At 72.1% G+C, this 56577-nt stretch carries 48 protein-coding genes and 2 pseudogenes (2 of these 50 running past the window's edge); 27 read left to right on the forward strand and 23 right to left on the reverse strand.

Annotated elements, in window-relative coordinates:
- The 4 genes from CSC62_RS02180 to CSC62_RS02195 form a co-directional block, all read right to left on the reverse strand.
- A protein-coding gene (locus CSC62_RS02180) for a TonB-dependent receptor (protein ID WP_162404525.1) crosses the window boundary here: on the reverse strand, positions 1 to 337 show its beginning. Its footprint begins 2468 nt before the window's first position; the window shows 337 of its 2805 coding nt (coding positions 1-337); the start codon lies at positions 335 to 337; its stop codon lies beyond the left edge, outside the window.
- Between the two features lie 127 nt (positions 338 to 464).
- Positions 465 to 1472, reverse strand: coding sequence for a glucokinase (locus CSC62_RS02185; RefSeq protein WP_246194119.1), 1008 nt, complete (start codon positions 1470 to 1472; stop codon positions 465 to 467).
- Positions 1473 to 1818: 346 nt separating this feature from the next.
- Complete coding sequence (locus CSC62_RS02190) at positions 1819 to 4485, reverse strand: TonB-dependent receptor (RefSeq protein ID WP_162404526.1); 2667 nt, start codon at positions 4483 to 4485, stop codon at positions 1819 to 1821.
- A gap of 134 nt (positions 4486 to 4619) precedes the next feature.
- Complete coding sequence (locus CSC62_RS02195) at positions 4620 to 5609, reverse strand: glucokinase family protein (RefSeq protein WP_162404591.1); 990 nt, start codon at positions 5607 to 5609, stop codon at positions 4620 to 4622.
- A 449-nt stretch (positions 5610 to 6058) separates the two neighbouring features.
- On the opposite strand from CSC62_RS02195, the gene CSC62_RS02200 reads away from it, so the two are divergent.
- From CSC62_RS02200 to CSC62_RS02220, 5 genes are read left to right on the forward strand one after another with little or no spacing between them, the layout of a single operon-like run.
- Positions 6059 to 7345 carry a sugar MFS transporter gene (locus tag CSC62_RS02200; RefSeq protein ID WP_162404527.1) on the forward strand — a complete coding sequence of 429 codons (1287 nt, stop codon included), beginning with the start codon at positions 6059 to 6061 and terminating at the stop codon, positions 7343 to 7345.
- Between the two features lie 46 nt (positions 7346 to 7391).
- Positions 7392 to 8462, forward strand: coding sequence for a LacI family DNA-binding transcriptional regulator (locus CSC62_RS02205; protein WP_162404528.1), 1071 nt, complete (start codon positions 7392 to 7394; stop codon positions 8460 to 8462).
- Positions 8459 to 9526, forward strand: a complete 1068-nt coding sequence (locus CSC62_RS02210) for an SIS domain-containing protein (protein WP_162404529.1) — start codon at positions 8459 to 8461, stop codon at positions 9524 to 9526. The genes CSC62_RS02205 and CSC62_RS02210 overlap by 4 nt, the downstream gene beginning before the upstream one ends.
- Complete coding sequence (gene nagA, locus CSC62_RS02215; protein ID WP_162404530.1) at positions 9526 to 10677, forward strand: N-acetylglucosamine-6-phosphate deacetylase; 1152 nt, start codon at positions 9526 to 9528, stop codon at positions 10675 to 10677. Before CSC62_RS02210 ends, nagA begins: the two co-directional genes overlap by 1 nt.
- Complete coding sequence (locus CSC62_RS02220; RefSeq protein WP_211368911.1) at positions 10674 to 11747, forward strand: acyltransferase family protein; 1074 nt, start codon at positions 10674 to 10676, stop codon at positions 11745 to 11747. The genes nagA and CSC62_RS02220 overlap by 4 nt, the downstream gene beginning before the upstream one ends.
- 18 nt (positions 11748 to 11765) lie before the next feature.
- On the opposite strand, the gene CSC62_RS02225 is transcribed toward CSC62_RS02220, so the two are convergent.
- From CSC62_RS02225 to CSC62_RS02245, 5 genes are all read right to left on the reverse strand, one after another.
- On the reverse strand, positions 11766 to 13052 hold the full coding sequence (locus CSC62_RS02225; protein ID WP_162404531.1) for an RNA polymerase sigma factor: 1287 nt from the start codon (positions 13050 to 13052) through the stop codon (positions 11766 to 11768).
- A gap of 93 nt (positions 13053 to 13145) precedes the next feature.
- Positions 13146 to 13571: a YciI family protein gene (locus CSC62_RS02230; RefSeq protein WP_162404532.1), complete on the reverse strand. Its 426-nt coding sequence runs from the start codon at positions 13569 to 13571 to the stop codon at positions 13146 to 13148.
- A 101-nt stretch (positions 13572 to 13672) separates the two neighbouring features.
- A complete protein-coding gene (locus CSC62_RS02235) occupies positions 13673 to 14041 on the reverse strand; it encodes a DUF1428 domain-containing protein (RefSeq protein ID WP_162404533.1) in 369 nt (122 codons plus the stop codon).
- A 120-nt stretch (positions 14042 to 14161) separates the two neighbouring features.
- On the reverse strand, positions 14162 to 15388 hold the full coding sequence (locus tag CSC62_RS02240) for a multifunctional CCA addition/repair protein (RefSeq protein ID WP_162404534.1): 1227 nt from the start codon (positions 15386 to 15388) through the stop codon (positions 14162 to 14164).
- 5 nt (positions 15389 to 15393) lie between these two features.
- On the reverse strand, positions 15394 to 17385 hold the full coding sequence (locus CSC62_RS02245; protein ID WP_246194122.1) for a transglycosylase SLT domain-containing protein: 1992 nt from the start codon (positions 17383 to 17385) through the stop codon (positions 15394 to 15396).
- A gap of 100 nt (positions 17386 to 17485) precedes the next feature.
- On the opposite strand from CSC62_RS02245, the gene CSC62_RS02250 reads away from it, so the two are divergent.
- On the forward strand, positions 17486 to 18292 hold the full coding sequence (locus tag CSC62_RS02250; RefSeq protein ID WP_246194124.1) for a sulfite exporter TauE/SafE family protein: 807 nt from the start codon (positions 17486 to 17488) through the stop codon (positions 18290 to 18292).
- 7 nt (positions 18293 to 18299) lie between these two features.
- On the opposite strand, the gene CSC62_RS02255 is transcribed toward CSC62_RS02250, so the two are convergent.
- The 11 genes and pseudogenes from CSC62_RS02255 to CSC62_RS02300 form a co-directional block, all read right to left on the reverse strand.
- The gene (locus CSC62_RS02255) at positions 18300 to 19001 is read right to left on the reverse strand and encodes a DUF4124 domain-containing protein (RefSeq protein ID WP_246194125.1); all 702 of its coding nucleotides are present in this window, start codon (positions 18999 to 19001) and stop codon (positions 18300 to 18302) included.
- A gap of 9 nt (positions 19002 to 19010) precedes the next feature.
- Positions 19011 to 19766, reverse strand: coding sequence for a DUF4124 domain-containing protein (locus CSC62_RS17810; RefSeq protein ID WP_162404535.1), 756 nt, complete (start codon positions 19764 to 19766; stop codon positions 19011 to 19013).
- Positions 19767 to 19829: 63 nt separating this feature from the next.
- Positions 19830 to 20393, reverse strand: coding sequence for an L-threonylcarbamoyladenylate synthase type 1 TsaC (tsaC, locus tag CSC62_RS02265; protein WP_162404536.1), 564 nt, complete (start codon positions 20391 to 20393; stop codon positions 19830 to 19832).
- Between the two features lie 51 nt (positions 20394 to 20444).
- Complete coding sequence (locus tag CSC62_RS02270) at positions 20445 to 22997, reverse strand: DNA topoisomerase I (protein WP_162404537.1); 2553 nt, start codon at positions 22995 to 22997, stop codon at positions 20445 to 20447.
- A gap of 195 nt (positions 22998 to 23192) precedes the next feature.
- Positions 23193 to 24107 (reverse strand): RDD family protein, encoded by a 915-nt coding sequence (locus CSC62_RS02275; RefSeq protein WP_162404538.1) that lies wholly within the window; start codon positions 24105 to 24107, stop codon positions 23193 to 23195.
- Positions 24108 to 24143: 36 nt separating this feature from the next.
- Positions 24144 to 24851, reverse strand: a complete 708-nt coding sequence (locus tag CSC62_RS02280) for a GYF domain-containing protein (protein ID WP_162404539.1) — start codon at positions 24849 to 24851, stop codon at positions 24144 to 24146.
- Positions 24848 to 25126, reverse strand: a complete 279-nt coding sequence (locus CSC62_RS17940; protein ID WP_246194137.1) for a CD225/dispanin family protein — start codon at positions 25124 to 25126, stop codon at positions 24848 to 24850. Before CSC62_RS17940 ends, CSC62_RS02280 begins: the two co-directional genes overlap by 4 nt.
- Positions 25127 to 25231: 105 nt before the next feature.
- Positions 25232 to 25369 (reverse strand): annotated as a pseudogene (locus tag CSC62_RS17945) (DUF4339 domain-containing protein); the annotation flags it as partial.
- A gap of 105 nt (positions 25370 to 25474) precedes the next feature.
- On the reverse strand, positions 25475 to 25948 hold the full coding sequence (locus CSC62_RS02290; RefSeq protein WP_162404541.1) for a DUF494 family protein: 474 nt from the start codon (positions 25946 to 25948) through the stop codon (positions 25475 to 25477).
- Positions 25949 to 26023: 75 nt separating this feature from the next.
- Complete coding sequence (dprA, locus tag CSC62_RS02295; protein WP_162404542.1) at positions 26024 to 27154, reverse strand: DNA-processing protein DprA; 1131 nt, start codon at positions 27152 to 27154, stop codon at positions 26024 to 26026.
- A gap of 78 nt (positions 27155 to 27232) precedes the next feature.
- The gene (locus CSC62_RS02300) at positions 27233 to 28345 is read right to left on the reverse strand and encodes a LysM peptidoglycan-binding domain-containing protein (RefSeq protein WP_162404543.1); all 1113 of its coding nucleotides are present in this window, start codon (positions 28343 to 28345) and stop codon (positions 27233 to 27235) included.
- Positions 28346 to 28473: 128 nt separating this feature from the next.
- Between CSC62_RS02300 and def the strand changes: the two genes are divergently transcribed.
- The 5 genes from def (at position 28474) to CSC62_RS02325 (ending at position 34605) form a co-directional block, all read left to right on the forward strand.
- Complete coding sequence (gene def, locus CSC62_RS02305; RefSeq protein WP_162404544.1) at positions 28474 to 28986, forward strand: peptide deformylase; 513 nt, start codon at positions 28474 to 28476, stop codon at positions 28984 to 28986.
- 161 nt (positions 28987 to 29147) lie between these two features.
- Positions 29148 to 30071 carry a methionyl-tRNA formyltransferase gene (fmt, locus tag CSC62_RS02310; protein WP_162404545.1) on the forward strand — a complete coding sequence of 308 codons (924 nt, stop codon included), beginning with the start codon at positions 29148 to 29150 and terminating at the stop codon, positions 30069 to 30071.
- 11 nt (positions 30072 to 30082) lie between these two features.
- Positions 30083 to 31447, forward strand: coding sequence for a 16S rRNA (cytosine(967)-C(5))-methyltransferase RsmB (rsmB, locus tag CSC62_RS02315; protein WP_162404546.1), 1365 nt, complete (start codon positions 30083 to 30085; stop codon positions 31445 to 31447).
- Between the two features lie 88 nt (positions 31448 to 31535).
- Positions 31536 to 33257, forward strand: coding sequence for an ArnT family glycosyltransferase (locus CSC62_RS02320; protein ID WP_162404547.1), 1722 nt, complete (start codon positions 31536 to 31538; stop codon positions 33255 to 33257).
- A 94-nt stretch (positions 33258 to 33351) separates the two neighbouring features.
- Positions 33352 to 34605: an O-antigen ligase family protein gene (locus CSC62_RS02325; protein ID WP_162404548.1), complete on the forward strand. Its 1254-nt coding sequence runs from the start codon at positions 33352 to 33354 to the stop codon at positions 34603 to 34605.
- Positions 34606 to 34692: 87 nt separating this feature from the next.
- Here the strand turns inward: CSC62_RS02325 and CSC62_RS02330 are convergent, their stop codons facing one another.
- Positions 34693 to 36354 carry an MFS transporter gene (locus CSC62_RS02330; protein WP_162404549.1) on the reverse strand — a complete coding sequence of 554 codons (1662 nt, stop codon included), beginning with the start codon at positions 36352 to 36354 and terminating at the stop codon, positions 34693 to 34695.
- A gap of 15 nt (positions 36355 to 36369) precedes the next feature.
- The gene (locus CSC62_RS02335; protein WP_162404550.1) at positions 36370 to 37764 is read right to left on the reverse strand and encodes a DcaP family trimeric outer membrane transporter; all 1395 of its coding nucleotides are present in this window, start codon (positions 37762 to 37764) and stop codon (positions 36370 to 36372) included.
- A gap of 313 nt (positions 37765 to 38077) precedes the next feature.
- Between CSC62_RS02335 and acs the strand changes: the two genes are divergently transcribed.
- From acs to hemC, 7 genes and pseudogenes are all read left to right on the forward strand, one after another.
- Entirely contained in the window at positions 38078 to 40021 is a 1944-nt protein-coding gene (acs, locus tag CSC62_RS02340) for an acetate--CoA ligase (protein WP_162404551.1), read from the forward strand.
- Between the two features lie 19 nt (positions 40022 to 40040).
- Complete coding sequence (locus tag CSC62_RS02345) at positions 40041 to 40712, forward strand: response regulator transcription factor (RefSeq protein ID WP_162404552.1); 672 nt, start codon at positions 40041 to 40043, stop codon at positions 40710 to 40712.
- Between the two features lie 214 nt (positions 40713 to 40926).
- Positions 40927 to 42849, forward strand: coding sequence for a glucans biosynthesis glucosyltransferase MdoH (gene mdoH / locus CSC62_RS02350; RefSeq protein WP_162404553.1), 1923 nt, complete (start codon positions 40927 to 40929; stop codon positions 42847 to 42849).
- Positions 42850 to 42969: 120 nt separating this feature from the next.
- Positions 42970 to 43635 (forward strand): alpha/beta hydrolase, encoded by a 666-nt coding sequence (locus CSC62_RS02355; RefSeq protein WP_162404554.1) that lies wholly within the window; start codon positions 42970 to 42972, stop codon positions 43633 to 43635.
- A gap of 1 nt (position 43636) precedes the next feature.
- Positions 43637 to 44684: pseudogene (locus tag CSC62_RS02360) on the forward strand (sensor histidine kinase); the annotation flags it as partial.
- The gene (locus tag CSC62_RS02365) at positions 44681 to 45415 is read left to right on the forward strand and encodes a LytR/AlgR family response regulator transcription factor (RefSeq protein ID WP_211368912.1); all 735 of its coding nucleotides are present in this window, start codon (positions 44681 to 44683) and stop codon (positions 45413 to 45415) included. The pseudogene CSC62_RS02360 and the gene CSC62_RS02365, both read left to right, overlap by 4 nt.
- Before the next feature lie 50 nt (positions 45416 to 45465).
- Complete coding sequence (gene hemC, locus CSC62_RS02370) at positions 45466 to 46371, forward strand: hydroxymethylbilane synthase (RefSeq protein ID WP_162404555.1); 906 nt, start codon at positions 45466 to 45468, stop codon at positions 46369 to 46371.
- Positions 46372 to 46410: 39 nt separating this feature from the next.
- Here the strand turns inward: hemC and CSC62_RS02375 are convergent, their stop codons facing one another.
- The gene (locus tag CSC62_RS02375) at positions 46411 to 47178 is read right to left on the reverse strand and encodes a hypothetical protein (protein ID WP_162404556.1); all 768 of its coding nucleotides are present in this window, start codon (positions 47176 to 47178) and stop codon (positions 46411 to 46413) included.
- Between the two features lie 253 nt (positions 47179 to 47431).
- On the opposite strand from CSC62_RS02375, the gene CSC62_RS02380 reads away from it, so the two are divergent.
- The 9 genes from CSC62_RS02380 to xerC form a co-directional block, all read left to right on the forward strand.
- Positions 47432 to 48400, forward strand: coding sequence for a helix-turn-helix transcriptional regulator (locus tag CSC62_RS02380; protein WP_162404557.1), 969 nt, complete (start codon positions 47432 to 47434; stop codon positions 48398 to 48400).
- 75 nt (positions 48401 to 48475) lie between these two features.
- Positions 48476 to 48820 carry a hypothetical protein gene (locus CSC62_RS02385; protein ID WP_246194129.1) on the forward strand — a complete coding sequence of 115 codons (345 nt, stop codon included), beginning with the start codon at positions 48476 to 48478 and terminating at the stop codon, positions 48818 to 48820.
- A gap of 102 nt (positions 48821 to 48922) precedes the next feature.
- Positions 48923 to 51049, forward strand: coding sequence for a prolyl oligopeptidase family serine peptidase (locus CSC62_RS02390; protein WP_162404558.1), 2127 nt, complete (start codon positions 48923 to 48925; stop codon positions 51047 to 51049).
- Between the two features lie 148 nt (positions 51050 to 51197).
- A complete protein-coding gene (locus CSC62_RS02395) occupies positions 51198 to 53381 on the forward strand; it encodes a S9 family peptidase (protein ID WP_162404559.1) in 2184 nt (727 codons plus the stop codon).
- A gap of 103 nt (positions 53382 to 53484) precedes the next feature.
- Positions 53485 to 53886, forward strand: coding sequence for a YbaN family protein (locus CSC62_RS02400; RefSeq protein WP_162404560.1), 402 nt, complete (start codon positions 53485 to 53487; stop codon positions 53884 to 53886).
- 49 nt (positions 53887 to 53935) lie between these two features.
- Entirely contained in the window at positions 53936 to 54142 is a 207-nt protein-coding gene (gene lptM, locus CSC62_RS02405) for an LPS translocon maturation chaperone LptM (protein WP_162404561.1), read from the forward strand.
- Positions 54135 to 54974: a diaminopimelate epimerase gene (gene dapF / locus CSC62_RS02410; RefSeq protein WP_162404562.1), complete on the forward strand. Its 840-nt coding sequence runs from the start codon at positions 54135 to 54137 to the stop codon at positions 54972 to 54974. Before lptM ends, dapF begins: the two co-directional genes overlap by 8 nt.
- Positions 54971 to 55663, forward strand: coding sequence for a DUF484 family protein (locus CSC62_RS02415; protein ID WP_162404563.1), 693 nt, complete (start codon positions 54971 to 54973; stop codon positions 55661 to 55663). Before dapF ends, CSC62_RS02415 begins: the two co-directional genes overlap by 4 nt.
- Positions 55664 to 55692: 29 nt before the next feature.
- Positions 55693 to 56577: the 5' portion of a tyrosine recombinase XerC gene (gene xerC, locus CSC62_RS02420; protein WP_162404564.1), read on the forward strand. The gene runs 12 nt beyond the window's last position; 885 of the gene's 897 nt are visible here — the first part of the coding sequence; the start codon lies at positions 55693 to 55695; its stop codon lies off the right edge, out of view.

Here is a 56577-nt window from a genome sequence, read left to right on the forward strand (position 1 = left end):
GGTTGAGCGCCGGGTCGGTGCCCAGGATCGAGACCTTCTCGCCCTGGCCGAAGGCCTTGTCGATGGTCACGCCCGGGATGATGGTGATCGCCTCGGCGACGTTGGTCGCCGGGAACTTGCCCACGTCCTCGGCGGTGACCACGTCGATGATGGCGTCGGCGTCGCGCTTGGTGTCCAAGGCCTGCTTGAGGCTGCCGCGGATGCCGACCACGGTGATCGTGGTCAGCTCGGTGGCGCCGGCGTCGTCCGCCGCCGGGGCGTCCTGCGCCTGTGCCTGCGCGGCGAAGCCGAGGCAGGCGACGATGGCCGCAGAAAGCACGGATTTCTGATACTTCATGATGTCTCTCCCATCACTAGTTTTTCGGTTGTACCGGGCATCCCCGGCAGTGACTGCTTCAGCTGCAACGGCCCGGCTACGGAGCGCGTCCCGTTCCAATCCCCCTGGCTCTTCCTGACGCCCCCGCTCACAACTCCAGAAATTCCGAACCCAGGTACCAGCTGGCGGCGCCGATGACGCCCAACTGCCCGTGTTCCACTAGCTTCACCGCGACCCCTTCCAGCGCCTCGCGCATCGGCCCCTTGTCCAGGAACCGGGCGACGAAGCTGCTCTGCATCAGGAATTCGCGCATCTGCGGCAGGATCCCGCCGGCCAGGTACACGCCACGCACCCCGTACAGCAGGGCCATGTCGCCGACCGCGCTGCCGAGCAGGCCGCAGAACGCCTCCAGGCTTTCGCGCGCGAGCGGGTCGTCGCCCGCCAGCGCGGCCGCGGTGATCGCGCTGGGGTGGGCATGCGCCGGGGTGGCGCCGCGCAGCGCGCACAGCGCCAGGTAGAGGTTCAGCAGCCCGGGGCCGGAGAGCGCATGCTCGACCGGGACGTGGCTGCGCTGGGTCAGCATCTGCCGCAGCAGATCCATCTCCAGTTCGGTGGACACCGCTAGCGCGGCCTGGCCGGCCTCGGTCGCCAGCACCACTGCGCGCGGGCCGGCCGGGATCCATACCGCCGCGCCCAGGCCGGTGCCCGGGCCCAGCACCAGCAGGGGCCCTGCGGCGACGCGCTCGGGACCGCACACGCGCTGGACCTCGCTGGCGTCCAGGTGGGCCACCGCATGGGCGACGGCTTCGAAATCGTTGACCAGGTGCACGGCCTGCAGCTGGAGCTGTTCGCGGATCCGCGCGGGCGACAGCGGCCAGGGCAGGTTGGCGGCGATCACGGTGCCGTCCAGCAGCGGATAGCCGGCGCTGGCGATCACCACCACGCCCGCCCGCGCCGAGCCGTCCAGGCCGGCGCGGAACTCCTCGATGATGTCGGCGAGTCCGGCGTAGTCGGCGCAGCGGAACTTGGCGTACGCGCGGACCTGCAGCGCAGCGCCGCGTTCGGCCCGGATCAGGCCGATGCGGACGTGGGTGCCGCCGACGTCCGCGGCGAGGAATAGCTGTTCCGACTGGATGGGTGCGACCTGCGCAAGCACGTTTCGATCCCCTTGGTCCGCCCGTTGCGGGCGGGGTACATCCCCTGGAGCCGAGTGTGTTAACGCCTGACAACGATGTCAACAATCTTCTGAAAAAATTTTCTCCCACTCCCTGATTTCGCACATGAATACGAGTCAATCCCCGAATTGGCCTGTGTTTATTGCCATTCCTGGTGCGAAGGCTTTTCACAAGGTCCCCAGATGAAAAGATTTCGAGCGCAACCAGCCTTGTGGCGGGTCGCCAGGACCCAGAAAAAAAGAAGCCCGGCATGGAGTCATGCCGGGCCAAGGGAGGGTACTGGGGAGAAGAACCGGTCCGCGGCGGAGCCGCAGACCGGGGTGGTGCTCAGAACTTCAGGCGGACGTTGAAGTAGTACTGCCGGCCGTTGCTGTAGAACGCGGTCGGGATGCTCGAGCTCTGGTAGTACTTGATGTCCGGGTCGTTGAGGTTGAGCGCGTCGAAGGTGAAGCTCAGGTGGTCGTTGACCTTGTAGCTGAGCGCCGCCGACAGCGTGCCGAAGTCGTCCTGGTAGTACGGGTTGGCGCCCGACAGGCCGATCAGGAACGCGGAGCGGTAGGTGTAGCCGACCCGCGCGCCGAAGGTGTCGTTCTCGAAGTACGCGCCCACGTTGTAGGTGTTCTTCGAGGTGCCGGTCAGGTTGTTGCTGCCGTCCGCCCAGGTGTGGGCGGTGCTGCCGTCGGCGTAGGTGTAGTTGGCGTTGACGCCGAAGTTCTCGCCGATCGGCTGCTCGTAGGCCACTTCCACGCCGGTGACCTTGCCGTTGGAATTGACCGGCACCGAGACCAGGTACTCCTCGAGCTGGTTGGTCAGCTCGCTGAACAGCATGCGCTTCTCGGTGCCGAAGGCCACGTAGTCCTTCAGGTTCATCGAGTAGGCGCCGACCGACAGCAGGCCGCGCGGCATGAAGTACCACTCCAGGTTGGCGTCGAAGTTGGTCGAGACCACCGGGTTGAGGTTCGGGTTGCCGCCGCCGCCGGTCTTGTTCAGGTCCGAGCCCCAGGACGAGGCGCCCAGCGCGGAGTAGTCCGGCAGGGTCTGGGTCTGCGAGGCCGCGAAGCGGAACACCAGGTCGTCGGCGAGGTTGAACTTCAGGTTTGCGCTCGGCAGCACCCGGCTGTGCTTGTTGTTGGTGAACACCCGGATCCACTGGCCGAACAGGCTGGACACGTCGGCGTTGGCAGGGTCGGAGACCGACTGGTAGGAGTTGATGTCCTGGTCGACGTTGACGTAGCGCAGGCCGACGTTGCCGCTCCAGCTGTCGCCGCTGAAGTTGGCCTGGACGTAGGCGGCGAAGTTCTTCTCGGCCACCTTCCACTCGGCGCCGTAGTTGTGGCGGCCGGTCGGGCCGTCGTTGTCGGACAGCCAGTCGGAGTTGTTGATGATCGCGTCCTTCAGCGCGCCCGGGGTGAAGTACCACAGGTCGCGCGGGAAGTCGCCGCCGATGCTGCTGGCGAAGCCGCCCGGGTACGGGCTGGTGGCGCCGTTCTGCAGGGCCGCCCAGATGTTGCCCGGGCTGGCGCCTTCCGGCGACTGCGCCTCGCGGGTGTGGTCGGCGTAGCGGGCGCCGAAGTCGATCGAGGACAGGACGCCGTCGTTGAAGTACTGGGTGAAGTCGGCGGTGAACCAGTCCTCGTCGTCCTTGGCGGTGACCTGCTGGTTGCCCCAGGTGCCGAAGCTGGTGACGCCGGCCGGGGTGATGTCGCCGCCGATCGACCAGTCCAGCGGGGAGCTGGCGCCGTGGCTCGTCCAGCTGGCGCCGCCGCCGGCGCCCAGGGTCACCTCGGCGATGAACTGGCGGTCGGTCGAGCCCTCGCCGCTGGTGGTGCCGGCCTGGAACTTCGCGCTCAGGTTGTCGTTGATCTGCCAGGCCGCGTCGAAGGTGGCGTAGCTGGTCTTGGCGGTGGCCTCGCGGTAGATCATGTCGTAGACGCCGTAGTCCTGGCCCGCGACGCCGGTGTAGGTCGCCTCGGTCAGCACGCCGTCCTTGACCACGTAGCCGGCGTCAGGCGCATGGGCGCGGGCGAAGTTGCCACCCCAGAGCATGAAGTTGCGGTTGTAGTTGTTGGCGTCCATGTCCGAACGGAAGCCGCTCACGCCCAGGGTCAGGTCGTCGTTCGGCTTGAACTGGACCTCGACCAGGCCGCCCTTGCGCTCGCGGGTCTGTTCGAACAGGGTCGAGCCCAGCAGGCCCGGCGCCCAGACGCCGACCAGGTCGGGATTGTCGATGCCGGCCTGGTCGGTGGCCGCGATCTGGAAGAAGCCGCCCGGGATCTCCTGCGCCTCGCGGCGCAGCTCGCGCTTCTGGCTGAAGGCCTGGACCATCACGCCGAAGGTGCCGTCGTCGTTCTTGTAGTTGAACAGGGCCGACAGCTGCGGATCGGTGGAATCGGCCTGCTCGGCGTTGACCACGCCCAGCGAGGCCTCGGCGGTGATCTGGTCGGCGAACTCCAGCGGCTTGCGGGTGATGATGTTGACCGAACCGGTGGTGCCGCCGTCGGGCAGCTTGGCCTGCGAGGACTTGTGCACTTCCACCGAGCTGACCAGCTCGGACGGCAGCAGGGTGTAGCTGACGCTGCGGCCGACGCTGTTGCCCTGGCTGAGCACGAACCAGTCGGCCGAGCCGACCGAGTGGCCGTTGATCAGGGTCTGGGTCAGGCTCGGGCTGGTGCCGCGCAGGCTGACGCGGTCGGCCTCGTCGAAGCCGCCTTCGTCGGCCGAGGAGGAACTGATGTTCACACCGGGCAGGCGCTGCAGGGTGTCGGCGACGTTGTGCGCCGGCAGCTTGCCCACGTCCTCGGCGGTGACCACTTCCACGCGCGAGTTGGCTTCGCGCTTGGTGTCCAGCGACTTCTCCATCGAGCCGCGGATGCCGGTGACCACGACGGTGTCGAGCTCGGTCGCCTCCTGCTGGGCATCCTGGGCCTGCGCGGCGGCCGAGACGGCCAAGCAGGCGACGATGGCGGCGGAAAGGACTGACTTGTGGTGCTTCATGATGTCTCTCCCATCATTGTTTTGAGGTACGCCGGGAACGTCCCCGGCGACGACTGCGGCTTACTAGGTGCGACGGCCCGGCGATCCGGAACGACCCCCTTTCACATCTCCGGCGCCTGGCGACGCCGTCCAGCTCACTTCTCCGAAAAATCCGACTGCAGGAACCAGCGCGCGGCGCCGATCACGCCGAGCTGGCCGTGCTCGACCAGCTTCACCGAGACCCGCTCCAGCGCCTCGCGCATCGGCCCCTTGTTGAGGAACCGGTGGACGAAGTCGCTGTGCAGCAGGAACTGGCGCAGGTGCGGGAGGATCCCGCCGGCCAGGAACACGCCCTGGGCGCCGTACAGCAAGGCCATGTCGCCGACGGCGCTGCCGAGCAGGGCGCAGAACACGTCCAGGGTTTCGCGCGCGACCGGGTCGCCGCCGTCCAGGGCGGCGGCGGTGACCTCGCCCGGCTGCGCGTGCGCCGGGGCGATCCCGCGCACGGCGCACATGGCGTTGTAGAGGTTGAGCAGGCCCGGCCCCGACAGGGCCTGTTCGACCGAGACGTGGCTGCGCTGGCCGAGCATGTGCCGCAGCAGCTGCAGCTCCAGCTCGGTGCCGACCGCCAGCGCGGCCTGGCCGGCCTCGGTCGGCAGCACGATCGGGCGCTTGCCGGTGGGGATCCAGACCGCCGCGCCCAGGCCGGTGCCCGGGCCCAGGATCAGGATCGGGCCGATGTCGGGGGTATCCGGGCCGGACAGGCGCAGCACCTGGCTGGCGTCGACCTGGGCGGCGGCATGCGCAAGCGCCTCGAAGTCGTTGATCAGGTGCACCGCGTCCAGGCCCAGCGCCTGGCGGATGGCCACCGGCGACAACGGCCAGGGCAGGTTGGCGGTGATCACGGTGCCGTCGGCCAGCGGATAGCCGGCGCTGGCGATGACCGCCTCGCGTACCGGGGTGCCGCAGCGCTGGATGAAGTCGTCGAGGATGGCGTGGAGACCGGGATGGTCGGCGCAGCGGTACTTGCTGTAGGCCAGCACCTGCGGCGGCGCGCCCTCGGCGCCGGCCTGGACCAGGCCCAGGCGGACATGGGTCCCGCCCACGTCGGCGGCGATGAAAGGTGCCGACGGATGGTCCTGCATGGACGTTGCGCTGGCGGCGATGGCGGGCACTCGGACTCCCCTGGTGCTGGTTGGATCGGGTCGGACCGGATCTGATCCGAAATGAGGATCGCGGCCCCTGTGGCGATCCGGCGGCCGGAGTGTGGAAGTCGTCTGACAACGATGTCAACAGATTTTCATGAAAAAATCGTAGGCCGGAGACGAATGCACCAAAAGCGGTGATACGTCAGCGCTGTCATCCGCGATTGCGCACAAGGATGGTGCTTTTCCCTGAAAAACAAGGCGTATTCAGCCAGCGGATGCAGGAGCGGCCTTGTTGCACAGCAGCATCCGGCTGCGCGTCGACGGCGCCGTGGCGGTTGACAAGACGCGGCCGCTGACGGAAAGAATGTGACAACGTTGTTCCTACTTTTCGCCCGGCCGGGGGATGGCATGGGCGGATCTCCAGCCGCCGGGGAGGCAGCCGAAACATGTCCGCGACCACCGCCGCACACGCGCGCACCAGCCTGGCCACCTCGATCGCGATCGTCGGCGGCCTGTTCTTCATCATCGGCTTCTTCACCTGGATCAACGGGCCGCTGATCACCTTCGTCAAGCTCGCCTTCGACGTCAGCGAGATCTCGGCGTTCCTGGTGCTGATGGTGTTCTACCTGTCGTACTTCTTCCTGGCCCTGCCGTCGTCGTGGATCCTCAAGGCCACCGGCATGAAGAAGGGCCTGGCGCTGAGCCTGGCGGTGATGGCGGTGGGCGCGATGATGTTCGGCGAGTTCGCCACCCGGCGCTGGTTCGGCGGCGCGCTGTCGGGCCTGTTCGTGATCGGCGGCGGCCTGGCCCTGCTGCAGACCGCGGTCAATCCCTACATCTCCATCCTGGGCCCGATCGAGAGCGCGGCGCGGCGGATCGCGCTGATGGGCATCTGCAACAAGATCGCCGGGATCCTGGCGCCGCTGGTGCTCGGCTCGCTGGTGCTGCACGGCGTGGGCGACCTGGCCGCGCAGGTCGAGGCGGCCGACGCGGCGACCAAGGCGCAGTTGCTGGACGGCTTCGCCGCCAAGATCCACACCCCGTACCTGGCGATGGCCGGGGTGCTGCTGGTGATCGCGGTGGCGGTGCTGTTCTCGCCGTTGCCGGAAATCAGCGCCGCGGAAGCCAACGCGACCCCGGCCGCGGACGGCGGCGCTTCCCGCGGCAGCATCTTCCGCTTCCCGCACCTGTGGCTGGGCGTGCTGTGCCTGTTCGTGTACGTGGGTGCGGAGGTGATGGCCGGCGACGCGATCGGCACCTACGGCCACGCCTTCGGACTGCCCCTGGACCAGACCAAGTTCTTCACCTCCTTCACCCTGGCGGCGATGCTGCTGGGCTACCTGGTCGGCCTGGTGCTGATCCCGCGGGTGGTCTCGCAGGAGCGCTGGCTGAGCGTGTCGGCGGTGCTGGGCGTGCTGTTCTCGGTCGGTGCCCTGTTGACCCACGGCTACGTCTCGGTCGGCTTCGTCGCCGCCCTGGGCTTCGCCAACGCGATGATGTGGCCGGCAATCTTCCCGCTGGCGATCCGCGGCCTGGGGCGCTTCACCGAGACCGGTTCGGCGCTGCTGATCATGGGTATCGCCGGCGGCGCCCTGGTGCCCCAGCTGTTCGCCGTGCTCAAGCAGCACTTCGACTTCCAGTGGGTGTTCGCCGGGCTGATGGTGCCCTGCTACCTGTACATCCTCTACTACGCCCTGCGCGGCCACCGCGCCGGGCTGCCGGCGGGCCGCTGATTCCCGCATGATGGACGGCGGATCCACTCCCAGGGCAGCAGCAGGCATGCGCAGGCCGACCATCAAGGATGTCGCCGAGCGGGCGAAGGTTTCGCTCAAAACCGTATCGCGGGTGATCAACAACGAGCCCTCGGTGATGCAGGCCACGCGCTCGCGCGTGCTGGCCGCCATCGCCGAGCTGGACTACGAGCCGGACCCGACCGCGCGCAACCTGCGCAGCGGGACCCCGTTCGTGATCGGGCTGGTGTACGACAACCCCAACCCGTACCACATCATCGGCGTGCAGAACGGCGTGCTCGCGGCCTGCCGCGAGACCGGCTTCGGCCTGCAGATCCAGCCCTGCGACTCGACCTCGCCCTTGCTGGCAGACGAACTGGCCGAGTTCGTGCAACGCTCGCGCCTGGCCGGGCTGGTGCTGACCGCGCCGATGTCCGAGCGCCCGGACCTGGTGGCGGCGCTGGTCGCGCGCGGGATCCGGGTGGTGCGGATCATCGCCGCCACCAACGATCCGGCCGACGGCCCCTGCGTCTACATCGACGACCGCGATGCCGCCTACGAGATCACCGAGCACCTGATCCAGCTCGGCCACCAGCGGATCGGCTTCCTCTGGGGCGGCGCCCAGCATCGCTCCTCGGGCGAGCGCTACGCCGGCTACGAGGCGGCGCTGAAGGACTACGGCATCACCCTGGACAAGCACCTGGTGATCCCCGGCGACTACACCTTCGACGACGGTTTCCGCGGCGCCCGCCGCCTGCTGGCGCTGCGCGAGCCGCCCACGGCGATCTTCGGCAGCAACGACGAGATCGCCGCCGGCGTGCTGGCGGCGGCCAAGTCGGTGGGGCTGAACGTGCCCTACGACCTGTCGATCGCCGGCTTCGAGGACAGCCCGTTCTCGCGCCAGTCCTGGCCGGCGCTGACCACCGCCAAGCAGGCCACCGAGGACATCGCCCGCCACGCCGCGCGGCTGCTGATCGGCAGCCTGCGCCAGGACGCCTACGACGACCATCCCATGGCCGTGACCAACCAGGGCTTCGTGCCGCAGCTGGTGGTCCGCGGCTCCACCGCGCCGGCTCCGCTGCAGGCGCGACCTCGACCCGCACCCTCATCCGAAGCATGAACATGCCGCTCGCTCTGCCCGCCGAAACCCAGACCCTGATGTTCAACGAGGCCGCCGAGGCGGCCGACGTGGTCGCCGCCCAGTTCGCCCGCAACCGCGACACCCTCGCCGCCCTGGCCGGGCAGCTGCGCGCCGCGCCGCCGCCGTTCGTGGCCACCTGCGCCCGCGGCAGCTCCGACCACGCCGCGACCTACGCCAAGTACCTGATCGAGACCCAGCTGGGCATCGTCACCGCCTCGCTGTCGCCGTCGATCGGTTCGGTGTACGAGGCGCCTCTGAGGCTGGAGGGCGCGCTGTTCATCGCCATCTCGCAGTCGGGCAAGAGCCCGGACCTGCTGCGCAATGCGGAAGCGGCCAAGGCCTGCGGGGCGCGTGTGGTCGCGCTGGTGAACGTGGAGGATTCGCCGCTGGCGCAGCTGGCCGATACCGTGATCCCGCTGTGCGCGGGTCCTGAGAAGAGCGTGGCCGCGACCAAGAGCTACCTGGCCTCGCTGGCGGCGGTCCTGCAGCTGGTCGCGTACTGGAAGGACGATCCGGCCCTGCTCGCCGCGCTCGACGGCCTGCCGCAGGCGCTGCGCGAGGCCTGGGCCCAGGACTGGTCGTCGCTGACCCAGGGCCTGGTCGGGGCGCGCAACCTGTTCGTGCTCGGCCGCGGCCTGGGCCTGGGCGCGGCCCAGGAGGCGGCGCTGAAGTTCAAGGAGACCTGCGGCCTGCACGCCGAGGCCTACAGTTCGGCCGAGGTCAAGCACGGGCCGATGGCGCTGGTGGGCGCCGGCTTCCCGGTGCTGGTGTTCGCCCAGCCCGACGGCACCGGCGCCGGCGCGGTCGCCGTCGCCGAGGAATTCCGTGCGCGCGGCGCCGAGGTCTGGGTGGCCTCGGCGCCGGAACCGGCGGCCCCGGCTTCGTCCAGCGTCCAGTTGCCACTGGCGCAGGCCGCGCACCCCGCGCTCGCGCCCTTGCTGACGGTGCAGAGCTTCTACCGCGCGATCAACGCCCTGGCCCTGCGCCGTGGCCACAACCCGGACCTGCCGCCGCACCTGAACAAGGTCACGGAGACGGTCTGATGGCCACCCACGCGCTGGTCAACGCCAGGGTCCTGCTCGACGACGGCTTCCACGACGACCTGGCGGTGCTGCTCGACGCGGCCGGCCGGATCGAGGCGCTGGCCCCGGCCGGGCAGGCGCGGCTGCAGGCCGCCGAGGTCCGCGACCTGGGCGGCGGCTGGCTGCTGCCGGGCTTCATCGATGCCCAGGTCAACGGCGGCGGCGGGGTGCTGTTCAACAACGACACCAGCGTCGAGGCGATCGCCGCGATCGGCCGCGGCCACCGCAGGTTCGGCACCACCGGCTTCCTGCCGACCCTGATCAGCGACGACGCCGAAGTGATGGCGCGCGCGGTGGCCGCCACCCGCGCGGCGATCGCCGCCGGCGTGCCCGGCGTGCTCGGCGTGCACCTGGAAGGGCCGTACATTGCCCCGGGCCGCAAAGGCACCCACGACGCCAGCAAGTTCCGCGTGCCCGATGCCGCCGAGGCGGCGATGGCGACCTCGCTGGACAACGGCGTCACCCTGATCACCCTGGCCCCGGAACGGGTGCCGCTGGACACGATCCGGGCGATGGTCGCGCGCGGCGCGCGGGTGGTGGCCGGGCATACCGCCGCCAGCTACGAGGAGACCCGCGCCGGGCTGGACGCCGGCCTGTGCGGCTTCACCCACCTGTACAACGCGATGTCGCCGCTGCAGGGCCGCGAGCCCGGCGCGGTCGGCGCCGCGCTGGAGGACCGCGACAGCTGGTGCGGTGTGATCGTCGACGGCGTGCACGTGCACCCGGGCGCGTTGCGCGTGGCCCTGACGGCCAAGCCGCGGGGCAAGATCTTCCTGGTCACCGACGCGATGCCGATGGTCGGCTCGGACGATCCCTCGTTCGCGCTGTACGGCGAGGTGATCACCGCGGTGGACGGGGTGGTCCGCAATGCTGCCGGCGCGCTGGCCGGCTCGGCCCTGGACATGGCCACCGCGGTGCGCAACAGCGTGCGCCTGCTGGGCCTGCCGCTGGAGGAGGCCGCGCGCATGGCCTCGACCTATCCGGCGCAATTCCTGGGCCTGGCCGACCGCCACGGCCGGATCGCGCCGGGCTTGCAGGCCGACCTGGTGCTGCTGGACGAGGCGCTGGAGGTCCGCGAGACCTGGATCGCGGGCGTGGATTCGGCAGGTTGAGCGCAAAACCCGCCCGCTTCGCCTCGGTCGACGCCCTGCGCGGCCTGACCGTGGCGGCGATGCTGCTGGTCAACAACCCGGGCGACTGGGGCCTCGTCTACCCGCCGCTGCTGCACGCCGACTGGCATGGCTGCACCCCGACCGACCTGGTGTTCCCGTTCTTCCTGTTCATCGTCGGCGTGTCGATCGCGCTGGGCGTGGTCCCGCGCGCCGAGGACGGCGCCGACCGCGGCGTCCTGCTGCGCGCGGTGGCGGTGCGCGCCGTGCGCATCCTCGGCATGGGCCTTTTGCTGCACCTGCTGGCCTGGTGGTGGCTGGACCTGGCGCACTACCGGCCCTGGGGCGTGCTGCAGAGGATCGGGCTGTGCTTCCTCGCCGCCGGTGCGGTGGCGCTGTGGCTCAGGCCGCGGGCGCAGTGGCTGCTGCTGGGCGTCCTGCTGCTCGGCTGGTGGGCGTTGCTGGCCTGGGGCGGCAGCTACGCGCCCTGGGAGAACCTGGCCAGCCGGATCGACGATGCGCTGCTCGGACCGTGGCTGTACGCGCACGACCCGGCCAGCGGCCGCGGCCACGATCCGGAAGGCCTGGCGAGCACCCTGGGGGCACTGGCGACCACGCTGCTGGGCCTGCGTGCGGGCGACTGGCTGCGCCGCGGCCGCACCCGCGTGCTGTGGCTCGCCGGCGCCGTGGCGCTGCTGGGCGGCTGGCTGTGGTCGGCCTGGCTGCCCTGGAACAAGAACCTGTGGACCTCGTCCTACGTGCTGTGGACCGGCGGCTGGGCGCTATGGGCGCTGGCCGCGGCGCACGCGCTGGTCGATGCGCGCGGCTGGCCGGCGCTGGGCCGCAGTTTCGGGGTCAACGCGATCGCCGCCTATGCCGGCTCGGCGGTGATGGTCTACGCCTTCGCCGGGCTGGGCTGGTGGGAGCCGATCTACCAGGCGCTGTTCGCCGGCTGGATGACGCCGCGGTTCGGGCCGTACCTGCCATCGCTGGTGTTCGCGCTGGCCTTCGTCGGGGTGTGGTGGCTGGTGGTGCTCTGGATGGACCGGCGCGGCTGGCACCTGAAGATCTGAGCGGCGGCGATCGGTCGCCTACGGAGGACTGCCGGATGCGTCCCGGCACTGCGCCGCCCGCGCGAGCAAAAGCTCGCGCTCGCGGGCGTTGGCGGTCATCGCCGCGGCGCGCTCGAACTCGGTGCGGGCCTCACCGTGGCGCTCCAGCCGGAACAGCAGATCGCCGCGCACGCTCGGCAGCAGGTGGTAGCCGGCCAGTTTCGGCTCGGTGGCCAGCGCCTCGACCAGCGGCAGGGCCGCGGCCGGTCCCGAGGCCATCGATACCGCCACCGCCCGGTTGAGCTCCACCACCGGCGACGGCGCGACCCGCGCCAGGGTCGCGTACAGGCCGGCGATCCGCGGCCAGTCGGTGGCGTCCGCCGTGAGCGCGCGCGCGTGGCAGGCCGCGATCGCCGCCTGCAGGGCATAAGGACCCTCGCCGCCGCCGAGGCGTTCGGCCATCGCCAGCGATTCCAGGCCGCGGCCGATCAGCAGCCGGTCCCAGCGCGCGCGGTCCTGTTCCAGCAACAGCACCGGCGCCCCGTCCGCGCCGGTGCGCGCGGGCAGGCGCGAGGCCTGGAGCTCCATCAGCGCCAGCAGCCCGTGCACGTCCGGCTCGGCCGGCATCAGTCCGGCCAGCACCCGGCCCAGGCGCAGGGCCTCCTCGCACAGCGCCGGCCGCGTCCAGTCCTCGCCGGCGGTAGCGGCGTAGCCTTCGTTGAACACCAGGTAGACCACGCCCAGCACCGCGGCCAGGCGTTCGGGCAGTTCCTCGCGCCGCGGGATCTCGAACGGCACCCGGGCCTCGGCCAGGGTCCGCTTGGCGCGGACGATGCGCTGGGCCACCGTGGCCTCGCTGGCGAGGAAGGCGCGGGCGATCTCGCCGGTCTCCAGGCCGCCGAGCAGGCGCAGGGTCAGCGCCACCCGCGAGTCCGGCGGCAGCACCGGATGGCAGGCGATGAACATCAGCCGCAAAAGGTCGTCGCCGACGCTGTCGTCGAGCAGCTCGTCGCCGCGCCGGCCGGCGTCCTCCTGCCACTGCTCCAGCTCCCAGGCCAGCTGCACGTGCTTCTCCTCGCGCAGCCGGTAATGGCGCAGGCGGTCGATGGCGCGATTGCGTGCGGTGGTCATGAGCCAGGCCCCGGGATTGTCCGGAATGCCGCCGTCGGGCCATTTCTCCAGCGCGGCGACCAGCGCGTCCTGGGCCAGTTCCTCGGCCAGGCCGACGTCGCGGACGATCCGGACCAGGCCGGCGATCACCCGGGCCGATTCCATCCGCCAGACCGCATCGATGGTGCGGTGGATGTCGTGCTGCGGCGTGCTCATGGGCGGCGATCAGAGCATCGACGTGGCGGTGGGGCACATCGCATGCCTCCTCGCATCGCGTGTGTTGGCACGCGCTTCGACGGGACGCCCGGATCAGGCACGCGCGGCGATGCCGGCGCGCAGCCTTTGTTCCTGCTCGCGCAGGTCCGGGGAGAGCGCATCGCCGAAATCCTCGGCCTCGAACACCGGGCGGATCTCGATCTCGCAGTCCTCCGGGTGCGGGTTGGGGCAGCGACGCGCCCATTCGATCGCTTCCTCCAGCGAGCGCACCTGCCACAGCCAGAAGCCGGCTACCAGTTCCTTGGTCTCGGCGAAGGGACCGTCCACCACTGTGCGCCGGGAGCCGGAATAGCGCACCCGTACCCCGCGGGAACTCGGATGCAGGCCTTCGCCGGCGAGCATCACCCCGGCCCTGACCAGTTCCTCGTTGAAGCGGCCCATCGCCTCCAGCAGCTGCGGACCGGGCATCTCCCCGGCCTCGGAACCGGTGGAGGCCTTGACCATCACCATCACGCGCATCTCGTGCTCCCCGTTCGTCAGCGCCGCCGGCCGGTTGCCGGCGCATGGATCGACGACGTGCGGCCGGGGTGCGTTTCGACACGCCGGCGCCGCCGGGGACCTCATTCCCCCGGATGCATCTCCACGATCGGCTTGAAGCCGCCCCAGAACATGCGCTTGCCGTCGAACGGCATCGAATCGGGTCCCATCGAGGCGATCCGCGGGTCGGCCATCACCTGCTTGTTGACCTTGTCGCGGTGCGCGCGCGAGCGGTAGCGGATCCAGGAGAACAGCACCACCTCGTCCGGCTTGAGCTTGACCGCCTGCGGGAACGAGGTGAGCTTGCCGGGCTGCACGTCGTCGGCCACGCACTCCACGTACTCCAGCGCGCCGTATTCCAGCCAGACCTTGCCGGCCTTGCGCGCGATCCTGCGGTAGTCCTGGACCTTGTCCTTCGGCACCGGCAACACGAAACCGTCCACGTACGCCATGGGAAACCTCCTTACGCTGTCGGGATGGGCCGGACCCTGCCGGCTTCGATGACGCGACGGACGGCGGGGACGGTGATCGACACGTTGCCGCGAAGGACGTTCAGGACGCGTGCGCAACCCCTACGGGGAACGTGCGGCGGCGATCGCGGCGATCCGGGCCTTGCGCAGGGCCTGTCCCACCTGCGGCCCGGCCAGGTGCGCGCCGCCGGGCAGGTCGCGGGCGTTCACCGCGGCGGCGGCGGCATGCAGCCGCCGCAACGCCGGGCCCTGCGGGTAGTCCGCCTCCTCCTGGCCGAGGCGGCCGCGCTTGTCGGCCTCGCAGGCGATGGCGATCCGGGCCACGCGCTCGGGACGGCGGAAGGCGTCGCAGCGCTCGAGCAGTTCCAGCACGGTGGCGTCGCGCAGCTCGGCCAGGCGGTGCACGTTGAGGTGTTCGCGGCACACGGCTTCGGCCAGGCGGCGGTGCTCGGTCGGCACCTTCAGCCGCTCGCACAGCGCCGCCAGCGGCTTGAGTCCGGCGTGCTCGTGACCGATGTGCCTGGGCAGCACGTGCGCCGGCGTGCGCGCCTTGCCCAGGTCGTGGGTCAGGGCGGCGAAGCCGACCAGGTCGTCCCCCGGCGCCAGCCGCGCGGCCATGTCGCTGACCAGCTGCTGGTGGATGCCGGTGTCGATCTCCGGGTGGAACTCGGCCCTCTGCGGCACGCCGTACAGCGCGTCCACCTCCGGCAGCACCGCGGCCAGCGCGCCACAGGCGTGCAGGGTGGCGAGGAAGGCCGATGGTCGCGGCGCGGCCAGGGCCTTGCGCAGTTCCTGCCAGACCCGCTCGGGCACAAGCGTGTCCAGTTCGCCGCTGGCGGCCATCTGCCGCATCAGGGCCATCGTCTCCGGCGCGACCTCGAAGCCCAGCGGCGCCAGCCGGGCCATGAACCGGGCCGCGCGCAGCACCCGCAGGGGATCCTCGGCGAAGGCCGGACCGACGTGGCGCAGGATCCGCCGCTGCAGGTCGTCCGCGCCGCCATAGGGATCGACCAGGTCGCCACGGGCGTCGCGGGCGATCGCATTGATGGTGAAGTCGCGGCGCTGCAGGTCCTCCTCCAGCGTCACCGAGGGATCGGCATCGACCACGAAGCCGCGGTGGCCGCGCCCGCTCTTGCGCTCGGTCCGGGCCAGGGCGTGCTCCTCGCCGCTGTGCGGATGCAGGAACACCGGGAAGTCGCGGCCGACCGGACGAAAGCCGGCATCGAGCATCTGCTGCGGGGTGGCGCCGACCACGACCCAGTCGCGGTCGCCCGGCGGCAATCCGAGCAGGGCGTCGCGGACGGCGCCGCCGACGAGGTAGGTGTCCATGGGCGTTACTGCGCGGCGGCCGGGCAGGCGAAGGCCTTGCGCGCGCCGCCGGTGCGGCCGAGCAGGCGCTCGCCGACCGGCAAAGCGTCGCCGTTGAGTCGCCAGTCGTAGATCACGCTGAAGGCCAGCACGCGGGCGACGTAGTCGCGGGTTTCCTTGTAGCTGATGGTCTCGATCCAGATGTCCGGATCGAACCCGGGCCTTTGCGACTGCCAGCGCGCCACCGGGGTCGGGCCGGCGTTGTAGGCGGCGATGGCCACGTAGGTGGCGCCGTACTTGTCCTCCATCTCGCGCAGGTAGGCGCTGCCCAGGGCGATGTTGGTCGAGGCGTCGTACAGGCTGTCGGCGCCGGCGTAGGCCAGGCCGGTGCGCCGGGACACGCCGGCGGCGGTGCCCGGCAGCAGCTGCATCAGCCCGCGGGCGTTGGCCGGCGAGCGCGCGGCGGGATTGAACACGCTCTCGGCGCGGATCTCGGCGGCGATCCAGGCCGGGTCCAGGTCGTGGCGCCGGGCGGCGGCGCGGATGTCGGCGTCGTGGTGCAGGGGGAAACGCAGGGCGTACAGGCGCTGCTCTTCCGGCGGCTTGCCCAGGGAGAACACCGCACGGTCGAACCAGCCCTGTTCCTGGGCCAGGGCCACCGCGGTGCGGCGACGGGCATCGTCGAAACGCGAGAGCGCGTCGCTCCATTCGCGCACGGCCCATCCGGGCTGGTCGATCCGGTACAGGGCCAGGGCGCGGACCAGGGCCGGGTCGCGGGCGACCTCGGCGCGCAGGCCGGACCCTTCCGGCGGCTGCCACGGGCACAGCGCATACGGCTGGCGCAGGCGGTCGGCGGCGAGGAAGCCATGGAAGGTGGGGGTGGCCGCGGTCTGCCGGAACAGGGCCTGGGCCTCGGCCGCGCGACCGGTCTTCTCCAGCATCCGCGCCTCGAACCAGCGCCAGCGCGAATCCTCGCGCTGCTTCGCCGGCATCTTCCGCAGGGCTTCCAGCGCCGCCTTCCAGTCGCCGCGGGCCATGGCCTCGCGCACCCGCCATTCGTGCAGGCGTTCGTCGTAGGCCGAGGCCGGCACCGCCTCCAGCCGGCGCGCCGAGCCGGGCAGGTAGGAGGCCACCGTCCACAAGGCGATCTGGTACAGGACCCGGCCGCGTTCGGCCTCGTCCATGCCCAGCGCCGGGGCCAGCTGCGCGAGCTGGCGTTCGGCGCCGTCCGGGTCGGTCTTCGCCAGCCGCGCCAGTCCGGCCGCGGCGACCCGGCGGCTGCGCGCATCGCGCGGCCACTGCGCGGCGCGGGCGTGCGGGGCCTGGACGAAGGCGGCGTAGTCGGCGGCCAGCGCCTGCGCGGCCGCGGGCAGGCCGCGCGCGGCGGTGCGCATCACCGCGGCGTCGCCCTCGGCCACGGCCAGGTCGAAGCGCTCCCAGCGCAGGGCCTCGTCGAGGGCGCCGCGGGCGGCAAGTGCGGCGAACACCGGGTCGCAGGCATCGGGCAGGGACTTGCCTTGGCGCCATAGCGCCTGCGCCTGCGCGTTCCAGTCCGGTCCGGCGCGGCCCAGCGACTGCAGGGCGTCCAGGCGCGCGCAAAGCAGGCCGGCGTCATCCTGCGGGCGCCAGTCGGCCAGCAGCGCGCTCCAGTCCTTGCGCCGCGACAGGGCGGCCAGCCACAGGCTGCGCAACGAGGCCGCCGCGGCCTGGCCGTCGTAGCGCTGCAGGAAGGCGCGGACCTGGCCGGCGTCGGCACGGTCGAGGTCGCGCGAGAGGCGGGCGAACTCCAGCCACGGCAGGCGCGGGTCGGCGCGCAGGGCCTCGACCTGCCCGGGCGCGAGCTGGCCGCCGCGCGCGGCGGCCAGGGCGGCCTTCATCGCCGCGTCGTTCTCAGCGCCGGCGGGCGCGGCCACCGCCGGCAGCGCGGCCAGCAGCAGGCAGATCAGCAGGCCCGGCAGCATGGCTTGGGGCAGGCGAAGACGGCGTTGCGAGGACGGGATGGTGAAGGCGCGCGACATGCGTTCGAATATACCCAACGCGCCTGAATGGCCGTGACGGCGCGTACCTCCTCGGGAACGCGTCGGCACGCCGCCCGGGCGCCCTGCCGATGGAGCGCCCGTGAATCCCTGGATGTATCTGCTGTTTCCCCTGCTCGGCATCGCGGCCGGGATCCTCGCCGGCCTGCTCGGCGTCGGCGGCGGCCTGGTCCTGGTCGCCGCCCTGGCCTGGCTGCTGCCCTGGTTCGGGGTACCGCAAGAGGCGGCGATGCACGCGGCCCTGGCCAGTTCGCTGGCCAGCATCGTGCTGACTGCGGCGTCCTCGGCGCGGGCGCACGCCGCGCGCGGCAGCGTGCTGTGGCCGACGGTGGCGTGGATGGTGCCCGGCCTTCTGCTCGGTGGCTGGCTGGGCAGCGGCCTGGCGGTGAAGCTGGACGACGAGGCCTTGCGCTGGATCGTGGCCGGCTACTGCCTGCTGGCGGCCTGGCAGATCGGCTTCGGCCGCACCCGGGCGCCGGTCGACGGCAGCGAGGTCGCCGCGCCGCGCGGCTGGCCGATGACCGTCGCCGGCGGCGGCATCGGCGCCCTGTCGGCGGTGGTCGGGATCGGCGGCGGCAGCATGACCGTTCCCCTGCTGGTCTGGCGCGGGGTACGGCCGGTGCGCGCGGTCGGTACCTCCAGCGCCTGCGGCGTCGCCATCGGCCTGGCCAGCGCCCTGGGCTACGCCCTGCACGCGCCGGATGGAGCATTGCCGCGGCATGCGCTCGGCTACGTCTACCTGCCGGCGGCGGTGGGCGTAGCGCTGGCCTCGGTGCTGGCCGCGCCCTGGGGCACGCGCCTGGCGCACCGGCTCAGCGCGCAGGCCTTGCGGCGGGTGTTCGCGCTGTTCCTGCTGGCGGTGGGCCTGAGCGTGCCCTGGTCGGGCTGAGCGGCTCTCAGCCACCGCAGCTCGCGGCGACGATGCCGGCCCGTCGTTCGTACTCGCCGCGCCGGCGCTCGGCGTTGTCGGGATGGGCGAAGCGCCAGCGCGACTCCGCCTCGCGCGCGTAGCGGCGCCAGGCTTCGCAGGCGCCGCCGTCCGCCACCCGCGCGCACTGGTCGCGCACCACTTCGCAGGCCTGGCCGGCGCCGGCCGCCGGGTTGCCGTCCAGGCCGACGGTGCGCAGGCCGATGCAGCGCGGCGGCTGCTCGGCCTCCTCGGCCAGGTAGCTGTCGCCGTCGTAGGTTTGGCAGCGGAACAGCGGCGGGGGCGGCAGGCGATCGCTGTCGGCGGGCGTGGGTTGCGGCGCCTCGCGCGCCAGGGTCGCGCTGTCGAGGATGCGCGGCTGCCGATCTTCGGTGCCGGTGCTGGACGGTGCCGCGGTTGCGGCCGCCGGTTCCGCGAAACCGGGCGGTGGCGCGGAGGATGCGGGTGCGGACATCCCGGCTGCGGTCGCGGGCGTGCTGGCCACGCCGGGAACCGTCTGCTCGCGCTGGGTGCTGCCGGCCGGGCAGGGCCGGTTCTGCACGGTGAGGTTGCCGCCGGCGTCGGTGCAGCGGTAGATCGTCACCGCCTGCGCGCCGGCGCCAGGGGCGATCGCCCACAGGCACAGCGCGAGCAGCAGCAGGGGAAGCGATCGGAGCGCGTACGGCGGCATCGGGCGGGTTCAGTAGCCGGGGCAGTCGTTGGCCAGGCGCGCATCCAGCTGCGCCTGTTCGCGGTCCAGGGCTTGGCGCTCGCTCGGCATGCCGGCGTGGTAGATCCGCAGGATCTCGTAGCGGCGGTCGGACAGGCGCGCGCAGACTTGGTCCTGCGGCAGGCGGATGCAGCTGTCGCGCACCCAGGTGCCGCCGGGGACGACCAGGGTTGGTCCGTGATGGCGAGGCGGTGGAAATCCCGGCCCCGGCCCCGGCCCGGGCGTCGGGCCCGGGTCGCCCGCTGGACGGACCGGCGGCGGCCGCACCGGGGGCCGCGGCGGGCGTGGCGCCACTGCGACGACCGGATAGCCCATGGTCCAGTACGGAACCCAGCGCGGATTGCCTTCGTCGCTGTCGCTGAGGTAACTCTCGCCGTCGCCGCCGGTGCATTCGTACATCGGTTGCGGCGGCTGCACGCTCACCACCCGGATTTCGCGCGCGGGCGCGGCGGCGGGCGTGGCGTTCGCCTGGGTCGTGGCAGTGCGCGGCGGCGGATCCTGCGGCCTCTGCATCTGCAGCACCTCCTGGCGCTCGCCGGTGCGGCAGGGCGAATCGCGCAGGGCGACCAGCTGGCCGCGGCTGTCGACGCAGCGGTAGATGGTGACGTTGGCGCCAGTGGTCTTGGGCGGCTCCGCGGCCTCGGCAGGCGCCAGGCCCACCGCGGCCAGCAGGGCCAGCCAGGCCGACCGGATCAGGGCATGGCGACGGTCAGTGGGGTGGGGCATGCGGCGTTCCTCCGCAGGGTACGTCGCCATCCTAGGGCGGATCGGTGCGATCGACCAAGGCGCCTAGCCGCGCAGGATGCTGCCATCGCGGGCGATCCGGATCGCAGTGGGCTGCTCCAGGCCGCCGGTGGCGCCGTCGACCAGGCCGTCGATCGTGGCCAGCAGGCGCGGGTCGAGTTGTTCGCGGCTGCGCGCCGGCGGTTCGCCGGCGAGGTTGGCGCTGGTGGAGACCAGCGGCCCGCCGAAGGCGCGGCACAGCGCGGCCACGCCCGGATGGGCGCTGATCCGCACCGCGATGCCGTCATGGTCGCCGGTGATCCAGCGCGGTGCGGCGGCCGCGGCCGGCACCACCCAGGTGTTCGGGCCGGGCCAGCTGGCCAGCACCGCGTCGCGCCGGGAGGCGGGAAGCGCCTCCAGATCGATCCAGCCCTGCAGCGGTTCCAGCGCGTCGGCGACCAGGATCACGCCCTTGCCCACCGGCCTTTGCTTGATCGCCAGCAGCCTCGTCACCGCCGCCTCGTCGGCCGGATCGCAGCCCAGGCCCCAGACCGCCTCGGTCGGGTAGGCGACCACGCCGCCGCAGTGGAGCAGGGCGACGGCATCGGCGATGGCGAGGACGGGCGGCATGGCGTGGCGGGCGGATGGCGCGGCGCCGGTCGGGCGCCGCGGTGCGTGGGTTCAGAACGGCGGCGCGTCGTCGGCGCCGCCGCGGGCGGCAGCCTTCTTCACCACGGTCTTCTTGGCCGGGGCCTTCTTGGCGGCGCTGCTGCCGGCGGACTTCGCGGCGGTCTTCTTGGTCGCGGCCTTCTTGGCCGGGGCCTTGGCCCCCTTTTGCGGGGTCTTCGTCGCGGCCTTGGCCGGGGCAGTGGTCTTCGCCGGCGCGGCCTTCTTCGCCGCCGTCCTGGCGCCCTTCTGCGCGCCCTTCGCACCGAAGCCGCGGCGCGCCGGCTTGCCGGTCTCGGCCATCAGCTGCTGCACTTCCTCCAGGGTCAGCGAGGCCGGCTCGCGATCCTTGGGGATCTTGCCGTTGAGCTTGCCGTCGCTCAGGTACGGGCCGAAGCGTCCGTTGAGCACCTGGATCTCGCTGCCCGGGAATTCCTTGATGATCCGGTTGCGCGCGATCTCCTCCTTCTCCTCGATCAGGAACACCGCCCGCGCCAGGTCGATCTTGTACGGGTCGTCCTCCTTCTTCAGCGAGGCGTAGGTGCTGCCGCGCTTGGCGAAGGGACCGAAGCGGCCGATCCCGACGCTGACCGGCTGGCCGTCGCTCTCGCCGAGCGTGCGCGGCATGTCGAACAGCTTCAGCGCGTCCTCCAGCGAGATCGAGTAGATGCTCTGGCCCGGCTGCAGCGAGGCGAACTTCGGCTTCTCCTCGTCGTCCACCGTGCCGATCTGGACCATCGGCCCGAAGCGGCCGATCCGCGCGCTGACCTCCTTGCCGCTGGCCGGGTCGGTGCCGAGCGAGCGCGAGCTGCCGGCGTCGGTGCGGTCCAGCGATTCCTTCTTGTCCTCGACCAGCTCCTTGAACGGCGCCCAGAACTTCTCCATCAGCGGCACCCACTGCTCCTCGCCGCGGGAGACCGCGTCCAGCTCGTCTTCCAGGTTGGCGGTGAAGTCGTAGTCCACGTAGCGGGTGAAGTGGCCGGAGAGGAACTTGCTGACCGCGCGGCCGACGTCGGTGGGCCGGAACGCGCGCCCTTCCATCTCGGTGTACTTGCGGAACAGCAGGGTCTGGATGATCGAGGCGTAGGTGGACGGCCGGCCGATGCCGTACTCCTCCAGCGCCTTGACCAGGGCCGCTTCGGTGTAGCGCGGCGGCGGCTGGGTGAAGTGCTGGTCGGCGTGGATCCGGTCCAGGGGCACGCGGTCGCCGGTCTTCATCGCCGGCAGCTTGCGGCCTTCGTCATCGTCCTCGGCGGCCTTGGTGTCCTTGCCTTCCTCGTACACCGCCAGGAAGCCCGGGAAGACCACGGTGGTGCCGCTGGCGCGGAAGGTGTGCTCGCCGCCGGCGGCCAGGTCGACCGAGACGGTGTTGAGGGTGGCCGGAACCATCTGGCTGGCGACCGCGCGCTTCCACACCAGCTCGTAGAGCCGGCGCTCGTCGTCGGTCAGGAAGCGCGAGACCTGCGCGGGGGTGCGCAGGGCCGAGGTCGGGCGCACTGCCTCGTGCGCCTCCTGGGCGTTCTTGGACTTGGTCTGGTAGACGTTGGGCTTGTCCGGGACCGAGGCGGTGCCGTAGTCGCGGGCGATCACGTCGCGGATCTCGGCTACGGCCTCCTGCGACAGGTTCACCGAGTCGGTACGCATGTAGCTGATCAGGCCGACCGTGCCTTCCTCACCCAGGGTCACGCCCTCGTACAGCTTCTGCGCCACCTGCATGGTCTTGCGGGTGGTGAAGCCGAGCTTGCGCGAGGCCTCCTGCTGCAGGGTGGAGGTGGTGAACGGCGGCGCCGGGCGGCGCTTGCGCTCCTTGCTGACCACGTCGGTGACGTGCAGGGCGCCGGCGGCGGCCTGCTGGATCCGCAGCCGCGCCGCTTCGGCCGTCTCGCCATCGGTGATCGTGAACTGCTCGAACTTCTGCCCGTCCAGCCGCACCAGCTTGGCCCCGAACGGCTGCGCCGGATGTGCCAGCTCGGCGCCGATGCTCCAGTACTCGCGGGCCTTGAACGCCTCGATCTCCTCCTCGCGCTCGACGATCATGCGCAGCGCCGGCGACTGCACCCGGCCGGCGGACAGGCCCGGCTGGACCTTGCGCCACAGCACCGGGGAGAGGTTGAAGCCGACCAGGTAGTCGAGTGCACGGCGGGCCTGCTGGGCGTCGACCAGTTCGCCGGCGATGGTCCGCGGCTGGGTCATCGCCTCCTTGATCGCGCGCGGGGTGATCTCGGTGAACACCACCCGGTGCAGGGGCTTGCCGTCGAGCAGGCCGCGCTCCTTGAGGATCTCGGCGATGTGCCAGCTGATCGCCTCGCCCTCGCGGTCCGGGTCGGTCGCCAGCCAGATGTCGTCGGCGCCGCGCGCGGCCCTGGCGATCGCGTCGACGTGCTTCTCGTTCTTCTCGATCAGGTCGTAGCGCATGGCGAAGCCGCGCTCCGGGTCGACCGCGCCCTCCTTCGGCACCAGGTCGCGCACGTGCCCGTAGGAGGCCAGGACGGTGAAGTCCTTGCCGAGGTATTTGTTGATCGTCTTGGCCTTGGCAGGCGATTCGACGATGAGCAGGTGCTTGGGCATGGTGCGGGAACCAGGGTCGGGCGGCGGTCCATCCGGGACCGGAACGTGCGGCAGGCGGCGTGAAGATCGCGTCCGCCAGAGATGCCGACGCCCGGGGGTGGATCCCCCGGGCGCTCGGCCTTTCCTTTTTATAGGTGAATCACGCCACGGCCGGCCGTGTCAAGCCGAGGCCGCCGGGCCCCGTCCCCGGGCGGGTCACCAGTGCATCGTGGACAGCATCCCGATCATCGCCACCAGGGCCACCGCGACCACGGCCAGCAGCAGGCCGTACAGCACCAGGACCACGATCGCGACGGTGCCCAGCTCGCGGCGCTGCCATTCCGGGTGGTCGGTATAGGCCCACTTGTCCACCACCAGGGTGTCGCAGAGGATGTCGTGCAGGCCCTGCTTGCGCTCGGTGAAGGCCGCCATCAGGAAGCCGATGCCCAGGATCAGGCCACTGAGCAGGCTGGCGAAATAGCGGCCGATACCGCGCAGCAGGCTGATCCGGGTGCCGTCGGTGCGCACCACCTTGATCCCCACCGCCATCTTGCCCAGGGTGGCCTGCGAGCTGGAGGAGTGGAAGAAGGCGTAGTAGGCGGCGTAGATGGCGATGGATATCAGCTGGATCGCGATCTGCGCGCCGATCAGGGCGTAGGCGCCGCCGTCGCCGCCGATCGCGGCCAGCGGAATGATCAGCATGCCGAGCATCATTCCGATGATGCCGCCGATCACGCCCACCACCATGCTGTCGATCAGGTAGGCGGCCACGCGCTTCCAGAAGCCGGCCATCACCACTTCGCCGCCCAGCACCGGCCCGGCCTGGGCCATGGCCATCGCCGCGGCCGGGGCGGCGTAGGGGCTGTAGCCGGCGGCGCCGGGGGCGAGTGCGACCACCGGTTCGGGCGCTGCGGGCGGCTCGGGAGCGGTCCGGAAGTCCAGGGTCGGCGGCGGCGCGTCCAGCTCCAGTTCGTCGCGGGAGGCGGACAGCGGCTGCCAGCCGGCCAGGCCCTCGTGCCAGACCAGGGTGGTGGCGTCGACCTGGCCGGCGCGGAACAGCGCGGCCAGTTCCGGGCCGGTCAACGGGCCCTGCTGCTGCCGCTGGCGGTCGGCGTAGTACCACTGGGTCATCACGTTCCCTCGCTTGGCGTGCGTGCGGGCCGCGGCTCAGCCGCGGCAGAATTCGGGCAGGTGGCGATCGGCCACCTCGGAGGTGCAGGTCCAGACGTCCTGGTCCGGGTCGTGCTCGAGCCAGATCGCCTGGCCGTCCAGCTGCTCCTGGCCGGGGGCGGAAATGGTCGCCTCCAGACCGCACAGGTCGCTGCCCTCGAACTCGCCGAACACCACCGCCGAGAGCTGGGGGCCGGCGTAGCTCTCGGCCTCGCCGAAGCCCTCGTCGTCGTTGCTGGGGCAGCGACCGTCGTGCGCGGCCATGAACTCGGCCACCGCCGGCTGGTGGCTGCGGGCCTCGGCGATGGCGGCCATCGAGATCGAGCGCAGGCGGTAGTCCTGGTAGGCCGGCAGGGCGATCGCGGCGAGGATGCCGAGCACCGACAGCACCACCAGTCCGGCTACCGCCACCAGGACCGCGATCAGGCAGCCGGGCATGCCCGGGCGCGGTTGCGGCTGCGGTGCGGCGTACATGCCCGGCGTTGCGCCCGGCGGCGTGCCCGGCGCGGCCGGCAGGGGCGGCGGTAGCTGGCCGAGGCCGAGTTCGACGGCGAACTCGTGCAGCGGCCGCCACTGGGCCAGGCCTTCGCGCCAGACCAGCGTCTGCGGGTCGATCGTGCCGGCGTCGGCCAGCGCGCGCAGTTGCGCATCGGCCAGCGGGCCGTGGCGCTGGCCGTCGGCGGTGGCGTAGTACCACTCGGTCATTTGAACGCTCCATCGATGGCGGCCAGCAGCATGATGCCGGCGAACAGGATCAGCACCGACAGCGCGGACCACATCGCCCACAGGCGGGCCTTGCGCGATGCGTCCCAGGCGCCGGCGACGTCGCCTCCGGCGCGCCTGGCGTCGACCCGGGTGGCGTAGACGATCGCCACCACGCCCAGCGGCCAGCAGCAGAACAGGGTGCTCAGGATCGCCCAGACCAGGTGGTTGGGCACGAACTCGACCTGTGGGCGGAAGACCGGCGCCTGCGGGGCCACCGCTGCCGGGGCGACCCGGTAGGGATCGTGTGGCGGCGGGGCGGACGGCAACGTCGCTGCGGGCAGCGGCGCGATGCCCAGTTCAGCGGCCGCGTCGGCCAGCGTGCGCCACTGCTCGAAGCCTTCGCGCCAGACCAGGGTGCCGGCATCGATCGCGCCGTCCCGGGCCAGGGCGCGCAGTTGTTCGGCCTGCACGGGGCCGTGCCGCTGCCTGTCGGCAGTGGCGTAATACCAGGAGTCCATTCGATTCCCCGAAAGCGTGCATCCAAGGTAACCGATGCCCCGGATGCGCGGAAGCCGGCGCAGGGCCGGCTTCGCGGGGCGACGCAGGGAGGACGGCGGGTGAGCTCAGTGCACCGGCTCGGGCTCCTCGCCGAACATCTGGGTCTCCATCCAGGCGTAGGCGGCCTCGGCGCCGGGCTGGGTGAACAGCACCATCAGCACCACCCACTTCAGGTCGTCCAGGTCCAGCTCGTCCTGGTCCAGGGCCATGGCCCGGTCCAACACCAGTTCGCGCTGGTGCGCGTCGAGCACCCGGTGCTGCTCCAGGAACAGCAGGAAGCCGCGGCTTTCCACGTCCAGCTTGTCCAGCTCCGGGCCATGGAACACCCGCACCGGGCCGTCGACCCGGGCTTCGCCGCCGGCCGGGCGCTGCTGCGCCAGGCCGTCGAGCCAGTCGAAGGCCTTGCCGATCTCGGTGGGGCTGAATCCGGCTTCGATCAGGCCGGCCTGGAGGGGGTCGCGGTCACGCAGGGTGTCCGCATCGTCGGCGATGTAGTGTTCGAACAGGTAGAGCAGGACGTCCAGGATGCTTTCTTTCATTGCCCTCGGCCTGCGCCCGTAGGGGGCGCCGTCGGGTGGAGGAACCACCGGCTGGCTGTCCAGCCTCCGCTGCCGTCAGGCGAACGGGCCGCCGCCGGTGGACCTGCGTGCGTAACGGCCGTGTTCGACCGCCACCCGCCCATCCAGTTCCATGCCAAGCAGCATGGAGGACAGGGCGGCGGCCGTCAATCCGGTGCGCTCCACCAGGACATCCATAGGGATGGGGTCGTGGCCGAGTGCTCTCCACAATGTGTGGTGGTCGCGGGCCGACATCAAGGGCAGGCAGAACGGACCGGTTCCGGTCTGGGACGGTGCGCCGTCGGCCCCGGCGGCGGGGGCCAGTTCGCGGGCCAGGCGGCCGGCCAGTGGCGCGATCCCGGCCAGCACCTCCTCCGGGGTCTCGACCAGCTGGGCGCCGTCGCGGATCAGGCGGTGGCAGCCGCGGGCCTGGGGGTGGTGGATCGAGCCGGGCAGGGCGAACACCTCGCGCCCGGCTTCGGCCGCCAGCCGGGCGGTGATCAGGGCACCCGAACGCGCCGCCGCCTCGACCACCACCGTACCCAGCGCCAGCCCGGCGATGATCCGGTTGCGCCCGGGGAAGTGGACCGCGCGCGGCGGGGTGCCGGGCGGATGCTCGCTGACCGCGGCCCCGGATTCGGCCACCTGCCGCAAAAGCCCGGCGTGCGCCGCCGGGTAGGCGCGGTCCGGGCCGGTGCCGAGCACGGCCACGGTGCTCCCGCCGCAGGCCAGCGCGGCCTCGTGCGCGGCCGCGTCGATCCCGGCGGCCAGGCCGCTGGCCACGACCAGTCCGGCGCGGCAGAAGCTGCGGGCGAAGTGGCGGGCGTTGTCGCGGCCGCCAGCGCTGGCGGCGCGGCTGCCGACCACGGCCAGGGCCGGACGCCAGAGCAGGTCCGGGTCGCCGGCCACGAACAGTCCCAGCGGCGCATGCGCCTGCTGCCGCAGCAGCGGCGGATAGTGCGGATCGCCCCAGCCGACCAGGTGGTGGCGGGGCCGTTCCAGCCAGGCCAGGCAGCGCTCGATCCCGGCGCGCGGCACCGCCTCCAGGCGCACGGCCAGCGCCGGGTCGATCGGTGCCGGTGGACCCCGGCGTTCGAGCAGGGCGCGGCGCGGACCGGCGGGGCCGCCGGCCAGCAGCACCCGCAGCAGGAACGGAAGATCGGCGACGGGCGGGGCGGCGGAGGGCATCGCCGCCGATCCTGGCCCGGAAACGACGACGGCGCCCTCGGGCGCCGTCGCGTGCTGCTGTAGGAATTGCCCGCGCGCTTACTGCGCGTCGGGATGGGCGACCTCGTAGCCCACCCGCACCGGCTTCACCCCGTCCATCACCAGCGCGTAGCTGACCTTGTCGAAGGTGCGGAACACCATCGCATGGGCGGCGTACTCGTCCGGCAGGAACTCCTCGCCGCCGCTGAAGCGGTCGTCCATGCGCGAGGTGCTGCGGGTGGTGACCTTGTTGTTGACGTGGCTGCCCTGGCGCCACAGCGAGAACACCGTGCCGTTGTCGACCCCGTCGACCCGGCCGGCCGAGATCGCGATCACGTCGCGCGGGCCGCCGGAGGTGAAGGAATCGGCCACCGCCAGCACGCGCACGTCGGCCGGCTGCGCGGCGGGCGGGTGCGGGAAGAACTGCAGGTCGTAGGGCTGGGCCTCGACCGGGATCAGGCGGTCGCCGGCGCGCACCTCGTGGCCGCTGTCCTCCAGCTGCAGGGTGGCGACGGTGACCTCGCCGGCCGGCAGCCGGGTGACCGTGCCGACATTGACCTGGGCCAGTTCGTAACCGAGGAACTCGTTGCGTGCGGTCGGCGCCACGTACTGCTTCCACAGGTTGCCGTCGCCGACCAGCGGCCGGCCGTGCGCTTCCAGGTCGCGGGAGTGGCGCGGCAGGGCGTAGCTCACGGTCGGACGGACCACGGCGTAGCGCTGGCCGGGCTGGGCGGCATCCAGGCCCTTGATGTAGGCGGCCTGGCCGGCGCTGCCGCGCAGGCGGTTGTCCTCGAAGCCGACCACGTAGGGCAGGTGCTCGAAGGCGTCGGTGACGCGCAGGTCCTTCAGGAACGGCTCGATCTCCGACAGCGGGATCGCGCCGATCGGGGCCTCCTGGCGCGGGCCGGGCTGGACGCCGACGCGGTCCAGGTAGGCCAGGCTGAGGACGTCGCCCGGATAGATCAGGTGCGGGTTGGCCACCTGCGGGTTGGCCTGCCAGATCTCCGGCCACAGCCACGGCTTCTTCAGGAAGCGGGCGGAAATGTCCCAGAGGGTGTCGCCCTTGCGGACCACATAGGTGTCCGGGTGGCTGCCGCTGGACTCCACGGCGACGGCGTAGGTGCCGACGGTCAGCATCGCGACGGCCAGGACCGTCCGAAGGCGAGTGAGCATGGTTGCGATCCGCCTGATTCCCCAACAGGTTCGCGACTATAGTCCAGAATTCAGGCCATTGCGCAAGCTTCCGCGCTAGAATTGCGACGGCCGGCCGGTTTGTCCGGCACCCCCTCGGAGTTCCCCCCATGGCCTTGCTGCCCATCCTCGAGTTCCCCGACCCGCGCCTGCGCACCCAGGCCGCGCAGGTCGATGCCGCCCAGGTCGTGACCCCCGAGTTCCAGGCCCTGCTCGACGACATGTTCGAGACCATGTACCAGGCCCCGGGCATCGGCCTGGCCGCCACCCAGGTCGACCGCCACCTGCGCTTCATGGTGATCGACGTGAGCGAGGGCAAGGACGCGCCGATGGTGTTCATCAATCCGGACGTGGTCTCGCGCCAGGGCGAGCGCGCCTACCAGGAAGGCTGCCTGTCGATCCCGGGGATCTATGCCGACGTGACCCGCGCCGACTCGATCGTGGTCCGCTATCTGGACCGCCAGGGCCAGGCGCAGGAGCTGGCCGCCGACGGCCTGCTGGCCACCTGCATCCAGCACGAGATCGACCACCTCGACGGCAAGCTGTTCATCGACTACCTCTCGCCGCTCAAGCGCGAGATGGTGCGCAAGAAGCTGGCCAAGGCCCGCCGGCACGCGGCCTGAGCCGCGCCCGTGCGCGCCGCGGCTGCCGCGCGCGCATCCCCTGATATCCCCGGGTCGGCTTGTGCCGACCGCCCACCCGCCGGCCCGGTGCCGGCGACCGGCCGTGGCCTGCCGGCCGATGCCGAATGCCGAGGAGCCGCTGACCCGATGAGGCCGACCCCGTGAGAATCGTGTTTGCCGGCACCCCGGAATTCGCCGTGCCGTCCTTGCGCGCCGCCGCGCAGCGCGGCGAAGTGGTGGCCGTCTACACCCAGCCCGACCGCCCCGCCGGCCGCGGCCGCGGCCTGGCCGCCTCGCCGGTGAAGCTGGAGGCCATCGCCCGCGGCATCCCGGTGCTGCAGCCGGAGACCCTGCGCCGGCGCGCCTCGCAGGACGCCCTGCGCGCGCTGGCCCCGGACCTGATGATCGTGGTCGCCTACGGCCTGATCCTGCCGCAGGCGGTGCTCGACATCCCGCGCTTCGGCTGCTGGAACGTGCACGCCTCGCTGCTGCCGCGCTGGCGCGGCGCCGCGCCGATCCAGCGCGCGATCCAGGCCGGCGATGCCGAGACCGGCGTGTGCCTGATGCAGATGGAGGCCGGCCTGGACACCGGACCGGTGCTGCTGGAGCAGCGCACGCCGATCGCCGATGCCGAAACCGGCGGCCAGTTGCACGACCGCCTGGCCGAACTGGGCGCGCAGGTGCTGGGCGACGGCCTGGGCCTGCTGCGTGCCGGCATCCGTCCGGTGCCGCGGCCGCAGCCGGAGGAAGGCGCCAGCTACGCCCACAAGCTGGACAAGGCCGAGGCCCGGCTGGACTGGAACCGGCCGGCGCAGGAACTGGCGCGCACGGTGCGCGCGTTCAATCCCTGGCCGGTGGCCGAGGCCACGGTCGCCGGCGAGCGCCTGCGCATCCACGGCGCGGTGGCCCTGCCGCTGGCGCACGACGCCGCGCCGGGCACCCTGCTGGTGGCCGGCCGCGACGGCATCGACATCGCCTGCGGCGAGGGTGCCCTGCGCCTGCGCGTGGTCCAGCGCGAAGGTGGCCGCGCGATCACCGCCGCCGACTGGCTCAATGCCCGCCGCGACCTGGCGTCCGCGCGCTGAGCCGCATCGACATGCAACCGCGCCCGCCCGCCCGCCGCCCGCGTCCGACCCGTCCCGATCGGCCCCTGGCCCCGGGCGTGGAAGTGCGCGTGCACGCCGCGCAGGTGCTCGACGCGGTGGTCCATCGCGGCCGCTCGCTGAAGTCGGAACTGGCGCCGGTGCTGCCGCGTCTGGCCGACCCGCGCGACCGCGCCCTGCTGGAGGCGATCGTGTTCGCCGCCCTGCGCGGACGCTACCGCTACGAACCGGCCCTGCGCGGCTGGCTGCAGAAGCCGCCCGGCGCCGGCGACGGCCCCTTGCTCGCCCTGCTGCTGGCCGGCTGCGCCCAGCTCGACGCCCTGCAGCTGCCGGCGCACGCGGCGCTCGACGCCACGGTCGAGGCGGCGCGCGCGTTGGGCCGGCCGCACCAGGCCGGACTGGTCAACGCCCTGCTGCGCCGGGCCCAACGCGAGGGCTTCGCCGAGGCCGATCCGGCCGCGGCCTGGCCGCAGTGGCTGCGCGGCCGGGTCGAGGCGGCCTGGCCGCGGCAGGCCGCGGCGGTGTTCGCCGCCTGCGCCCACCCGGCGCCGTTGTGGCTGCGGGTGAACCGGCGCCTTTCCACCCGCGACGCCTACCTGGTGCAGCTGCAGGAGGCGGGGATCGAGGCCGCGATCGAGCCGCGCCTGGCCGATGCCCTGTGCCTGGACATGCCGGTGCCGGTGACCGCGTTGCCGGGGTTCGAGGCGGGCGTGGTTTCGGTCCAGGACGGTTCGGCGCAGCAGGCGGTGGATGCGCTGGGGGCCGAGCCGGGGGCGCGGGTGCTCGACGCCTGCGCCGCGCCCGGTGGCAAGGCCGCGCACCTGCTCGAACGTGATCCGGCGCTGGAACTGCTGGCGCTGGACGTGGACCCGCGCCGGCTGACACGGGTCGAGGACAACCTGCGCCGCGCCGGGGTGCTCGGCGAGGACGCCGGCGGCCGGGTCCAGGTCCGCGCCGGCGACGCCACCGCGCCGGCGTTGTGGTGGGACGGCTTCACCTTCGATGCGATCCTGCTCGATGCGCCGTGCTCGGCCACCGGCGTGGTCCGCCGCCAGCCGGACATCCTGCTGCACCGCCGGCCCGAGGATGTGGATGCGCTGGTCCAGGCCCAGGCGCGCCTGCTCGACGCCTGCTGGCCTTTGCTGCGCCCGGGCGGCAGCCTGCTGTACGCCACCTGTTCGATCCTGCCGGAGGAGAACGCCGGACAGGTCGAGGCCTTCCTCGCACGCACGCCCGATGCGCAGGCCGAGCCGCTGGCCGACGCCTTCGGCCATGCCGCCGGTCCCGGTCGCCAGCGCCTGCCCGGCGAAGAGGGCATGGACGGCTTCTTCTACGCCCGCCTGCGCAAGCAGGTGTAGGACGCCAGGGCACGCGGCTCCGGGCCTCGAACAGCAGCCCGTCAACCCATCACCGCACCGCAGCACGCGCCCGCTATCATCCGCGCCCATGCCGATCACCGACCTGCGCAAGCGCGACCTCTGGCTGTTCTGGACCATGGCCCTGCTGGTGCTCGGCGCGGGCCTGGGCCTGCGCGATCCCTGGCCGGCCGACGAGCCGCGCTTCGCCCTGGTCGCCCGGCAGATGGTGGAGAGCGGCGACTGGCTGTTCCCGCACCGCGGGATCGAACTGTATTCGGACAAGCCGCCGATGCTGATGTGGCTGCAGGCCGCGTTCTACAGCCTGACCGGCAACCTGCGCGTGGCCTTCCTGCTGCCTTCGTTGCTGGCCGCGCTGGGCACCCTGTGGTGCGTGCAGGATCTCGGCCGCCGGCTGTGGACCCGCCAGGTCGGGCTGTACGCCGCCTGGGCATTGCTGTTCGCGTTCCAGTTCACCTGGCAGGCGAAGAAGGCGCAGATCGATCCGCTGGTCACCTTCTTCATCACCCTGGCCAACTACGGCCTTTTGCGCCACCTGCTGCTGGGGCCGGCCTGGCGCTGGTGGGCGCTGGGCTGGGCGGCGGCGGGCCTGGGCACGATCACCAAGGGCGTGGGCGCGCTGGCGCTGCTGATGGTGCTGCCGGCGGCGCTGGCCGCCTGGCGCGGCTGGCCGCGGGTGCGGGTGCATGCGCGCGATCCGCGCTTCTGGCTCGGGCCGCTGGCGTTCCTGGCCGCGGTGGCGGTGTGGCTGGCGCCGGTGGTGGTGGTGGCGCTGTCGCGCGACCTGCCCGAATACCGCGCCTACCTGGACGACATCCTGTTCCGGCAGACCGCCAAGCGCTATTCGCAGTCCTGGGACCACCACCAGCCGCCCTGGTACCACTTAGGGGTGATGGCGACGATGTGGATCCCACCGGCGCTGGCCCTGCCCTGGGCCCTGCCGGCCTGGTGGCGGCGGCTGCGGCGGCGCGACCCGCGCTACCTGCTGCCGCTGGCGTGGTGGGCGCTGATCGTGGTGTTCTTCTCGATTCCCGCCGGCAAGCGCGACGTCTACGTGATGCCGGCCCTGCCGATGATGTGCCTGGCGCTGGCGCCGCTGCTGCCGGGGCTGCTGCGCCGGCGCTGGGCGCGATGGCTGCTGCTGGCGCTGGCGGTGGCCGTGGCCCTGCTGTTCGCCGCCGGCGGGTTGTCGGTGCTGGAGGGCGGCGGCCGGCTGGCCTTGCGCCTGCGCGAGCAGCGCGGCCTGGATCCGGACGCGGTCCGCGCCGGCGGCTGGATGCTGCTGGCGATCGGGGTGTGGGGCCTGGGCTGCGTGCTGGCCTTCCGCCGGCGCGCGGTGGCGGCGCTGTTCGCGACCCTGGCCGGGCTGTGGGTGATCTTCAGCCTGGTCGGCTACCCGCTGGTCAACGACGCCAGTTCCGCGCGCGGGGTGATGGCCGCGGCCGGGCGCCGGATCGGTCCGGACGCCGAGCTCGGCCTGGTTGCCTGGAAGGAGCAGAACCTGCTGATGGCCGATCGCCCTGCGGCGAACTTCGGTTTCAAGCTCGGCTGGGACGAGCAGCTGCGCCGCGGCGTGGCCTGGCAGGCGCAGGCGCCGGGGACGCGCTGGCTGCTGGTCCAGGAAGAGGCGCTGGAAGCGTGCATCGACCGCGGCCGCAGCGAGATGGTGGGCATCTCCAACCGCCGCCGCTGGTGGCTGGTGCCGGCGTCGGCGGTCAGCGGGCAGTGCCTGCCGACCGCGGCCGAGCGGGCGGCGGCCGAGGCCCGCCAGGCCGAGGACCTTGACGGCTGACACGGAATGGCGACCGGCTCAGCCGCTGTTGGGGCAGGCCCGCCCACCATCTGCGCCGGCACGGGCAACTCAAGCAACCCAGGACGACGGGCAGGTGAACGGACGCGACGACACGACGGGACGGTGGCGCTGGGCGCAGGGCTGCGCCGCGGCCGCGGCCTGGTGCCTGCCGGCGCTGACCCTGACCCTCCCCAAGGGCCTGCTGCCGTTCGGCCTGCTGCTGCTGTTCTCGACCCTGCTGGTGCCGGGGCGGATGGTGGCCGGCGCGCGTACGGCCGGCTGGCATTTGCTGCTGGCCGCGGCGGCGGCGCTGTTCGCGCTGGCGGTGGCCTTCGCCTCCAGTTGGATCCTCGGCGTCGACCCGGGCGAGGGGGACAGCCGCGACCGCCTGCTGGTGCTGCCCTGGGTACTGCTATGGGCCTGGGTGCTGCGGCCGCCGCTGGCCTGGTTGTGGCGCGGCGCTTTGGCCGGCCTGGTCGCCGCGGCGCTGATCGCACTGGTCCAGGTGCTGGGCGGGGCCGAGCGCGCCGCCGGCTGGGGCAACGCGATCGTGTTCGCCGACGTGGTCCTGCTGCTGATGGTGCTGGCGGTGTTCTGCCGTCCGCCCGGCGGCGCGCGCTGGGCGGTGGCCGGGGTGGCGCTGGGGATCGTCGCGGTGGTGCTCAGCGGCACCCGCGGCACCTGGCCCGGACTGCTGGTGCTGCTGGCCCTGGCGGTGCTGGGCAGCGGCTGGAAGAGCCGCGGCCGCCGCTTCGCGGTCCTGGCGGCGGCGGTGGTCGGCGCCGCGGCGCTGGTGGTGGCGGTGCCGGGGCTGACCGAGCGCATGCGCCTGGCCGAACTGCACCAGGACATCGTCCGGATCGACCGCGGCGACCATGATTCCTCCGCCGGCGCGCGCCTGGAGCGGCTGGAGGTGGCGGCCAGCGCGTTCGTCGCCCAGCCCTGGACCGGGGTGGGCTTCGCCCATTTCGACCGGGCGATGCAGCGCCTGCCGGAGTGCCGCGGGATACCCGCGGCCGAGCGCTGCCGGCTCGGCCATGCCCACAACGATCTGGCCGAATGGGCCGCGACCATGGGCATCCCCGGCGTGCTGGCACTGGCCGGCCTGTACGGGGTGCCGCTGTGGCTGTTCCTGCGGTTGCGTCGCGAGGCCCTGGCGATCGCCGGCCGCGGCGGCTGCCTGCGCGGCCCGGCCACCGCCGGCGCGGTGCTGGTGGTGGTGTTCGCCCTGTGCGGGCTGACCCAGTCGATGTTCGCCCACCAGACCACCACCAGCGTCTACGCCGCGCTGGTGGGGCTGCTGCTGGGCCTGGCCCTGCACGAGGCGCGTACCTCGGCCAAGCGCTGAGGCGTTCCCGGACAGGCAAAGAAAAAGGCGCCGGCCCTGCGGACCGGCGCCTGAAGGCCGGCCCGCAGGCCGGCTCGGGGTATGGGATTACTGGGTGATGTCCACGTCCTTGGTCTCGCGCAGGAACAGGCCGCCGATCACCAGGGTCATCACCGCGATGCCGATCGGGTACCACAGGCCGTAGTACATGTTGCCGGTGGCGGCGACCAGGGCGAACGAGATGGTCGGCAGGAAGCCGCCGAACCAGCCGTTGCCGATGTGGTAGGGCAGCGACATCGAGGTGTAGCGGATCCGGGTCGGGAACAGCTCGACCAGGTAGGCGGCGATCGGGCCGTAGACCATGGTCACGTAGATCACCAGCAGCCACAGCAGGAACAGCGTGCCGGCCTTGTTGATCCGCGCCGGGTCGGCCTTCTCGGGATAGCCGGCCGCGGTCAGCGCGGCCTTCAGGTCGGCGGCGAACGCGGTGGACTTGGCCTTGGCATCATCCTTGGACAACCCGGCGCCCTCGTACGCGGAGACTTCGGATTCGCCGATGCGGATGGCGGCCAGCGAGCCGGAAGCGGCCGGCTGGACCTCGTACGGGATGCCGGCCTTGGCCAGCGCCGCGGCCGCGATGTCGCAGGAGTTGGTGAAGACCTTCTTGCCGATCGGGTCGAACTGGAACGAACACTTGCTCGGGTCGGCATGCACCACCGCCGGCGAGCTCTGGCGCGCCTCCTCGATCGCCGGGTTGGCGAAGTGGGTCAGGCCCTTGAAGATCGGAAAGTAGGTCACCGCGGCCAGCAGGCAGCCGGCGAGGATGATCTTCTTGCGGCCGATCTTGTCCGACAGCCAGCCGAAGAAGATGAAGAACGGCGTGGCCAGCGCCAGCGCGGCGGCGATGTACAGGTTGGCGGTGGTGCCGTCGACTTTCAGGGTCTGGGTCAGGAAGAACAGCGAGTAGAACTGGCCGCCGTACCAGACCACGGCCTGGCCGGCGGTGGCGCCGAGCAGGACCAGCAGCATCAGCTTGAGGTTGCCGCCCTTGACGCTGTCGCGGAACGGCTGCTTCGAACCCTTGCCCTCGGCCTTCATCTGCTGGAACAGCGGCGACTCGCTCAGCTGCAGGCGGATCCACACCGACACGCCCAGCAGGACGATCGAGACCAGGAACGGGATGCGCCAGCCCCAGGCCTCGAACGCCTCGGTGCCCAGCGACAGGCGGCAGCCCAGGATCACCAGCAGCGACAGGAACAGGCCGAGCGTGGCGGTGGTCTGGATGAAGCTGGTGTACAGGCCGCGCTTGCCGTTGGGCGCGTGCTCGGCCACGTAGGTCGCCGCGCCGCCGTACTCGCCACCCAGCGCCAGGCCCTGGGCCAGGCGCAGCACGATGAGGATGATCGGGGCGGCGATGCCGATGCTGGCGTAGCTGGGCAGGATGCCGACGATGAAGGTCGACAGGCCCATCAGCACGATGGTGACCAGGAAGGTGTACTTGCGGCCGATGCGGTCGCCGAGGCTGCCGAAGAACGCCGCGCCGAACGGTCGCACCGCGAAGCCGGCGGCGAACGCCAGCAGGGCGAAGATGAAGCCGGTGGTCTCGTTGACCCCGCTGAAGAACTGCTTGGCGATGATCGCGGCCAGCGACCCGTACAGGTAGAAGTCGTACCACTCGAAGACCGTGCCCAGGCTGGACGCGAAGATGACCTTCTTGTGGCCCTTGGAGAGCTCGCCCTGGGGCGAGTGGTGCAGCGTGGTTGAGCTCATTGGAATCCCCCTCCGTCAGAAGCTGTATTTGACATGCGTGTGGAAACGCTTGAGGTCGCCCTCGCGGTCGTCCTCCAGCGAGCGCTGGCCCCAGCCGATCTCCGCGCCGATGTCCAGCTTCGGGAACGGCGAGTAGATCAGGTTGGCGTGGTAGGACTGCGAGCGTTCGGTCACGCCCCAGCCCACCAGCGCCGGGTCGTTGTCGAACTGCGCGGCCGAGTACATCAGGTTGCCGCGCAGCTTCGGGCTGAAGGCGTGGCGCCAGGCGACGAAGCCGCCATAGCCGTCCAGCGCGTGCAGCTCGCCGCTGGCGTCGATCATGGTGTCGCTGCCCAGGCCGAAGGCCATGTAGCGGCCGATGCCACTGCCGTAGTTGGCCATCCAGCGGATGTCGTCGCTGGCGCCGAGGTTGAACTTGCCCGACAGGCTCACCGCCGCGCCGGACTCGGTGTTGCCGGCGGCCTTGAACTGGCGCAGCAGGGCGGCCACCGAGAAGTGGCCCCAGTTGCCCTTGGCCACGTAGCGGCCGGTCAGGTCCGGCATCACGTTGTCGCCGCTGTTGCTGCGGGCGCCGGCGGCGGCCGCGTACGGGGCGTAGGCCTGGATCGTGGTCTGCGGGTTCTCCAGCGCGAACGACCATGGCCCGCTGGTGTAGCGGATCTGGGCCTGGCGGACGAAGGTGGTGCCTTCGGTGACGCCGACGAAGTCGACCGCGTCGGGCAGGGCGGCGGTGTCCTGGAAGTTGGACCAGGTCTGGCCGGCCAGCCATTTGTTCCACTGCACGTAGGCCTGGCGCAGGGTGACGGCGTAGGTGTTGGTGGAGGTCTCGTTGCCGGCCAGGGCGTTGCTGCCGCCGCCGAAGAAGTCCATCTCCACGTAGCCCTTGAACTTGTTGCCGGTGTCGGTGACGTGGTCGGCGCTCAGCCAGAAGCGCGAGAACTGGGCGTGGAAGTCGGTGTAGGCGTCGCCGCCGTCGGCGGTCGCGCCGCCCACCGGGATGGTGCTGGGCACGTAGAACAGGCGGCCGGAGGAACCATCGGCGATGCGGCCGTCGCTGGTGTCGGTCACCATCGCGTCCATCTTGACGAAGCCGCCGAAGGAGAACGTGCCGCCGGGATTGGCCGCGGTCAGGATCGGCGTGGACTGGATCTTCGGCTTGCCGTCGGCGGCCGGCGCCGCGGCCTGGACCGACTGCACCTGGGTGACCTGTTCCTGGGTGGTGGCGATCTGGGTCTGTTGTTGCTGCTGGGTGGACACCAGCAGCTGGACCTGGCGCTCCAGCTCGGCCACCCGGGCCTCCAGCGCCTTCTCGCGCGCGGTCTGCCCGAAGGCGGCGCCCGGCGCGATCAGCGCGACCAGCAGTGCGGCGGCCAGCGGCCGGCGCACCAGTCTTGCGGGATGCATGCTCATTGCCCCTCTCTCCCTCTGCGATGAGTAGCTGCGGAATGACGGCGGCCGCGCGGAGCGGTCCAACCGGCCCGGCAGAGTTCGCATGGGGGAAGCGGAGCGCCTATACGCCATTAGTCGAAGCCGGCCGCAGGGCTGGCGGCGATGCCCGCCATTGCTCGCGCCGGCGGGCGGTTACCGGTAACCGCCGCGGCGCGTTTCGACCAAGGTCGTACGTCGCCTGTTGCAATGCGTCACGGCGGATGCGTCAAACTGTCGGCCCACCCGACGCGCCGATCGCGGCGGGCCGCCGGCATCTTTGAGGAGGGAGACGCCCATGTCCGACCTGTATCCCGTCAAGCCCGAGTTCGCCGCCAAGGCGCGGATCGGCAAGGACGATTACCAGCGCCTGTACCGCCAGTCGGTGGAGGATTCCGAGGGCTTCTGGCGCAGGGCCGCCGAGCGCCTGGACTGGTTCCGCAAGCCGACCGTGATCAAGGACGTCAGCTATCGGCTGGACGACTTCCGCATCCGCTGGTTCGCCGACGGCGAGCTCAACGCCAGCGTCAACTGCCTGGACCGGCAGCTGGCCGCGCGCGGCGACAAGACCGCGATCCTGTTCGAACCCGACAGCCCGGACGCGCCGGCGCAGAAGGTCAGCTACCGCGAGCTGTACGAGCGCGTGTGCCGGCTCGGCAACGCCTTGCGCAACCTCGGGGTGCAAAAGGGCGACCGGGTCACCATCTACCTGCCGATGATCCCCGACGCGGTGGTGGCGATGCTGGCTTGCGCCCGGATCGGCGCGGTGCACTCGGTGGTGTTCGGCGGCTTCGCCCCGAACTCGATCGCCGACCGCGTCTCCGACTGCGGCAGCAAGCTGGTGATCACCGCCGACGAGGGCCTGCGCGGCTCGAAGAAGATCCCGCTCAAGGCCAACGTCGACGCCGCGCTGAAGATGCCGGGCACCAACACGGTGGAGACCGTGCTGGTGGTGCGCCACACCGGCGGTGCGGTGGACATGCAGGCCCCGCGCGACCGCTGGTTCCACGACGTGGTCGACGGCCAGCCGTCCGAGTGCGAGCCGGAGCGGATGAACGCCGAGGACCCGCTGTTCATCCTCTACACCTCCGGCTCCACCGGCAAGCCCAAGGGCGTGCTGCACACCACCGCCGGCTACCTGCTGTTCGCCGCCTACACCCACGAGGCGGTGTTCGACCTGCGCGAGGACGACGTCTACTGGTGCACCGCCGACGTGGGCTGGGTCACCGGCCACAGCTACATCGTCTACGGCCCGCTGGCCAACGGCGCCACCTCGCTGGTGTTCGAGGGCGTGCCCAACTACCCCAGCGTCTCGCGCTTCTGGGAAGTGATCGACAAGCACCAGGTCACCATCTTCTACACCGCCCCGACCGCGATCCGCGCGCTGATGCGCGAGGGCGAGGCGCCGGTGAAGAAGACCTCGCGCAAGAGCCTGCGCCTGCTCGGCAGCGTCGGCGAGCCGATCAACCCGGAGGCCTGGCGCTGGTACTACGACACCGTCGGCGACGGCCGCTGCCCGGTGGTGGACACCTGGTGGCAGACCGAGACCGGCGGCATCCTGATCTCGCCCCTGCCCGGCGCCACCGACCTCAAGCCCGGCTCGGCCACGCTGCCGTTCTTCGGCGTGCAGCCGGCGCTGGTCGATGCCGGCGGCGAGCGCCTGGAAGGCGCGGCCGAAGGCAACCTGGTGCTGCTGGACTCGTGGCCGGGGCAGATGCGCACGGTCTACGGCGACCACCAGCGTTTCATCGACACCTACTTCCGCACCTATCCGGGCAGCTACTTCACCGGCGACGGCTGCCGCCGCGACGACGACGGCTACTACTGGATCACCGGCCGGGTGGACGACGTGATCAACGTCTCCGGCCACCGCATCGGCACCGCCGAGGTGGAGAGCGCGCTGGTGCTGCACCCGAAGGTGGCCGAGGCCGCGGTGGTCGGCTTCCCGCACGACATCAAGGGCCAGGGCATCTACGCCTACGTGACCCTGAAGGCCGGCGAAGTCCAGAGCGACGAACTGCAGAAGGAGCTGGTCGCCTGGGTGCGCCAGGAGATCGGCCCGATCGCCACCCCCGACCACCTGCAGTGGGCGCCGGGCCTGCCCAAGACCCGCTCGGGCAAGATCATGCGCCGGATCCTGCGCAAGATCGCCGAGAACGCGCCGGACCAGCTGGGCGACACCTCGACCCTGGCCGATCCGGGCGTGGTCGAGTCGCTGGTGAACGAGCGCAAGGTCCGGTAAGGGTGGCGAAGCCGCGCTGATGCCCACCACCATCCTGATCGCCGACGACCATCCGCTGTTCCGCGAAGCCCTGCGCGGCGCGGTGCAGCGGATCCTGCCGGGCACCGAGCTGCACGAGGCCGACAGCGTCGACGCCCTGTACGGCCTGGTCGAGGCGCATGCGGACGCGGACCTGCTGCTGATGGACCTGAACATGCCCGGCGCGCACGGCTTCAACGCGCTGGTGCACCTGCGCGCGCATCATCCGCAGCTGCCGGTGGTGGTGGTGTCCGCGCGCGAGGAACCGGGGGTGATGCGGCGCGCGCTGGACCACGGCGCGCTGGGCTTCATCCCCAAGTCGGCCGATTCGGACACCATCGGCACCGCCGTGGGCCTGGTCCTGGACGGCGAGCGCTGGGCGCCAGCGGCGGCGGCCTCGGCCCCGGCGATGGGCCGCGACGAGCACGAGGTCGCCCAGCGCCTGCGCGAACTCACCCCGCAGCAGTTCCGGGTTTTGCAGATGCTCGGCGAGGGCCGGCTCAACAAGCAGATCGCCTACGACCTGGGCGTGTCCGAGGCGACGATCAAGGCCCACGTGACCGCGGTGCTGCGCAAGCTGGGGGTCAACAACCGCACCCAGGCGGTGCTGATGGCCGGGCGCCTGGCGGTGGATCCGGACGGGGTGGTGGTGCCGCCGGAAGAGCCGGACTGAGCGCGGCCGCCGGTTACCGTTAACGCGCGCGCTGGAAGCGTTTCCCGCGGAAAACGGCTGAACGGAGCCTTCACGCAGCCCCTTGCGGCGGTGGTGATGCGCCGCACAATAGCGGCCTGCGGACGGCGCCGGCACCATGGGGTGCGGCCCCGCAGCCCGGAGAGCCTGTGCCCACAGTTCCCGATACCGCCGCCGGCCTGCGCCGGCCACGGCCATGAGCGCATCGTCCACGTCGTCCATCGCCGCGGACGCAGGCGCCTTCCCGGCTTCCGCCGGGCCGGTGTGGCTGCCGGCCACCGAATCGCCCTTGCCGATGCCCGGCCAGCACCTGCACCGGGGCCGCCTCGCCGCGGCCCGGCCGGCGACCTCGCCGCGCGGCATCGGCTGGCGCCGGCTGCTGGTGGTCGGCGGCACCGCGGCGCTGACCGCGGTGGCGACCCTGGGCATGCTGCAGGTGCTGCGGATCGGCGGCCTGAGCGTGCTCGACGGCGTCCTGCTGGCGCTGTTCGTGTTCCTGTTCGCCTGGATCGCGCTGTCCTCGGTCAGCGCGCTGTGCGGCTTCTTCCAGCTGCTGGCCGGTCGCGGCAACACCCTCGGGATCGACCCGCGGGCGCCGTTGCCGGTGTTGGGCGCGCGTACCGCGCTGCTGATGCCGACCTACCACGAGGACCCGGCGCGGATCATGGCCGGGCTGCAGGCGGTGTACGAGTCGGTCGCCGCCACCGGCCAGCTCGAGGCCTTCGACTTCTTCGTCCTCAGCGACAGCCGCCGGCCGGAGCTGGCGCAGGCCGAGGCCCGCGAGTTCGCCGCCCTACTCGCGCGCGTGGACGGCCACGGCCGGCTGTTCTACCGCCGCCGCAACGACAACCAAGGGCGCAAGGCCGGCAACATCGCCGAGTGGGTGCAGCGCTTCGGCGGCGCCTATCCGCAGATGCTGATCCTGGACGCCGACAGCGTGATGAGCGGCGACACCCTGGTGCGGCTGGCGTCGGCGCTGGAGCGCAACCCCGGCGTGGGCCTGATCCAGACCCTGCCGCACGTGGTCGGCGGCCAGACCCTGTTCGCGCGGATGCAGCAGTTCGGCGGCCACGTCTACGGCCCGGTGATCGCCCGCGGCGTCACCTGGTGGCACGGCAGCGAGGGCAACTACTGGGGCCACAACGCGATGCTGCGCACCCGCGCCTTCGCCGAGCATGCCGGCCTGCCGGAGCTGCCCGGGCGCAAGCCCTTCGGCGGCCACATCCTCAGCCACGACTTCGTCGAGGCGGCGCTGATGCGGCGCGGCGGCTGGGCGATCCACCTGGTGCCGGAACTGGAGGGCAGCTACGAGGAAGGCCCGCCCTCGCTCACCGACCTGCTGGTGCGCGACCGCCGCTGGTGCCAGGGCAACCTGCAGCACGCCAAGGTGGTCGGCAGCGCCGGCCTGCACTGGATCAGCCGGGTGCACATGCTGGTCGGCATCGGCCATTACTTCACCGCGCCGATGTGGGCGATGCTGATGCTGGTCGGCCTGGCGATCCCGCTGTACCACGCCGACCTGGCCTGGGACGGCTTCCGCCTGCCGGGCTTCTCGCCGCTGGCCTATTGGCGCGCGGCCGACGCCGAACGGGTGGCCTGGCTGTTCGCCGCGACCATGGGCGTGCTGTTCCTGCCCAAGGTGCTGGGCTACCTGGCGATGCTGCTCGACCCGGTCGCGCGCCGCGGCGCCGGTGGCGCCCTGCGCGCGCTGGCCGGGGTGCTGATCGAGAGCGTGCTGGCCGCGCTGATGGCGCCGATCGTGATGTACCGCCAGTCGCGCGGCGTGGCCGAGGTGCTGTCCGGGCGCGATTCGGGCTGGGAGGCGCAGCGCCGCGACGACGGCAGCGTGCCGTTCTCCAGCCTGGTGCGCAGCTATGCCGGGCTGAGCCTGTTCGGGTTGTTCATGGGCGCGCTGGCCTGGGCGGTGTCGCCGGGCCTGGCCCTGTGGATGGCGCCGGTGGTGGTGGGCATGGTCCTGGCGATCCCGACGGTGTGGATCAGCTCCAAGCGCACACCCGGGCGCTGGCTGCGCCGGCACCGGATCCTGTGCATCCCCGAGGAACTGGAGCCGCCGCCGGTGCTGCGCCGGGCCACGGAGCTGCGCGCGCAGGCGGAGTGAGGGTGCAGCCCCGTTCCTTGCCGGGCGTGCCTCGCCGGGCATGGCGTCCGCGTCGCCGCCCGGGCGGTTCCGGCCCGGCCAGCGGGCATAATGCGGCGCCCATCGCGGAGAACAGGTCCGATGCTGCTGGAATGCGTTGAACAGGAAACCGGCGCCGCGCCGCAGTGGACCGTGCTGTGGCTGCATGGCCTCGGCGCCGACGGCCACGACTTCGCCCCGATCGTGCCCGAGCTGGTGCGCCCGCACTGGCCGGCCCTGCGCTTCGTGTTCCCGCATGCGCCGGTGCGGGCGGTGACGATCAACGGCGGCGCGCGCATGCGCGCCTGGTACGACATCGTCGGCATGGACTTCGCCACCCGCGCCGAGGCGGCGGGGATCGAGGAGTCGGTGGCCCAGGTCGAGGCTTTGATCGCGCGCGAGAACGAGCGCGGCACCCCGCCTTCGCGGCTGCTGCTGGCCGGCTTCTCCCAGGGCGGGGCGATCACCCTGGCCGCGGGCCTGCGCCGGCGCGAGCCGCTGGCCGGCCTGGTCGCGCTGTCGACCTACCTGCCCGGCGGCGCGGCGGCGGCCGCGCAGCGTGATCCGAACGCGGTCGCCCAGCCGGTGTTCTTCGCCCATGGCGACGGCGACCCGGTGATCCCGGTCCAGCACGGCCAGGCCAGCGCGCAGGCGCTGGAGCGGGTCGGCTTCGAGGTCGAGTGGCACCGCTACCCGATGGCGCACCAGGTCTGCGCGCAGGAGATCGCCGACCTGGGCGACTGGCTGGAACGGCGGCTGGCGCCCTGACCGTGCGCGACCAGCGCCACGACGCGCCGTGGCTGCCGGACCTGTGCCGGCTGCCGCGCGTGGCCGCCCTGCTCGGCCTGGCCGAGCTGGTGGTGGTGGTGCTGGCCCTGGCCCCGGACGGCGCCAGCGGTTGGACCCCGATGCGGTTCTTCTCGGCCAGCGGCTTCGCCCTGTGGCTGGCGCTGGCGGTGGCGGTGCTGCTGTGCAAGCTGCGCGCGCCGATTTCGCGCCTGCCGCCGCGGCTGGGCGCGCTGGCGGCGCTGGCGCTGGCGGCGGCGGTGGCCCTGCTCGGCGCCGGCGTGGTCCACGGGCTGTACGGCGCCTTGGGGATGGCGCCGCTGGGCGTGCCGTTCTGGCGCTTCACCGCCGGCGCGGCCGCGGTGACCGCGCTGATCACCGCGCTGGCCCTGCGCTACTTCTACGTCGGCGACCGCTGGGCGGCGCAGACCGAGGCCAACGCCCGCGCCGAGGCCGACGCGCTGCAGGCGCGGATCCGCCCGCATTTCCTGTTCAACAGCATGAACCTGATCGCCAGCCTTTTGCGCCGCGACCCGATCGTGGCCGAGCGCGCGGTGCTGGACCTGTCGGACCTGTTCCGCGCAGCGCTCGGCGCCGGCGAGGGCGATTCGACCCTGGCGGCCGAGTGCGAGCTGGCCGCGCAGTACCTGTCGATCGAATCCCTGCGCCTGGGCGAGCGCCTGCAGGTGGAGTGGGACAGGCGCGAGCCCTTGCCCTGGCAGCTGCCCCTGCCGCGGCTGACCCTGCAGCCGCTGGTGGAGAACGCGATCCTGCACGGCGTCTCGCGCCTGCCCGAGGGCGGCACGGTGGCCATTGCCCTGTGGCAGGAGGACGGGCGCCTGCACTTGCGGGTGCGCAACCCGGCGCCGGCCCCGGACGATCCGCTGGCCTCGCTGCACCGCGGCGCCGGCCATGCCCAGCGCAGCATCGGCCACCGCCTGGCCTGGCGCTTCGGCCCGCAGGCCCGGGTGACGGCCGGCTGGGCGCAGGGCTACTATGCCTGCGAGGTCACGCTGCCGGTGCCGCCATGAGCCTGAAGCTGGTGATCGCGGACGACGAGCCGCTGGCGCGCGAACGCCTGCGGCTGTTGCTCGCCGACGAAACGGATGTCGAGGTGGTGGCCGAGGCCGGCGACGGCCAGCAGGTGCTGGACGCCTGCGCCGCGCAGCAGCCGCACGCGGTGCTGCTGGACATCGCCATGCCCGGGATCGACGGCCTGGAGACCGCGCGCCGCCTGGCCCGGACCACGCCGCCGACGGCGGTGGTGTTCTGCACCGCCTACGACGCGCACGCGCTGTCGGCTTTCGAGGCCGCGGCGATCGACTACCTGGTCAAGCCGGTGCGCCCGGAGCGGCTGTCGGCGGCTTTGGACCGGGTGCGCACGTTCTTCGCCGGCCGCCCGGCGCCGCAGGCGTCGTCGGCCGCGCCGCGCCGGACCCAGCTATGCGCGCGCCTGCGCGGCAGCCTGCGGGTGATCCCGCTGGACGAGGTGCGCTACCTGCAGGCCGAGGAGAAGTACGTGGTGGTGCACCACGTCCGCGGCGAGGACCTGATCGAGGAGTCGCTGAAGTCGCTGGAGGACGAGTTCGGCGACCGCTTCGTGCGCATCCACCGCAACTGCCTGGTCGCGCGCCAGGAACTGGTGGAGCTGCGCCGCGGCGGCGACGGCCACGTCCAGGCGATCCTGCGCCACGGCGGCCCGCCGCTGGAAGTGAGCCGGCGCTGCGTGCCGCAGCTGCGGCAGACGCTGCGGCATCTCTGATCCGTCCCTGGCCGCTCACACCCGGGCAGGCCATCGCCGATAATGCGCGCATGGACACCCTGCGCATCGCCACCCGCAAGAGCCCGCTCGCCCTGTGGCAGAGCGAACACGTCGCCGCGCGCCTGCGCGCGGCCCATCCGGGCCTGGAGGTGGCGCTGGTGCCGCTGAGCACGCGCGGCGACGAAGTCCTGGACCGCTCGCTGGCGGCGATCGGCGGCAAGGGCCTTTTCTTGAAGGAGCTGGAACTGGCGATGGAGCGCGGCGAGGCCGACTGCGCGGTGCACTCGCTCAAGGACGTGCCGATGGAACTGGAGCCCGGCTTCGTCCTGCCGGCGGTGCTCGAGCGCGCCGATCCGGCCGACGCCTTCGTGAGCAACCGCTTCGATGGCCTGGACGCCTTGCCGCACGGGGCGCGGGTGGGTACGTCCTCTTTGCGCCGGCAGGCGCAGCTGCGCGCGCATCGGCCGGACCTGGAGCTGCGCGACCTGCGCGGCAACGTCAACACCCGCCTGGCCAAGCTGGATGCCGGCGAGTACGACGCCATCGTCCTGGCCTGTGCCGGGTTGCTGAGGCTGGGCCTGGACGCGCGCATCCGCGCGCGGTTGGCGCCGCCGGAGTGGCTGCCGGCGCCGGCGCAGGCGGTGGTGGCGGCCGAGTGCCGGGCCGGCGATGCGCGCACCATCGCCCTGCTGTCGGTCCTGGAGGATGCCCCGACCCGGATCCGGATCGAGGCCGAGCGCGCGCTCAACCGCGGCCTGCACGGCAGCTGCCACGTGCCGGTGGCCGCCTATGCCGAGCTGGACGGCGACCGGCTGTCGCTGCAGGCGCTGGTCGGCTCGGCCGACGACGGTCGCTCGGTCCGCGCCGCGCGCGAGGGCAGCGCGCACGAACCGGAGGCGCTGGGCCGGGCGCTGGCGGTCGAGCTGCTGGACCGGGGCGCCGGCGAGTTCCTCTGACCTCTCCCGGCTCCTACAGGAGGCGTCGGCGCTACCGGCTCATCGCCAGCCGCCGGCCAGTATCCGTTCGTGCAGCATGCCCGCCAGCACCGAAAGCGCGACCAGCAGCCAGGCCAGCCAGGCGATCTTGGGCAGCAGGTGGGCAGACAGGGCCAGTCCCCAGGGCAGCAGCGTCAGCAGCAGCAGGGTCCAGCCGCGCCCGGACCGGCGCAGGCCGCCGTCGTTCCACCAGCCGGCCAGCAGGAGGCCGGCGCCGGCCGCCCCGAGCAGCGCCAGCGATGGCAAGGGCGCGCCCACGGGCATGGTGCCCGGCCAGTGCAGCGACACCAGGACGAGCAGCAGGGCCATGCCGCCGAGCAGGGCCAGGGCGAGCTGGGTCGGCGCGCCCAGCGACAGGCCGTCGGCGGACTGCCCGGCCTGGCCCAGGCAGCTGGCCAGGGCCAGGGCCGCCAGGCAGGCGATGGCGGCCGACAGGGTGGTCCAGCCGGGCACGGCCGGCGGCCACAGCTGCAGGCCCGCCAGCGAAAGGGTCGCGACCAGGGCCAGGCCCCAGGCCAGCCGCGCCCGGCCCGGCCAGGGCGCCGGCTCGCGCCAGGCGATCAGGGCCGGCGCAGCCAGGAGCAGCAAAAGGCCTGCCAGCGCCAGGCCGCGCAGTTGCAGCGAGGCCAGTTCGCGCAAGGGCCCGGCCCGCCCCAGCAGCAGGGCGATGCTGACCGACAGCCAGACCAGCAGGCCGGCCCCGGCGCCCGCCAGCGCCTGCGAGGCCGCCCGCAGCGGAAGCCGGTGGATGTGGACGGCCGCGGTCATGCCGTCCCCGCGGCCGGGCCGCGTGCGGACGGCCGATGGCTGTGATCCATGGTGGATGGGTTCCCCGATTGGGCGGCGCGTGGGCCGCGATCCCCTGCACGGCGATTCTGCCATCGAGCCGTTGGCTGTCCGGCCGCGCCGGTCGGCTCCTGCGGCCGCCCGTCGCGGCGTACCTGACGTGCCGATCCGTCCAGTTGGCGATCGTCGGCCCGGGACGCTGCCCGCGCGCCCCGGGCCGGGCCATAATCCGGGCATGGACCGCTACGAACGCATCAACGCCCTGCATCGCATCCTCAAGGCCGCGCGCTATCCGGTGACGGTGCCGCGGCTGCAGGAGGAGCTGGGCTGCTCGCGCGCCACCGTCTACCGCGACCTGGCTTTCCTGCGCGATGCGCTGATGGCGCCGGTGGAGGGCGACGGCGAGGCCGGGTTCCGCTACGCGGCCGGCGAGAGCGACCGTTTCGAACTGCCGGGGCTGTGGCTCAGTTCCGAGGAACTGCACGCCCTGCTGGCCTCGCAGCAGCTGCTCAAGCGCACCGGCGGCGGGGTGCTGTCGACGGTGCTGGCGCCGTTGCAGCAGAGGATCGAGGGCCTGCTCGCGGCGCAGGCCGGGGCCAGCCACTGGCCGGTGGAGCGGGTGCGGGTGATCCCGCACCGTGGGCGGCGGCTGGACGAGGCCAGTTTCCGCACGGTGGCCTCGGCGGTGCTGGAGCGGCGGCGGCTGGCGTTCGAGTACCGGGCGCGCTCGACCGACGAGACCACCCGGCGCAAGGTTTCGCCGCAGAGGATCACCCACTACCGCGACAACTGGTACCTGGACGCCTGGGACCACGAGCGCGAGGCCCTGCGCAGCTTCGCGGTGGACCGGGTGGTGCAGGCGCGGTTGCTGGACGAGCCGGCGCAGGACCTGGAGGAAGGGGTGCTGGATCAGCACCTGGCCTCCAGTTACGGGATCTTCTCGGGCGAGCCGAAGGGCTGGGCGACGATCGTGTTCAGCCCGAAGGTGGCGCGCTGGGTGGCCGACGAGCACTGGCACTCCAAGCAGCAGGGGCGTTTCCTGGCCGATGGCCGCTACGAGCTGAAGCTGCCCTACAGCGTGCCGCGCGAGCTGCTGATGGACGTGCTGCACTATGGCGCGGACGCGGAGATCGTCGAGCCGGCGATGCTGCGCGAACAGGCCAAGTCGCATCTGGCACTGGCCCTGGCGCAGTACGACCGCTGAGGTGGCGCTCGCCTGATCGCAGCCCGTGAGATGACCCGCCCGCACCCTGCGGCTCCAATCCGAGGAGTCGCCGTCATGTCGATCTGGTCGCCCACGCCTGCCGCCTGTGCCCGTCCCGCCGACCGCCTGGCCGGCCTGCCCGATCCGGCGCTGGAGCGCCTGCTGCGCCGCTGGCTCGGCTGCGGCCTGCTGGCGGTGTGCCTGGTGCCGGCCCTGCGCGGCTCCAGCGAGTGGATCGGCTGGTGGCCGATGTGGCTGGTCGGGATGCCGCTGGCGGCCTGGTGGGCCTTGCATCGCTTCCAGCTGCCGCAGGCCACGGCCACGGTGCTGGCGCGGGGCATGCGCCGGCTGCGGCCGCACCGGCAGGCCCGCCGGCGCCGGCCGCCGGCCGCGCCGGGACTGCGCCGGCGCGCTGCCTGAGGGGGCAGGGCGGGCCCGCCCGCGGGCCTGACCATCGGCAGGGGGAGCGGTCCGCCCGCCTGTGCTAGCGTCATCGGCTGTCCAATGTTTCCGGAGCAACCGATGTCGCGTCTTGCCCAGGCCTGCCTGTTCGCGGGTCTCATCGCCGCCGGTGCGGCCCATGCCCAGGAGCCGACCGTGGCCGACGACCCCTACCAGTGGCTCGAGGACGTGACCGGCGACAAGCCGCTGGACTGGGTGCGGGCGCAGAACGCCAGGACCGACGCCGCCCTGGCCTCGACCCCCGAGTTCAAGGCGATGGAGGCCGGCATCCGCGAGGTGCTCGACTCGGACGCCAAGATCCCCGGGGTGCAGAAGATCGGCGCGTACTACTACAACTTCTGGAAGGACCGGAACCACGAGCGCGGCATCTGGCGCCGGACCACGCTGGAGGAGTACCGCAAGCCGAACCCGGCCTGGGAGACCATCCTCGACCTGGACGCGCTGAACAAGGCCGAGGGCGAGAACTGGGTCTGGCACGGCGCCGACTGCCTGCGCCCGGCCTACGCGCGCTGCCTGATCGCCTTGTCGCGCGGCGGCGCCGACGCCGACGTCACCCGCGAGTTCGACCTGGAGAACAAGGCCTGGATCCAGGGCGGCTTCTTCCGTCCCGAGGCCAAGGGCGGGCTGGGCTGGATCGACCAGGACAACGTCTACGTGTTCACCGACTTCGGCGCCGGCTCGATGACCGAGTCGGGCTACCCGCGCGTGGTCAAGCGCTGGAAGCGCGGCACCCCGCTGGAATCGGCCCAGGTGGTGTACGAAGGCAAGGCCGACGACATGTACATCGCCGCCTTCCACGACGACACCCCCGGCTTCGAGCGCGACTTCGTCAGCCGCACCCTGGCCTTCTACAACGACGAGCTGTACCTGGCCGGCAAGGACGGTGACCTGGCCAAGGTCGACGTGCCCAATTCGGCCAACAAGGGGGTCAAGCGCGAATGGCTGACCCTGGAGCTGCGCGAGCCGTGGACTGTGGGCGGCAGGACGTACGCGGCCGGCTCGCTGCTGGCGGCGAAGTTCGACGACTTCATGGCCGGCGAGCGCGATTTCGAGGTGCTGTTCGAGCCGACCGAGCGCAGCTCGCTGGCCAGCTTCAGCTGGACCCGCTCGCACCTGGTGCTGAACGTGCTGGAGGACGTGAAGAACCGCCTGTCCGTGCTCACCCCCGGCAAGGACGGCTGGGCCCGCAGCGAATTCACCGGCGCGCCGGCGTTCGGCACCCTGGGCGTGTCGGCGGTGGACAGCGACGAGTCCGACGCGGTCTGGCTGACCGCCACCGACTACCTGACCCCGAGCACCCTGTCGCTGGCCGACATCGGCAAGCAGCCGGAACAGCTGAAGGCGATGCCGGCGTTCTTCGATGGTTCCAAGGACGTGATCGAGCAGCACTTCGCCACCAGCAAGGACGGCACCCGGGTGCCGTACTTCCTGGTCCGGCCGAAGGCGCTGGCGCCCGGCGGCAAGACCCCGACCCTGCTGTACGGCTACGGCGGCTTCGAGATCTCGCTGACCCCCGGCTACTCCGGCGGCCTCGGCCGGGCCTGGCTGGAGCGCGGCGGCGTGTACGCGGTGGCCAACATCCGCGGCGGCGGCGAGTACGGCCCGCGCTGGCACCAGGCCGCGCTCAAGGCCAACCGGCACAAGGCCTACGAGGACATGGCCGCGGTCGCCCAGGACCTGGTCAAGCGCGGCATCACCTCGCCGGCGCACCTGGGCGTGCAGGGCGGCAGCAACGGCGGCCTGCTCACCGGCAACATGCTCACCCAGTACCCGGAGCTGTTCGGCGCGGTGGTGGTGCAGGTGCCGCTGCTGGACATGAAGCGCTACAACAAGCTGCTGGCCGGCGCCTCGTGGATGGCCGAGTACGGCAACCCGGACACCGCCGACTGGGAGTTCATCAAGACCTTCTCGCCCTACCACCTGTTCGACCCGAAGAAGGAATATCCGCCGGTGATCTTCCTCACCTCCACCCGCGACGACCGGGTCCACCCGGGCCACGCGCGCAAGATGGCGGCGAAGATGATCGAGGCCGGCAAGGACGTGACCTACTACGAGAACATCGAGGGCGGCCACGGCGGCGCGGCCAACAACGCCCAGGCCGCGCACATGTCGGCGCTGGCCTACGCCTTCCTCTGGCAGCGGCTCGGCGGCCAGGCCGCGGGCGCCGCGGCCGGCGCGAAGAAGTAACGAGGTACCCCGCGCCCCCGGTCCTGGCGGGGGCGCCGCTTTCGGGCGTCGCCTCCCCGTGCCGGGCTATGGCCGGTTCGGAGGCGTCGCCAGGCCCGGCGCGGTGGACGCTGCCGGCGGCTGGATTTCCCACCCGGAACCCCGATCCATGAGAATGCCCCTCCCGCTCGCCCTCGCCGTGCTGATGACCACCACCGCTCCTTCCGCTTCCGCCGCCGACCCGACCCCGCCCGACGTGGCGCGCAAGCCGCACACGGTGACCGCCCCGTTCGGCGCCAGCCGCCAGGACGACTACTACTGGCTGCGCGACGACGCGCGCGAGGACAAGGCGATGCTCGGCTACCTGGAGGCCGAGAACGCCTACGCCGATGCGCTGATGGCGCCGCTGCGGCCGCTGCAGGAGCAGCTGTACGGGGAGATCGTCGGCCGGATCAAGCAGGACGACAGCTCGGTGCCCTACCGCGACCGCGGCTGGTGGTACTACAGCCGCTACGAGAGCGGCAAGGACTACCCGGTGCACGCGCGGCGCAAGGACGCCGCCGGGGTGGACGCACTGTCGATCCAGGCGGCGAACGCCAAGGGCGACTTCAACGGCGAGCAGGTCCTGCTGGACCTCAACGTCATGGCCGCCGGCAAGGGCTACTTCGGCGTGGACGACTACGAGGTCAGCCCGGACAACCGGATCCTGGCCTGGGCCGAGGACGACGTCGGCCGCCGCCAGTACACGATCCGTTTCCGCGACCTGGAGACCGGCAAGGACTATCCGGACGCGATCCCTGGCGTGTCCGCCAACGTGGTCTGGGCCGATGACAACCGCACCCTGTTCTACGTCGAGAACGACCCGGAAACGCTGCTGACCGTGCGGGTGAAGAAGCACGTGCTCGGCACTCCGGTGGCGCAGGACGTGCTGGTGTACGAGGAGGAAGACGACAGCTTCTACATGGGTATCGGCCGCACCCGCGACGAGAAGTTCATCACCATTGGCGTCGAGAGCACGGTCTCGTCCGAGCTGCGCTATGCGCCGGCGGCCGATCCGCAGGCGTTCACCGTGCTGGCCCCGCGCCAGCGCGATGTGGAGTACGACGCCGACCACCTCGGCGGCCGCTGGGTGATCCGCACCAATGCCGACGGCGCCACCAACTTCAAGCTGGCCACCGCGCCCAGCGACGCGACCTCGCGCGCGCAGTGGCGCGACTGGCTGGCCCACGACCCGCAGGTGTTCATCGAGGGCTACGAGCTGTTCGACGGCTTCACCGCCATCGCCGAGCGCTCCGGCGGGCTGGAGCGGATCCGCCTGGCCAAGCTCGACGGGAACGGCGGCATCGCCAGCCAGGAGTACGTGGCCGCCGACGAGCCGGCCTATTCGATGGGCCTGGCCGCCAACCCGGAGCCGGACAGCCCCTGGCTGCGCTATGGCTACACCTCGCTGGCCACCCCGGCCACCACCTACGAACTGAACATGGCCACCGGCGAGCGCCGCCTGCTCAAGCAGCAGCCGGTGCCCGGCTACGACCCGTCGAAGTACGTGACCGAGCGGGTCTGGATCGAGGCCCGCGACGGGGTGAAGGTGCCGGTGTCGCTGGTCTACCGGCAGGGCTTCGTCAAGGACGGCACCGCGCCGCTGTTCCAGTACGCCTACGGCAGCTACGGCATCTCGATGGACCCGGGCTTCAACGGCCCGGTGGTGAGCCTGCTCGACCGCGGCGTGGTCTACGCCATCGCCCACATCCGCGGCGGCCAGGAGATGGGCCGGCAGTGGTACGAGGACGGCAAGCTGCTGCGCAAGCAGAACACCTTCAACGACTTCGTCGACGTCACCCGCGGGCTGGTGGCGCAGGGCTACGCGGCCAAGGACCGGGTGGCGGCGATGGGCGGCAGCGCCGGCGGCCTGCTGATGGGCGCGGTGGCCAACCAGGCGCCGGGCGACTACCGGGCGATGGTGGCGCAGGTGCCGTTCGTGGACGTGGTCACGACCATGCTCGACGCCTCGATTCCGCTGACCACCAACGAATACGACGAGTGGGGCAACCCGGAGCAGAAGCCGTTCTACGACTACATGCTCTCGTACTCGCCCTACGACAACGTCGCCGCGCAGGCGTATCCGGCGCTGTTCGTCGGCACCGGGCTGTGGGATTCGCAGGTGCAGTACTGGGAGCCGGCCAAGTGGGTGGCGAAGCTGCGCGACGTGAACACCGGCACGCATCCGGTCCTGTTCCGCACCAACATGGAAGCGGGCCACGGCGGCAAGTCCGGCCGATTCCGCCGATTCCGCGAGCAGGCCGAGTACTACGCCTTCGTCCTCGACCAGCTGGGCGTGCGCGAGGCGCCCTGACCCCGGCGTTTCGCGTCCCGCAACCGCGCCATCCACGCCTCCGATCGCATCGATCCTCCATTCCGATGTCGCCGCAGCGGCCGGCCCGCCTATGATGGCGGCGATGAGCGATCGACACCGCTTCCGCTGGGCATGGTGGCTGCTGGCCTACGCCAGCCTGGGCGTGGGCATCGTCGGCATCTTCCTGCCCGGCCTGCCGACCACGGTGTTCATCCTGATCGCGGCCTGGGCCGCGGCGCGCGGATCGGAGCGCCTGGAGCAGCGCCTGCTGGCCGATCCGCGCTTCGGCCCGGTGATCCGGGCCTGGCGCGCACACCGGGCGGTGCCGCGGCGGGCGAAGTGGGCGGCGACCTGGGCGATGCTGGCCTGCGCGGCGATCCTGCTGGCGGTGATGGTGGCCGTGCCCTCGCACCGGGTCTGGATGGTGGCCCTGCCGATCGGCTGCATGGCCGTGGTCGGCACCTGGCTGTGGCTGCGTCCCGAGCCGCCGCCCGATCCCCTCTAGGCGCCGGCTGCACACGGTGCCCGGGCATGGCCTCGCTATACTTCCGGCCATGAACGCCAAGCCGATCGTTTCCGCCGTCGCAACCGCCCTGCTGCTCGCCGCCTGCGGCAACAAGGGCCCTTTGGTGATGCCGCAGAAGCCGGTCCCGGTGGAGCAGCCGGCTCCGGCCGCGCCCGCTTCCGGAACCGAAGCGCCGGCACAGCCGGCCGAACCGCTGCCGGCCCCGCCTGCCGGCGGCGACCCGTCCGATGGCTGAGACCCTGCATTTCAGCAAGATGCACGGGGCGGGCAACGACTTCGTCGTGCTCGACCTGCGCGGGGGACTGCGACCGCCCGATGCGGTCCTGGCCGCGCGCCTGGCCGACCGCCACCGCGGCGTCGGCTGCGACCAGATCCTGACCATCGAGCCGCCACGCAGCGCCGGCGCGGTGGCCGCCTACGGGATCTGGAACGCCGACGGCAGCCCCGCCGGCCAGTGCGGCAACGGCGCGCGCTGCGTCGCCGCCTGGCTGGTGCGCGACGGCGCGGCCCGCGGCCCGCGCTTCGTCGTCGACAGCCCGGCGGGCACGCACCAGGTCGGCAACCTCGGCGGCGGCCGCTATTCGATCGGCATGGGCGTGCCGCGGCTGGAGCCGGCGCAGGTGCCGTTGGCCGGCTTCGACGTCCCCCAACCCGAATACGCACTGGACGTGTCCGGCCGCAACCTGCGTTTCGGCGCGGTGTCGATGGGCAATCCGCACGCGGTGATCGAGGTCGCGGACGTCGACGCGGCGCAGGTCGCGGTCATCGGGCCGGCCCTGCAGGCGTCGGCGGCGTTCCCGCAGTCGGTCAACGTCGGTTTCGCCCAGGTGCTGGCGCCGGACCATGTCCGCCTGCGGGTCTACGAGCGCGGCGCCGGCGAGACCCTGGCCTGCGGCAGCGGCGCCTGCGCGGCGCTGGTGGCGCTGGTGCGGCGCGGGCGGATCGCGCGCGAGGCGACGGTGTCCTTGCCCGGCGGCGACCTGCGCATCGGCTGGGCCGACGACGGCGCCGAAGTGATCATGGCCGGACCGGCCGCATTCGTGTTCGAAGGGGAATGGCAGGCATGAGCGACGAGCTTCGGGAAAAGCAGGGACAGGACAAGCACGGCGCGCACGAGGTCGCGGCCTGGCTGCGCCGGCACCCGGGCTTCCTCAAGCAGTTCCCGGACCTGGCCCTGAGCCTGGTGGTGCCGCGCGACGACGGCCGCACCGCGTCGCTGGCCAGCTACCAGCTGGAGGTGCTGCGCGACAAGAACCGCGAGCTGTCGCGGCGGCTGGCCGAGCTGTCGGCCAACGCCCAGGTCAACGAGCGGCTGGCGGTGCGTACCCACCAGCTGACCCTGTCGCTGATGCGCCAGACCAGCTACGCCGACACCCTGCGGGCGATGGCGGCCTCGCTGGCCGAGGATTTCAACGGCGACCTGGTGCGGGTGGTCTCGTTCCGGCCGGTGGCGGGAATGGAGGACGCGGACTGGCTGCAGGTGCGCGGCGAAGGCGAGCCGGAGATCGATCCGTTCCGCGACGCCCTGCGCGACGGCGAGCCGTTGTGCGGCCGCCTGCAGGCGGAGAAGAACGCCCTGCTCTACGGGGTGCGGCAGGAGGAGGTACAGTCCAGCGCCCTGCTGGCGCTGAGCGGGGTCGGCCTGGTCGCGGTCGGCAGCCACGACCCGAACCGGTTCTATCCCGGCATGGGCACCCTGTTCCTGCGGATGATGGGCGAGGCGCTGGTGGTGGCTTTGCAGCGCTTCGACGACTGAGCGGCGGTTCGATCCGCGCGTTCGCGACGATGAGCCACGGCATCGAAGCCTTCCTCGAACACCTGCAGGTGGAGCGCGCGGTCTCCGCGCACACCCTCGATGCCTACCGCCGCGACCTGGAAGCCCTGCGCGACTGGGCGCAGGGCCGGGGTGCGGGCGAGGTGGCAAGCCTGGATGGCGAAGCCCTGCGCGCGTTCGTGGCCGCCGAGCACCGCCGCGGACTGTCGCCCAGGAGCCTGCAAAGGCGCCTGTCGGCCTGCCGCAGCTACTACGCCTGGCTGCTGAAGAACGGCGCGATCCCGGCCAGCCCCGCCGCGGGCCTGCGCGCGCCGAAGGCGCAGCGCAGGCTGCCGCAGGTGCTGGACGTGGACGAGGCGGTGCGCCTGGTGGAAGTGCCGACCGACGCGCCGCTGGGCCTGCGCGACCGTGCCCTGCTGGAGCTTTTCTATTCCTCCGGCCTGCGCCTGAGCGAACTGTGCGCCCTGCGCTGGCGCGACCTGCAGGCGGAGGAGGGCCTGGTCACGGTCCTGGGCAAGGGCGGCAAGCAGCGCCAGGTGCCGGTCGGCTCGCACGCGCGCCGCGCCCTGGGCGAATGGCGCGCCTCCACCGGCGCCGGCGCCGGCGCGGACGATTTCGTATTCCCCGGGCGCGGCGGTGGCGCCATCGGCCAGCGCGCGGTGCAGGTGCGGATCCGCCAGCTGGCCGTGCGCCAGGGCCTGTTCAAGCACGTGCATCCGCACATGCTGCGGCACAGTTTCGCCAGCCACGTGCTGGAGTCCTCCGGCGACCTGCGCGGGGTGCAGGAACTGCTCGGCCACGCCTACATCGCCACCACCCAGATCTACACCCACCTGGACTTCCAGCACCTGGCCAAGGTCTACGACGCCGCGCATCCGCGGGCGAAGCGGAAGAAG

It is taken from the genome of Pseudoxanthomonas jiangsuensis, assembly GCF_010093185.1.
In the GTDB taxonomy this organism is placed as follows: Bacteria; Pseudomonadota; Gammaproteobacteria; order Xanthomonadales; family Xanthomonadaceae; genus Pseudoxanthomonas; species Pseudoxanthomonas jiangsuensis.

Excerpts from the sequence above, each read along its gene's own strand:
- CSC62_RS02355 (WP_162404554.1), top strand. The coding sequence starts at position 42,970 with ATGCTGCTGGAATGCGTTGAACAGGAAACCGGCGCCGCGCCGCAGTGG.
- CSC62_RS02280 (WP_162404539.1), bottom strand. The coding sequence starts at position 24,851 with ATGACCGAGTGGTACTACGCCACCGCCGACGGCCAGCGCCACGGCCCG.
- rsmB (WP_162404546.1), top strand. The coding sequence starts at position 30,083 with ATGCAACCGCGCCCGCCCGCCCGCCGCCCGCGTCCGACCCGTCCCGAT.
- CSC62_RS02210 (WP_162404529.1), top strand. The coding sequence starts at position 8,459 with ATGAACATGCCGCTCGCTCTGCCCGCCGAAACCCAGACCCTGATGTTC.
- CSC62_RS02275 (WP_162404538.1), bottom strand. The coding sequence starts at position 24,107 with ATGACCCAGTGGTACTACGCCGACCGCCAGCGGCAGCAGCAGGGCCCG.
- CSC62_RS02255 (WP_246194125.1), bottom strand. The coding sequence starts at position 19,001 with ATGCCGCCGTACGCGCTCCGATCGCTTCCCCTGCTGCTGCTCGCGCTG.
- def (WP_162404544.1), top strand. The coding sequence starts at position 28,474 with ATGGCCTTGCTGCCCATCCTCGAGTTCCCCGACCCGCGCCTGCGCACC.
- CSC62_RS17810 (WP_162404535.1), bottom strand. The coding sequence starts at position 19,766 with ATGCCCCACCCCACTGACCGTCGCCATGCCCTGATCCGGTCGGCCTGG.
- CSC62_RS02335 (WP_162404550.1), bottom strand. The coding sequence starts at position 37,764 with ATGAGCATGCATCCCGCAAGACTGGTGCGCCGGCCGCTGGCCGCCGCA.
- CSC62_RS02375 (WP_162404556.1), bottom strand. The coding sequence starts at position 47,178 with ATGACCGCGGCCGTCCACATCCACCGGCTTCCGCTGCGGGCGGCCTCG.
- dprA (WP_162404542.1), bottom strand. The coding sequence starts at position 27,154 with ATGCCCTCCGCCGCCCCGCCCGTCGCCGATCTTCCGTTCCTGCTGCGG.
- CSC62_RS02330 (WP_162404549.1), bottom strand. The coding sequence starts at position 36,354 with ATGAGCTCAACCACGCTGCACCACTCGCCCCAGGGCGAGCTCTCCAAG.
- dapF (WP_162404562.1), top strand. The coding sequence starts at position 54,135 with ATGGCTGAGACCCTGCATTTCAGCAAGATGCACGGGGCGGGCAACGAC.
- CSC62_RS02320 (WP_162404547.1), top strand. The coding sequence starts at position 31,536 with ATGCCGATCACCGACCTGCGCAAGCGCGACCTCTGGCTGTTCTGGACC.
- mdoH (WP_162404553.1), top strand. The coding sequence starts at position 40,927 with ATGAGCGCATCGTCCACGTCGTCCATCGCCGCGGACGCAGGCGCCTTC.
- CSC62_RS02290 (WP_162404541.1), bottom strand. The coding sequence starts at position 25,948 with ATGAAAGAAAGCATCCTGGACGTCCTGCTCTACCTGTTCGAACACTAC.
- CSC62_RS02400 (WP_162404560.1), top strand. The coding sequence starts at position 53,485 with ATGAGCGATCGACACCGCTTCCGCTGGGCATGGTGGCTGCTGGCCTAC.
- CSC62_RS02235 (WP_162404533.1), bottom strand. The coding sequence starts at position 14,041 with ATGGCGTACGTGGACGGTTTCGTGTTGCCGGTGCCGAAGGACAAGGTC.
- CSC62_RS02205 (WP_162404528.1), top strand. The coding sequence starts at position 7,392 with ATGCGCAGGCCGACCATCAAGGATGTCGCCGAGCGGGCGAAGGTTTCG.
- CSC62_RS02395 (WP_162404559.1), top strand. The coding sequence starts at position 51,198 with ATGAGAATGCCCCTCCCGCTCGCCCTCGCCGTGCTGATGACCACCACC.
- acs (WP_162404551.1), top strand. The coding sequence starts at position 38,078 with ATGTCCGACCTGTATCCCGTCAAGCCCGAGTTCGCCGCCAAGGCGCGG.
- nagA (WP_162404530.1), top strand. The coding sequence starts at position 9,526 with ATGGCCACCCACGCGCTGGTCAACGCCAGGGTCCTGCTCGACGACGGC.
- CSC62_RS02300 (WP_162404543.1), bottom strand. The coding sequence starts at position 28,345 with ATGCTCACTCGCCTTCGGACGGTCCTGGCCGTCGCGATGCTGACCGTC.
- CSC62_RS02380 (WP_162404557.1), top strand. The coding sequence starts at position 47,432 with ATGGACCGCTACGAACGCATCAACGCCCTGCATCGCATCCTCAAGGCC.
- CSC62_RS02200 (WP_162404527.1), top strand. The coding sequence starts at position 6,059 with ATGTCCGCGACCACCGCCGCACACGCGCGCACCAGCCTGGCCACCTCG.
- CSC62_RS02195 (WP_162404591.1), bottom strand. The coding sequence starts at position 5,609 with ATGCAGGACCATCCGTCGGCACCTTTCATCGCCGCCGACGTGGGCGGG.
- CSC62_RS02345 (WP_162404552.1), top strand. The coding sequence starts at position 40,041 with ATGCCCACCACCATCCTGATCGCCGACGACCATCCGCTGTTCCGCGAA.
- CSC62_RS02365 (WP_211368912.1), top strand. The coding sequence starts at position 44,681 with ATGAGCCTGAAGCTGGTGATCGCGGACGACGAGCCGCTGGCGCGCGAA.
- tsaC (WP_162404536.1), bottom strand. The coding sequence starts at position 20,393 with ATGCCGCCCGTCCTCGCCATCGCCGATGCCGTCGCCCTGCTCCACTGC.
- CSC62_RS02240 (WP_162404534.1), bottom strand. The coding sequence starts at position 15,388 with ATGGACACCTACCTCGTCGGCGGCGCCGTCCGCGACGCCCTGCTCGGA.
- CSC62_RS02230 (WP_162404532.1), bottom strand. The coding sequence starts at position 13,571 with ATGCGCGTGATGGTGATGGTCAAGGCCTCCACCGGTTCCGAGGCCGGG.
- CSC62_RS02385 (WP_246194129.1), top strand. The coding sequence starts at position 48,476 with ATGTCGATCTGGTCGCCCACGCCTGCCGCCTGTGCCCGTCCCGCCGAC.
- CSC62_RS02415 (WP_162404563.1), top strand. The coding sequence starts at position 54,971 with ATGAGCGACGAGCTTCGGGAAAAGCAGGGACAGGACAAGCACGGCGCG.
- CSC62_RS02270 (WP_162404537.1), bottom strand. The coding sequence starts at position 22,997 with ATGCCCAAGCACCTGCTCATCGTCGAATCGCCTGCCAAGGCCAAGACG.
- lptM (WP_162404561.1), top strand. The coding sequence starts at position 53,936 with ATGAACGCCAAGCCGATCGTTTCCGCCGTCGCAACCGCCCTGCTGCTC.
- CSC62_RS02190 (WP_162404526.1), bottom strand. The coding sequence starts at position 4,485 with ATGAAGCACCACAAGTCAGTCCTTTCCGCCGCCATCGTCGCCTGCTTG.
- CSC62_RS02225 (WP_162404531.1), bottom strand. The coding sequence starts at position 13,052 with ATGAGCACGCCGCAGCACGACATCCACCGCACCATCGATGCGGTCTGG.
- CSC62_RS02245 (WP_246194122.1), bottom strand. The coding sequence starts at position 17,385 with ATGTCGCGCGCCTTCACCATCCCGTCCTCGCAACGCCGTCTTCGCCTG.
- hemC (WP_162404555.1), top strand. The coding sequence starts at position 45,466 with ATGGACACCCTGCGCATCGCCACCCGCAAGAGCCCGCTCGCCCTGTGG.
- CSC62_RS02390 (WP_162404558.1), top strand. The coding sequence starts at position 48,923 with ATGTCGCGTCTTGCCCAGGCCTGCCTGTTCGCGGGTCTCATCGCCGCC.